We start from the raw sequence: 57,671 nt of genomic DNA, 5'->3' as shown, positions 1-57,671 counted from the left end.
AAAGGAACTGACCAAAATGATCAGTGTTGAAGGGGATACCTATGATGAGGCTGTCAAAAAATTGACTGCTCTGGGCATCAACGAGGATCAGATCAAACGTAAGGATGATTTCTCCAATGACGTTGCATCCGGGAACGTGATCTCCCAAACTCCTGGAGTCGATGTACAATTCGATCCTAAAGAGACTGAAATTGTTTTGACTGTTAGCAAAGGCGCTAAAACCGTCAAAATGCCTGATCTGAAAAATAAGACCCGCAGCCAAGCTGAGGAATTGATCAAGTCTGCCGGGCTGGTGCTTGCTCAGGTACAGGAAGAACCCAGCTATACGTTTGAACAGGGAAAAGTTACGCAGCAATGGCCTGTGGAAGCCGGCACAGAGGTGAACCCGGGTGACAAAATCACCATTTTCATCAGTACAGGATATCCGCCAGAGGCATTGAACTACGCCTATAACATCAACGTTTCACCAAAAGAAGAAGGAAAGAGCAGCAAAATTCGAATTACTTTCGAGGACGCTCGTGGGAAGAATCAAGAATGGGGAACCCGGACCATCAAGTCTGCCCAATTGCTGACCATTCCGCTTATTTTGGCTCCAAATGTGGATGGTGTGGTTTCGGTCTATCGGGATGATCAATTCCTGGATACGTATTTGGTTTCCTACAGCGAGGCCAAAAATGGAACGGTTATTGTGCCTACCATCGAGCCTGAGAAGGGTGCTCAGCAGCCACCGCCTGATGAAACTGATCCAGGCAAAGTTGACGAAGAAACGGTTGATCCTAATCAGGAGGGTGAGCCTGATACACCTGTGGATGGTGAAGTGGACAACGAAGAGGGAGATACTTCGGCTATGAATAAGGAAAAGGGTCCCTCCAAAGCCAAAGGCAAAGATAACAAGAAAAAGGAAGTCGTTAACGCATCGAGCCGTCCGTAAGGACGGCTTATTGCTGACGTTCAGGGTGCGTGTACCGTAAATTAAAGGAGGGCGACGGAGCTATGCCAGAAGGTATCATCGTTAAAGCGCTAAGCGGTTACTATTATGTCATGCCACTGGAAGACAGCGGGGTGCCTTCGGTTGAAGGCTCCGCCGTTCAATGTCGGGCCAGAGGCATCTTCAGAAAACGGGGCACCTCTCCGCTTGTGGGTGACCGTGTCAGCTACATGCTGACAGAAAACGGGGAAGGAACGGTAGATGAGCTCCGAAAGCGTGAGACGGAGTTAATCCGTCCACCTGTTGCCAATGTAAGTTTGGCTGTTCTGCTATTTTCTGTTAAGGAACCGGACATGAATCTCAATCTGCTGGACAAATTCCTGGTACATATCGAACAAGCCGGATTGGATGCACTGATTGTACTTACCAAGCAGGACCTGGCTAATCCGGAAACCGATGCTCGTGATACAGTGGCTGAAGTAAAGGCGTTGTATGAGCAGATCGGATATGAAGTTATCTCTACCAGTTCACGAACCGGTGAAGGCAATGAACAGCTCAAGGAGCGTCTTGCCGGCAAGATTAGCGTATTCTCCGGTCAATCCGGTGTAGGTAAATCTTCCATGCTGAACGCCCTGATGCCAGGTCTGACGCTGGAGACCAGTGCAATCAGTATGCGTCTAGGCCGAGGGAAACACACCACCAGGCACGTGGAGCTCATACCGCTGGATAATGGAGGCTTTGTTGCCGATACGCCGGGATTCAGCCAACTGGACTTTCTGGAGATTGGTGTGGAGGAGTTATCCACTTGTTTCCGGGAGTTCGCTCAATATGCCGATCAGTGTAAGTTCAGGGGTTGTACCCATACACATGAACCGGGCTGCCGTGTATTAGCAGCCAAGGCGGAGGGAATGATCTCCGAAAGCCGTTATCACCATTACGAACAATTCCTTACAGAAATGAAAGACAAGAAGCGGAGGTACTAACATGATTAAAATTGCCCCATCTATTTTATCTGCGGATTTTGCACGTCTCGGCGCGGAAGTGGCGGAAGCCCAAGCGGCTGGCGGAGACTGGATTCATGTTGATGTCATGGACGGTCATTTCGTCCCTAATATTACGCTGGGACCTGCGATTGTAAAAGCGATCGCCCCACATACAAGCCTACCCCTTGATGTTCATTTGATGATTGAGAATCCGGAGCGTTATGTAGAGGAATTTGCGAAAGCTGGCGCTGCTGTTATTACAGTTCATGCCGAGGCTTGTGTGCATTTGCACCGGGTTATTCATCTGATCAAGGAACAGGGAGTTAAGGCAGGGGTTGCCCTTAATCCGGGAACTCCGGCGAGTGCTATTCAGGAAGTGCTGGACGATGTGGATATGGTACTTGTCATGACCGTAAATCCCGGTTTTGGCGGACAGGCTTTCATTTCGGGTACCATGAACAAAATTAAGCAAATTCGCAGCTGGCTGAATGAAAAAGGACGTCATGACGTGCACATTGAAGTAGATGGAGGCATTGCTGCCGACACGGCTCCACTTGTTGTGGAAGCCGGAGCAGATGTACTCGTTGCGGGAAGTGCTGTATTTGGTCGTGAAGACCGTGCTGCCGCAATTGCCGAAATTCGCAGCAGCTACGGAGGCTGAGCATGAACCTCAAGGAGACGCTGTGGACAATGGCTGCGAGTCTCGTTACAGGGCTGGTGCTTGCTTTGTTTGCGGTTATCCAATCCCCTTATAATGCGATTACGTCATTAATTGGGGTTGGTGTTGTCATTATGTACTTCCGCAAATTTGAGCGTACGGGACTTCGGGTTACTTTTGTTATATTCGGCATACTGTATTACTTACTGAGTGTGTTTATGATCGCTGCCTATCAATATATCCCTGCCCAAACCTAAATCACCTGATAACCAGGCTCGTCATTGTGGAATAGGGACAGGGAGTTCCGCATAAATATGGTTACATGAGCAGGTTTCTCATGTAGCCTTTTTTGTCGTGTTTAAGGTAAAGAAGGCCTGGAGCATAGGATACGGCGGATGCATGAGCATGATGGGGAGGGTGAAGTATGAAATTTTACACATTCAAACTGCCGAAGTTTTTGGGAGGGTTTGTAAAGGCAATCCTTAATACGTTTCAAAAGAACTGACATGATTAAAAGGTTCCATTGGCGAATACCGCCGCTTTGGCTTCAGGATCATCTGGAATTCGGACCTGCGAAGCGCCATGCGGCGGCCATTCACATGCTAATGTGTGTATTCATGATTTATTTCTGAATACCAAAAAAGCACCTGCAAGGAACAAGGTGCTTTTTGCTTACCCGATTTATAGTAGCTGTGCGTGATTATACGCGAGTCACTTTACCGGCTTTCAGTGCACGGGTGCTTACGTATACACGTTTTGGTTTACCGTTCACGAGAATACGGACCTTCTGAACGTTTACGCCCCAAGAACGACGGTTACGGTTGTTAGCGTGGGATACGTGGTTACCGGTGCCCGGTTTCTTACCTGTCACATAACATTTGCGAGACATAGATTACACCTCCTATCCTAAAATAACCAGTTGCCCTCTGGAGACACGAATGTCATTCCATACGGACTAAAATTGTTCTTCCTGACCGCAATGGCCGGGTTCCAGTAGCTAATGGTGTGTTCAAGCGGCATAGCCGGATCATTTCCATTACTAAACCTGCATAAAACAATACTTGAATATAATATCATATTGAAAAAAGCTTCGTCAACTGATCCAAAAACTTTATTTATTTCTCCTGTCTAATATAGTACAATGTTGAATAGTCCATAATACAGTGGTGAACAGGCTGTTGCCGCGAGAAAGCCGGAGAAAAATCGGCCTTAGAGGTCGGTGGTCTGCTTTTTTGGCAACGCTGTGAGCTGCGGCATTCCATCATTGGCACCAGTCTCCATGCGGCATTCATGCCGGCTCTTGATACCGGTGCATATCCGTATGCCCCGAATTAGGGGTTACAGAGCAATTGCAGGATATCGGTTGCCCGGCCGCCCAGACCGTTAATCCGGCTGACATTATGTATTGTATGCCTGTGCCGGACAAGGTATGGACGAAGAATAACGCGATAAGCGTTTGCGCATGAACAGACCAGTTAACATCTTGGTGCAAGATGTTCGTGTATCAAGCTAGGAAGGGGAATTCTCACTTGAGTATACGTTCTTTAAATGGAACAGATTTCACCGCAATGGTACTTGCCGGAGCGGAACAACTTGGACAGCATGCAGAGCACGTCAATTCCCTGAATGTTTTCCCTGTGCCGGATGGTGACACGGGAACGAACATGAATTTGACAATGAGTGCAGGAGTCGCAGAGATTAAACGCAAGAGTTCTGCCTCCATCGGAGAAGCTGCCGGTATTTTATCGAAAGGTCTGCTTATGGGCGCGCGGGGGAACTCGGGAGTAATTTTATCTCAATTGTTCCGCGGATTCAGTCGTTCAGCTGCTCCTTACGAGGAACTGAATACGCTCCAGTTTGCAGCAGCCCTGCAGAACGGTGTGGACGCAGCTTATAAAGCTGTAGTGAAGCCTGTTGAAGGGACCATTCTTACCGTAGCCAAGGAAGCGGCGAAACATGCCAGCTACTACGCAAGACGGACGAATGATATTACTGAATTAATGAATGAAGTTTTGTTAAAAGCAAAAGAAGCACTGGCAACGACTCCGGACTTGCTGCCTGTATTGAAACAGGTTGGCGTTGTGGATTCAGGTGGCCAGGGGCTTGTATATATTTACGAGGGCTTTATGGAGGTTCTGCTGCAAAGTGACGGAGTCAGTCGGGCATCCTTGCAAAAAGATGTACAACCATCCGCAGCGGCATCTGCTTTGAAATCAGCTGTACCGGCAGAGGTGGTTTCTGCGAAACCTGCACAGCAGGTCATCGTTCCAGAGATGCCCATGTCTGCCCAGGCGAGACTGGAAACGGAAGATATTGAGTTCCTGTATGACATGGAGTTCTTTATTAATCGTGAGCTGGGAGAGAACGCAGGCGTTGCATTCGATGATGAAGCATTCCGGAAAGCGTTGTCAGTTAATGGGGATTCCATCATTATTATTGCTGACGATGAAGTGATTAAGGTTCACGTGCATTCCAAGACACCTGGGGATGTATTAAACCTGGCCCTCCGTTATGGAGAAATTACACAAATTCACATTCTCAATATGCGTGAGCAGCATCGTGATCTGCTGACGGCAGGCATGGACATAGCACCTTCGCCTGAACTGTTCGCAGAGATCCCGCCTGAAGCAACGCGCAGTCTGGAGCAAGCGGAGCCACCAGCAGATGAGATGGCGCCATATGGCTTTATCGCGGTATCTTCCGGTGACGGAATTGCAGAGATTTTCAAGAGTCTCGGCGTGGATGTTGTTCTGTCTGGTGGACAGACGATGAATCCAAGCACTGAAGATTTTGTGAAAGCTGTGCGTTCAATTGCAGCGGAACAGGTATTTATTTTGCCGAACAATTCCAATATTGTACTTGCTGCGCAGCAGGCTCGGGAGCTGCTTGAAGATGAGCGCCGAATTACGGTGATTCCGAGCAAAACGATTCCTCAGGGCATGGCAGCGGCTTTTGCTTTCCAGGAGGATGAGTCTGCGGAAACCAACCGTGACCATATGCTTGAAGCGATTAGCCGGGTACAGTCCGGTCAAGTGACTCATGCGGTCAGAGATACGCAATATGATGAGCTTGATATCAAAGCGGGACACTACATCGGTATCCATAATTCCAAAATTGTGGCAACGGATGAAAACATGCTGCATGCATGTGAAGGTCTGCTGCAACAGATGCTGGAAAGCGGAGATGAAGTGGTGACCATCCTTGAAGGAGAAGAGGCTGCACCTGAGATCACCGCTGCGCTTGTAGCATGGCTTGAAGAACAGTATCCTGATGCTGAGGTAGAGGTGCATCTTGGAGGACAGCCGGTGTATTATTATCTGTTCTCTGTAGAGTCCTGAAACACTTAAGCAAAGAGGAGGGGATCTCATGAGCCAAAAGGTTGCGATCGTAACCGATAGCACCGCAGATATACCGGAAGAATTGATCCGTAAATACGGGATTCATATTGTTCCGCTGCGTGTTTTGTTCGGCGAAGAAGCTTATGCGGACGGCGTTGATCTGACTTCGGAACAGTTCTATGCAAAATTGGAGAAGGCATCTGTGCTGCCTACAACCTCACAGCCTTCTCCCACCGACTTTATGAGTATCTATAATTCACTGTTGGATGAGGACCCGGAGCGACCGATTGTCTCGATTCATTTGTCTTCCGGCATGAGTGGGACCTATCAATCGGCACTGCTCGGCAAATCATTGCTGGAACGTGAAGGCGATATAACGGTACTGGATTCGAAGTCTGCATCCTATGGATATGGTTTATTGGTTGTACAGGCTGCAGAGCTTGCCGAACAAGGCAAATCAGCTGCGGAAATTGCTGCTGCTGTAGCTGCCATGCAGCAGAGCCGAAAGCTGTTTTTTCTCGTAGATACATTGGAGTATTTGCAGAAAGGCGGTCGGATTGGCAAGGCTGCGGCCATTTTGGGAACATTGCTGAATATTAAACCGATCTTGTCTATTGATGAGGAAGGCGTTATTTACGCAGTGGAGAAAGTCAGAGGTCACAAAAAAGCCATGGCACGCATTATCGAGCTGTTTCAGCAGGATCTGGCGGGTCAACGTGTTAATCTGGCGGTAGGTCATACCGCAGACCCCGGATCAGCGATTGCTTGTGCAGAGCAGTTGCGTGGGCACTTTACACTGAATGAAGTGGTGTATACCAATATTGGAGCCGTCATTGGCAGCCATGTTGGGCCAGGCGTAATTGCCATCTTTATGTGGCCTGTTCCGGAATGAGGGATTAGACATGAAATGGGAAGAAATATCGGTTAAACAAATTAGCGGCGTGAGTGCTCTCAAAGAGGGAGAGCTTCACGCCTTTGGCATCTCTACTGTAAAAGACCTGCTTGAATACTATCCGTTCCGTTATGAGGACTATCGCCTGCGTTCGCTCAGCGAAGTGAAGGATGGGGACAAAATTACGGTGCAGGGTAAAGTGATGGGCATCCCGGTGTTGCAGCGCTACGGCAAAAAGTCACGCCTTACCTGTAAGGTGATGACGGAAGAGTGGATGATTTCAGCCACCTGGTTTAATCGGCATTTTCTAAAGGATCAGCTTACGCCTAACCGGGAGATTGTCATAACCGGGAAATGGGAACAAAAGCGTATGCAGATGACCGTAACGGACTCGGAATTCCCGGATAAAGGGGAAGGGCGTTCAGGCACGCTGCAACCCGTGTATTCCGTAACCGGCAAGCTTACGCAATCCTGGATGCGCAAAACGATTAATCAGGGCTTAGTTCAATTCGGGGACATGATTCCTGAAATCCTGCCTCAAGCACTCATGAAGAAATATGGATTCATGCCTCGTAAACAGGCGATTGCCGGGATTCATCGCCCGCAGGATAACCGGGAAGGCCAGCAGGCCAGACAGCGGATGGTGTATGAGGAACTGTTTTTGTTTCAACTCAAGATGCAGGCTTACCGGGCATTGAACCGGGATCGCATGGATGGTGTCGTGCATACAACGGATAATACGACGATTCGTGAGTTTGTTCGCAGTCTGCCGTTTGAATTGACCGATGCCCAGAAGAAGGTAGAGCTTGAAATTCTGCATGATATGCGTTCACCGTATTCAATGAATCGGTTGCTGCAGGGAGATGTAGGCTCAGGTAAGACGGTTATTGCGGCGATTGCACTGTATACAACCGTTCGTTCCGGGTTTCAGGGGGCTCTGATGGTTCCTACGGAGATTCTGGCAGAACAGCATATGCGCTCATTGCAAAAGCTGTTTGAACCTTTTGGCGTCACTGTGGGGCTGCTGACGGGCAGTGTGAATGGACGCAAGCGCAAAGATCTGATCGCATCCTTGCAGATGGGGATGATCGATATCGTGGTGGGTACACACGCGTTGATTCAGGAGGATGTATTTTTCCGTGATCTGGGTCTTGTCGTAACGGATGAGCAGCATCGCTTTGGTGTGAATCAGCGCAGCATTTTGCGGCGTAAAGGGTACAACCCGGATGTGTTAACGATGACGGCTACGCCCATTCCGAGAACGCTGGCCATCACGGCTTTTGGTGATATTGAAGTGTCCACCATCTCGGAACGTCCCAAGGGGCGAATTCCAATCTCGACGTACTGGGTCAAGCATGACATGATGGACCGGGTTCTTGGCTTTATTTCGCGAGAAGTGGACCAGGGGCGACAGGCGTATCTGATCTGTCCGCTTATCGAAGAATCAGAAAAGCTGGATGTACAGAATGCGATTGACCTGCATATCCAGATGCAGCAGAACTTTCCGAAGTACCGCGTCGGTCTGCTGCATGGACGGATGACGGCTGCCGAGAAGGAAGAGATGATGCGTGACTTTTACAGCAACGAAATTCAGCTTCTGGTTTCCACAACGGTTGTGGAGGTCGGGGTCGATGTACCCAACGCAACGCTGATGGTCATTATGGATGCGGACCGCTTCGGTCTGTCGCAGCTGCACCAGCTTCGTGGCCGGGTCGGCCGGGGCGCTCATGCCTCCTATTGTGTGCTCATTGCCGACCCCAAGACAGAGGTGGGGCAGGAGCGCATGAAGGTCATGACGGAAACGGAAGATGGATTCGAAGTATCGCGTCGAGATCTGGATTTGCGGGGACCGGGAGACTTCTTTGGTACAAAGCAAAGTGGATTACCCGAGTTCCGGCTTGCTGACATGGTGGCGGATTTTGCCGTATTGGAACAGGCGCGCGATGATGTATCCAGTTTGATTGCGGACACCAGCTTCTGGACGTCTGTTGACTACGCTCCTTTACGTGATTTTTTGCAGCAGCAGCAAGTATTCCAGGGTGATCTGATCGATTAATTGGTGCTGTGGATGGTGGTATTCCACATTTTCCGTGGGAAAATGTCAAGTGTACAGGCCCTTCTGTCATATGAATAAGAAGTGAGTTCATTATTCAGGAGGTGCTGTACGTTTTGGGTTATCAACAATATGGAATCAGTCCGCAGCTGGTGGAGCGGATCAAAACGAAGATGAAAAATCCCGCTGTCAAAGAGCGTATCAAAAAGCTGATAGATGGGGTTACCAAGTCTGATTTGCAGGATAAGGCCAAGGTGAGAAGACTGGTCAAGTCGTCAGCGGTCATTTTGAATGAGAATTTTTCTACGGCTCAGGAGGAACAATTCGTTGCTTTTGTTCTCGCGCAGAAGATCGATCCGAACAATACGTTTCATTTGATTAAGCTGTGGGGCATGTTTAGGTAGGGATTCGATGTAATGTTGGGTGGGTTAAAATGAACTACAGGGTGTTACACGTGGCCACTACGAGTGCAGTACCATCTTTCGATCGCTGTTATCCCCGGATTTTTTTGAATTACCCTTTGAAGGGGTAAAATCCGGGGATAAAGGCGAGCGCTTCGCTTCTCCAGATTGGTTCTGCACTCTCCGTTACTGTGTTGCTGGGAGTTCATTTTATAAAACCAAATTACATCGAATGTGTTTGAAGTAATTTCAGGTAAGGGCGGTCCAAAGTCAGAAAGATGACTTATGGACCGCCCTTTTTAACGTTAAAGCCAGGGACAAGTCTTGTGGCAGCTTCCCGGTTGAATTTTCGTTGCATGATATCTAAAAATACTGTACCTCAACCCATAAACAAAATGTACCATTCCTCCAACTATAATGAGTAAGTACCAAATTGTAAGCGATTACAAATAGAGGAGGGTTAACATTGACTTTGACTAGAGGTTTCAAGCAGAAGATGGGCGGCAAAGTGATTGCCGTCATCACCGTGGTCAGTCTGACATGGGGGTCCTGGGGAGCCATGCCACTATCAGCATCTACGACAAGTACGTTAAAGTTCCAAACTCAGCAGGGAGGTGTCTTTGACGGGATGCCATTATTCGATGGCGTGCCAGAGCATCTGGATGCATACGTAGACACCTATTTCGAATACACTGGCCTCGAAGGTCCAGCCGTTTATGTGACGGGTTCGCGAAATCATTACACATTAACACAGGGGAAACATGCGGGCAAGGTCATTCCAGGCGCGTTATCTGCTGCTGATAATGTTCAGGGTGTTTCGACCGATTTTCCTGCCCTGATTGGCATGGGACAGAGCTGGAACAAAGAGCTTTTGTCCGATATCGGTGAAGTGATGGGTAACGAGAAAATCAGTAAATTGAAGGTCAAGCAAGGTGAATCCAACATCCACGGGGGCAACGATCCTTCCCTCAGTGTTGCGTTCACTGTTGTCAGCGATATGCGTATCAATCCGCTTAGTGGTCGCTTCGATGAAGGGTTCTCTGAGGACCCGAATATGGCCGGGGTCTTGATCGATAAGATGGCCTCGGGGCTTAGCGGAATCGACCAGTCCACCAGTGAAAATGGATTCTGGATGAGAGCCGCGGTGGGTACAAAGCATTATTCCGTCTATAACGCACAGTGGTTCAGGCAGACGGCGAATAACAGCGCAAGCGCGCGTTCGTTGTTTGAGTACCAAACGAGAGCCGCGCTCCCTGGGTTTGAATCGGGTGCGCTGGCGGGCACGATGACATCTTATGGACGGACAAACGGCATTCCAAACATTCTATCTCCTCTTCAACTATTGGCCAATATGGATGCGAAATATGGCGTATACAGTTCACCTGATTTCAATGGAGATGCGATCGTGTCCAACGCGAACCAACTTGGAAACGGGTATGACGACCGCTATGCCGTGGACCGCGGTCATGCAACGGTTCTCATGGCGCTTGCCCAGGCGAATGCGGGTCGGCCGTCAGGGACAACACCTGCGGATGTAACCGATCTGGTGGCGCTCGTGGAGCAGGGGGAATATGGAATTACCGAGGAAGAGCTTATAGAAGCAGCCAGACCACATGTAAACCAGCTGGTGCGTTTGGGGATTTTTAATGAAACCGATGATCAGGGCATACCGCAAAACTATCCTTTTGCCCAGGAAGCAAGGGACGTCAGAACATCTCCGCCTTCCGATTATAACCAAATGAACCATCAGGAAATAGCACTTCAAGCGGCACAGGAGAGCGTTGTTTTGTTGAAAAATGACGGCACACTTCCGCTGGAAAAAGGAAATGACGTTGCTGTTACAGGGGTGTATGCTGACGCACGCTTCAAGACGACGTATTCAGTTGGCACGACACCTGCGCTGGAAAACTCCGGTGAATCTCCACTGCTCTCCATCATTAAAATGAATGGTAGCAGTAACGTAAACTATGCTCCGGGAAATGAAGTCATTGCACTAACCTCTAAAGCGAATCAACAAACGGTCACGGCGGACGTGTATAGTCCGAATGTAGGCACGGAGGGAGCGCAGCTCATCACAACTGCGGATACGCCAGATGAGGCCGACTCATCCCACTTGTTCCGTGTGTACGATTGGGGTCAAGCGGGTTCAAGTTTATTGTCGCTGTATAATCAGCGTTGGGTGACTTCCCCTGCGACAAATCATGCAGCAGTTGGCAATACGGATCGTACCAGTCTGAATCTGACGAACAACGATTGGAGCCTTCCTGAGATGATGGGTGACACGAGTGCCATACCGCCAACACTGCGAATGGAAAGCAATGAGGACGGATCATTGTCCATGGTTGCCAATGGGTACCGAACGGGTTTCTCCGGGGACTTTACTAACTGGTATTACGCCAATGGACGCTTCATCAAGGTAGATGATACGGGTAAGCTCGTAACAGCATCATCTCCACTGGGTAGCAAGGATAATGCTGCAAATCGCCCGGACGAGGCGAAGTTTGAGAAGACCGTTGTGAAGAGCGTGGGCGAAGAGGCAGCAGCAAGAGCCACAGAGGACGATTATGCCATCGTATTTGTTGGAGCAATTCCACGCCATAGCGCAGGCGAGGGCAATGACCGCTCAAGCCTAGATATGGGTGAAGCTGATTATGAACTGGTCGAGAAAGTGTCTGCTGCCTTTGCAGCCGAAGGTAAGAAAACCGTTGTCGTGGTTAAATCGAGCTTCCCTGTAAGCATGGAACGCATTCATAACAACCCCAACGTCTCAGCGATCGTCTACCAGCCATATGGCGGTCAATACGATTCGTATGCTCTGGCCCAGGTGTTGTACGGAGATTACGCGCCGACAGGCCGCCTGACGTCCACATGGTATGCAGGCATGGATGCTTTTCCATCTATTAGTTCTTATGTCGTACCGGAAGGGAACTCTACTGGACTTGACGACATCGACCCGCGATTTACGGTTGATATGACGAATGCAGACCCCATTGAATCTGAGTTGACTTATATGTATACGGATGCCAAGGTGACCTATCCGTTTGGCTACGGATTATCATATGCTGATTTTACGTACGATTCCCTGACCGTACCGTCTTCTGTTACGGGAGACGAACCTTTCACGGTGTCGATCCGAGTAAGCAATACAGGAGATGTGGCCACTTCCGAGGTCGTGCAGCTGTACGCCCGTAACGGGAGTTCCGCATACGGCGCATATGCGCCCAAAAAGAAACTGGTGGCATTTGAGAAGGTCCATTTCGCTCCGGGTGAAACAAAAGAAGTCCTGTTGCAGGTCGATCCACAAACGCTGGCATTATGGGATGTGAATCGGAGTGGATGGATCGTCGAACAAGGCAGTTATGACTTCATGATTGGGACCTCGGCTGGGGATGCAGACGTGCAAGCGTCGAAGGCATTAAGCATTGGTGGGAAGTCGGTTGCGACCTTATCCCTTACCCAGCCCATAAATGTATTTGATCATGCGTTTGCTTCGAACGAAGTAGTTTACCACGAAGTATCCAAGGGACGCACGGCAGCCCAATTAAAAGCCAAAGTGATTGTTGGAGGCTACTACGCAGTTCGGTCCAAACAAAATGGATCGTGGATCGCGTTGCCTAAGGCTGACCTGACAGGTGCGCAGAAGGTGAAGGCATCTGTCGCATCCAATGTACAGGGAGGCACGATCTCATTGCATGCGGATGCGCTCGATACCGTACCGCTTGCTGTATGGAACGTACCGGTGACAGAACCTGTCTCCTACAAGATTAGTAATGCTAACGTAACGGTCAAGGAATTAGGATACGTTGACGTGGAGGTTGATATTTCTGCTGCTGTGAGCGGCGTGCATGATCTGTATCTGGTGTTTCATGAACCGGATCTTCGGATTGACGGTTTGTCATTTACGTTGAAAGAACCGGGAACGAACCCAGGAAGTCCAGGCACAAATCCAGGAACGAATCCTGATTCGCCAAGCACGCCTGGATCAGGTAGTGTTGGAACTCCTGTTAAGCCACCAGCATCCGGGTCCGAGACTGAAGGCCAAACGGATTCGGAAGACAATGTTTCTGCTGTCGTGACGGTGCAAACGGGAGATGTTGCTGATCTAGCTAAGGCAGCGAGTATCCGCTCACCTGGCACCCGGGTCATCGGCGATCCATGGAACGTATCCATCAAAGATAAGCAGAACACGTATGTCATTGCAACGCTGCCTGTTAACGATGTCGTAGCTGCAAACTCCACAACAATCGCATACGTTGGGGCAGGAGGCCAACTTACGCCGGTGCCCGGCGTGTTGACCAAAGACACAAACGGAAACAAGGTATGGAAAGTACTGCTAAACCAAGGAGGCACCTACGTTGCTATTCACTCCCTCCGCGAATTTGTTGACGTTAAACCTTCGGCCTGGTATGCCAAAGACTTAGCCAAAGCCAACAGCTTGCTGTTGATCAATGGCGTATCGGAACGCCGCATGCAACCCCAGGGAACGACAACATCAGCCCAAACGTTGATGGCTGCCTTGAATGCGTTAGGCATTGAGCCAGGGGGAGCGGCAGCAAACGAGAAGTGGTTTGATCCGATTTTGCGAGCCTCCAAGGAATATGGCTTAATGGAAGAAGGGCAGTACCTGCCGAATTCTCCAATGTCACGTGAGGACATGGCAATGGTGCTCGTTCGTGCACTGAACTTGTCTGGAGTGGATACGAAACTGCCGGAAGCAGAGGTTGAATCATGGCTGGAAGATTTTAAGGATCAGGCCCAGCTGACACCATATAACCGGGCAGTCATGGCAACGGCCATTCAGCTTGGTATATTCCAAGGTACGCCGGATAAACTGCTACAACCACAGAGCACCCTTACACGGGCACAACTTGCAACTGTCATTGTCCGTGTGCATGACCGGATAGTAGAACGGCTGGATCGCTAAGAACCACAACAACGAAAACAAGGAACTGGGCCATCATGCATGGCCTGGTTCCTTGTTGTTTGCGGTGAAGGATTTGTGTTGCTTTCGGTATTCCTCTGGGGTCCAACCGGTCAATTTTTTAAACACTCGAAAAAAATATTTTGGATTGTCGTAACCCAGCTGTTTGGCAACCCGGTAGATTTTATCGTCTGTGCTCGTTAAGAGCTGCTTGGCTTGCCTGATCCGTAGTCGGTTTACGTAATCAGTAAAGTTCTCGGATGTCTTTTCTTTAAATAAATAACTGAGATAACTCGGGTTCAGGTAGAACAGGGATGATACCCATTCCAGCGTTAAATCCTTGGTATAGTGAATCTCAATATATGTCCTGACATTATCGATCACTTGATCTGATGCATAAGGGTTATCTTCCTTAAGCAGAAGAGCTGTTCCCGTTAGCACCTTTACCATATAATTCCTAATGCACTCCATATCGAACGATACGTTCAGGACGGCCTCCAAGCTGGAAGAGGCGCTACTGTTACCTCCGTTCTGGATATAGTTACTCAGCAGTCGTTTGGTTTCCGTAATAATGTCTCTGCACTGCTCTTTCAGGTGGGAAAGCAAGGCGTCAGGCTGACGTATGTAGAAGGCAAAGAAATCGGTGAGGAGCTCTTCCACCTTCGGCACATTCCCGCTCTCTATAAAAAATAACAGTTCATACGTTCGAGTCCACTTCAGTTGATGTAAAGGAATTTGCTCCTGTGAAAATACGTAACATTTGCCGAAATCGGTAATGGCTCGTTCGTCCAACGCAAGGATCGTTTGATGGTGAGCTTCTCGGACGCCACCAATGCCTGTATGCGGCAAGCTGATCCCCACACAACAATCCGTAGTTTCGGATTTGGACAAAATTATATTCGCTGTTTGTGCCGCCATTTTCTGCAAATTCAGGTGGCCTGTGCTACCCAGATCATGCATCAGGAAAAACAGTAGCTGATCCGTTTGTGGATGAGGAATGTACAGGCCATTCGAAAAGGTAGGTAGTTGATGTGCTGTAAGCGGTTGAGGACCATAAATCGTCAATAAAATGAACTGGTCAGATGCCATGATGTCGGCAAATTCCGCAGAGCGAAACACAGGTGTTTTGACGGAAGAATGGGGAGCGAGCACATAATTCAGGAAGGTTTGCATGTCCGCATCCCTTTTCATCTGCTCCGTTTCCACTTCTCTTAGAACGACTTCCCGCTGAAGAGAGCGCTCCTGTTCGATGGCATGGATGGCTTGGTTAAGCGTACCGTGGATCTCGTCCCGGCTAAAAGGTTTCAGCAGGTAATTTACAACTTTCGCAGCGATTGCCTCTTGCATGTAATCAAAATCAGTATGTCCGCTAATGACAATTAACTTGATGTGCGGATATTGCTGGCATACTGTCCTGATCAATAGCTTGCCGTCGACCTCAGGCATGCGCATGTCCGTAAAGATAATGTCCGGCTTGAACGATTCAATCATAGCCAAGGCATCTGCACCGTTATCTGCTTCGCCTAAGAGCTTAAGCGAGTGATCAAAAGTCCCAATTTTTTTCAACAAGCCTTTGCGAATCAAGGGCTCATCGTCCACAACGATATACGTGTACATCTCTTTGGTCACCTCTTTTCCCAATTGGCCGGAATTTCGAGTGTAATTCGAGTTCCTGTATTCAAATCGGTATGAAACGAAAGGCCGTAACCCTCTCCATAATACAAAGCAATTCGTGAATGCACGTTTTTGATGCCGATGCTCTGTTTATGCCTTTGACCAACAGCGACGAATTCAGGTGGCTGCTGCAGCAAATGTCGAAGTTCCTCTGCTTGTGTTGAGGACATGCCAACGCCATCGTCCCAGATCTCGAACACGATGCTGTCCCCCTGAAACAAACCGGTAATGGTGACGGAACCCTTCCCACGTTTGTTCTCCAACCCGTGATAGATGGCATTTTCCACAAGTGGCTGCAACAGAAGCTTCAGCATGCGACGACTCCGAATTTCCGGGTCCACATTGAGGTTGAACGCGAACTTGTCACCATACCGAATCTGCTGGATGGCCATGTAGTTCTCTACATGCTGAATTTCTTCGCTGACCGCGACCAGCTCGCTGTCCGTTTTGATGCTGTAGCGGAACATGTCCCCGAGGGACTTGGTCATCACCACAATACTCTCTACTTCTTCGATCTCGGCAATGCTATTAATCGACTCCAGCGTATTGTAGAGAAAATGGGAGTTGATCTGTGCTTCCAATGCCTTCATTTGGGAGTCCAGCATCAGGATCTTATTCTGGTAACTCTCTCGGATATGCGTATCGATATCTTTCATCATTTTATTGAACTCATGGTAAAGGATTCCAATCTCGTCTACTTGCCTCGTTACTTGAGGCTTGATGGTCACAAAACGATGAGATTTGGTTTTACGCATCAGTTTGGTCAATTCGATGATGGGTTTGGTGATCAGGTTGGACAAGAAAAAGGAAAGTAGAAGGAAAATGACGGCACAACTTATGGCCACGTAGAACAGCAACTTTTGCGAGATATTGTACTCCTCATACAGCCGATCCATAGAGATGTTGGCAATCACGTTCCAATTGCGGCCGGGAACCTTCTGGATTACCGTCATCATGTTATCTTGGATGGATTTGTACTGTGAATTGCTGCCGACTTGGTGAGTTGCCGCAGCCAGAGTATCGGAAAGAGGAGTGCTAACTCTACTTCCGTCGCTGGAGTACAAGATCTCGCCAGCGTCGTTCGCCAGATATAGATTGGACAAGCTTGGTGCCGGATTACGTTTTAGACCGTCAAAAATGTTCATACTGCAATCCAGCATAAACACGCCTAGGAACTCGTTGTTGTTGGGATCGTAGAGAGCTCTGGAGAAGCCAATAGATTCCTTGGCATTAATGATGTAAGGTTTAATGCCAACTTCACCAATATATAAATCTCCTTTACGCTCTATCGTATTCAGATACCACTCATCGCGAAGTGCGACATAATCGAGGCGTAGGTCTGTGCCGCTACTGCCATAGCTTATCCATTTGCCATCTGGTGTGAAAAGGTACAAACCATTGATGTAATTGTAGCCAAGCAGAATGTTTTCAAAGATCAATTTCAATTTGCTGCGGATCATGAAGATTTCATATTGATCGTTGGTACCGTTCAACTTGATTAGTTCATCGCTCACAGTACTGTAAGCGGTTGCATTGGAAGACTGCTGAAGGAGTGTGACGGAGATCCGGTCGATGTTCTGCAAAATTTCCTCCATGCTCTTGACCGAATTACCTATAGTTGTCGACGTCACGAGAGAGGTCTGCTCATTCACCAGCTTCGTGTAACTGCGATAGGAACTGACAGAAACGACGATAATTGGCACGATCGATACGAGGACGAGGACCAGAAAAAGTTTAGTTTTGATGTTGAACAGAATCATACGTGCTCCTCCCGCCATTTGTCAATTCTAAAAATAGTGCACCATACGAGCCAAAGCAAATGCACTTTTGCCCGCCGTATGATGAGAATGTGCACAAAGCAAGAATAAACATGAATTGGGGGAATGACAAGATGAAAAAAAGAAAACGACTGTGGTCCCTGACTTTGGTACTCCTCATGATGTTTCTGAGCGCATGTAGCTCCAGTAGCCAGGAGGGGAGCGGTACAGATGCCAACAACGGAAGTACAGATGAGTCAGAAAAGCCAATTACGTTAACGATGATGCTATCGGGAAACAAGGCGTCTGATGGAGAGGATTTCGAGTTGGAAACCTTGCCGCGTCTGGTAAAAGAGAAGTTTCCGAACATTACCCTTGAAGTGCAGAAATTGCCTGATGATCAGTACAATACATCCGTACGTACCAAGCTTGCGGCTGGACAGGGGCCGGATATGTTCTTGATTTTTCCAAAGAATGCAGCTGGCGGCGTCAATGATTTTGCAAAGGCAGGATTTGCTGCTGATCTATCCGATCTGAAGTTCTGGGACAACATCAGCCAAGGCGCGAAGGCGGATATGTCCTATGAAGGAAAACCTTATGGAGTAGCCAAAGGGCTAGACTTCCTGGGCGTTTATTACAATAAGGAGTTGTTACAACAGGCAGGATATTCCGAGTTTCCGAAGGATTGGCCTTCGTTTCTGGAGTTGTGTCAAAAGCTGCAGGCATCAGGCGTAACGCCAATTGCGATGGGTGACAAAGACCCTTGGATGATTCAATTCGGGATGTATCCGATTGCTGCCAATGTTGTCTATCCAAATGAGATGGATTTTGATGTAAAACTCCAGAAAGGCGAAAAATCGTTGACTGATCCCAAGTGGGTTCAAACGATCTCCAAGTACAAAGAGCTCTATGACAAGAACTATGTGGTGAAAAACTCCCTTGGCATTGGTAGTGCCCAATCTGCACAGTTGTTTATCGATGGGCAAGCAGCAATGACCTTTACGGGAACATGGGACTATGCCTCCATGGTTTCCAAAGGCGCTGCCGAATTTACTCGCGGATTCGCCTCATTGCCAGGTAACGAGCCGGAACAGCCGGTGTTTGTGTCTGCTGCGACATCTGCGGGATACGCTTTGAACGCCAAATCGGCAAACCTGGATGCAGCCAAGGAAGTACTGAACTACCTGTTCGATGGTGAATCAGATCTGTTCAAGGCATTTGTGGAAGCCAACAGTTCCATCAGCGTGTATAAGGACGTAAAACTTGAAAATGAATTGTTCAAGGAAGTGAATGACAACTATCAACAAACTGGAAATTCCGTCTACTTCAGCAACCAGATGTGGCCAGCCGGAGTATCGGATGTCATGCAGGCAAAGTTTGCCGAGATTATCGCTGGACAGAAAACAACGCCAGAAGATGTGGCAAACGCCATGGAAACCAAGTTCAGAGAACTGTGGAAAAACTAGAAAAAACGATGCTGTCTGCTGTAAGGGGGAGAAAGGTTGTCCTTCTTCCCTTGCCGCAGGCCCTCTTGGAAAGGATGGAGCAGGATGAGCTCTACTGTAATGAAAAAGTCCATGTACTGGTTTGCCTTGCCGGCATTGATCTTCTACCTGACCTTCTGGATCTTCCCGATCCTGCGGTTGTTCCAGTACAGCATAACGGACTATAACGGGTACGCCCAAGCCTATAACTATATCGGTCTCGACAACTATAAGGAATTGTTTCGCAGCGACATCCTGGGCATTTCATTGAAAAATACACTGATCTATACGTTCGTCACCGTCATAGCTGGCAATATCATCGGTTTGGCAATGGCTCTGCTGTTAAACATGAAAATAAGAGGAACCGGGATTTACCGTTCCCTGGCGTATATTCCCACATTGTTCAGTGCGATCGTCGTCGGATTTTTGTGGAGTTATGTCTATATGCCCGATTACGGACTGATCTCTTCCTTTCTCGATAAACTGGGTATCGCAAACGAACTGAATTTCCTGGGTGATTACTCGACCGCGCTGTATTCGATTATCTTCGTGGAAATTTGGAAGACGATCGGAACGACAATGATTATCTTCCTTGCAGGACTACAGACTGTTCCGAGCGACCTGTTGGAAGCCGGGCGGATTGATGGCTGCGGCTCCTGGAGATTGCTGCGACATGTGAAGATTCCATTACTGGCAACAGCGATTACAATCAACGTGACGTTAAGTTTAATCAATGGACTCAAAGCGTTCGACTTCCCGTTTATCATGACAAATGGCGGTCCAGGCACGGCTACCAACACGCTGATTTATACCATCTACAAGATGGCATTTACCGAACAGCTCTTTGGTAAAGCTTCGGCTCTTGGCGTCATTTCCTTTGCCGTGATTATCGTCATTACCGCTGTGTTTGTACTAAAAATGAACAAACGGGAGGTGTCGGCATGACGCTTCGTAAAGTTTTGGGGAAAGGGTCCGTTCAGGTCGTCGTCTTGTTGGTGATGGCGTTAAACCTGATTCCGTTAATTATTGCCTTTTCGACATCACTCCGAGATCCAAGCAATAACACGAATCCGCTGGTCCTGTTCCAGGATATGTCCTTTGCAAGTTACAAGGCTGCCTTTGACCGCATGCACTTTCCGGAAGCGCTGTGGAACAGCATGGTGTTAACCGGCGTATCGGTCGTGTTCGTTGTCCTGTTTGCGGCGATGGCGTCCTACCCTATGGCCCGACTGAAGACAAAGCTGAGCAAGTTCATGTATTTGTTTTTTTTGTCCGGACTCGTGGTCCCTGCGCAAATGGTATTGATACCTATTGTACAAATGATTAATGCGCTACATATTCCAACGAATCAATATACGCCTATTTTCATGTTCATTACGTGCAGTCTGCCGTTTTCAACTTTCCTGTACACGGGCTTCATTCGAAGCGGTGTACCTGAGGAGGTAGAAGAAGCAGCACACATCGACGGGGCTGGATTATTCCAACGTTTCTGGACCGTGGTGTTCCCCTTGCTCATTCCGGTAACGGTTTCGGTCATTATTACGCAAGGTGTATGGATCTGGAACGATTATTTCTTCAATATGATCTTTATTTCCAGCGCAGGAGATTCACCGTTACCGCTGGCCATGCTCGGATTTTTGGGTGATCAGCAAAATCCCACGCAGTGGAATGTCCTGTTTGCAGCGTGCTTTCTGTGCGCACTGCCGTTGCTGCTGGCGTTTTTGTTCCTGCAAAAATATTTTATCGGTGGCATGACCGTTGGGGCGGTCAAAGGATAAGGGGGCATTGTAATGCGTGAAAAAGTAATCAACACAGCTTGGCTGGATAAAGCGCAAGGGATGATTCCGGAGCTTCACCAGCAAAAGGTTTATCCACAACATATCGTGAGTGCAGTTCCGGATGCGGCGGCTTTTCAGGGATGGCGTATCGAGACAATTGGCGCAGCGGAACACTTGTCCGATCAAGTGCTGTGCAAAGGAGACAGTGTCACGCTGGATTTCGGGGAGCATCTCGTCGGCTACCTGACCTTGTCGCTTCTTAACGAGCGTAGCAATGCAGATGCACCCCTCAGATTGAAGCTCACATTCGGAGAAATGCCTTGTGAGGTGGGTGAGGATTTTGCAGAATATTCGGGTTGGCTTAGCCGTTCGTGGCTCCAGGATGAGATCGTTAATGTGGACGTATTACCCGGCACGCTAACCCTAAACCGTCGCTATGCCTTTAGGTACCTGAATGTCGAGGTGGTAGAAACGTCGATCCGTTACGATATTCGAATTAACGATATATATTGCATGACGGTGACCTCAGCAGACATGGAGATGGTACCACAATTGCCAGAAGGTATTGACCCGGAGCTGGCAGAAATGGATCGTGTGGCCGTGGAGACGCTTCGGGATTGCATGCAGACGGTATTTGAAGACGGGCCGAAGCGCGATCGTCGGTTATGGATCGGAGATCTTCGCCTTCAGGCCCTCGTCAATTATGAAACCTTTGGCTGTAATGATCTCGTCAAGCGCTGTCTATATCTCTTTGCCGGAACAAGATTGGAGGGCGGCCAAGTAGGAGCCTGTTTGTACGAGCAACAGGAACCGTACGTGGACGACATTTACCTATATGACTATGCGTTATTCTTTATTGCGACGTTATGGGACTATTTTGAAGCTACCAAGGACAGGGAAACGCTGAAAGAACTCTGGCCGGTGGCTCGAGAACAGATTGACATTGGGCTTAACCGGCTCGATGCGCGGGGCATCGTACGGGATGACGATACGTGGTATTGTTTTCTGGACTGGCATGAAGAATTAAATAAACAGGCGGGGGCTCAGGCAGTGCTCATCTATAGCTTGAAAAAGGGAAGGCGGATTGCCCAGGAGTTGAGGCTGCCGGAGCATGAGGAATGGATTAACACGCATATCAAAGACGCTGAGCAAGCAGCTCTCACACATCTGTGGGATGGTGAACAGGGCTTTTTCGTCAGTGGTGAAAAAAGACAGGTATCCTGGGCATCGCAAGTGTGGATGGTTCTGTCTGAGATCATGGATGCTCCCGCTGCCCGGCAATTACTTGATCGGTTACCCGGTAAAGGCGAAGCTATTGGTATGACCACGCCGTACATGGTACATCATTATGTTGACGCATTGATTATGTGCGGGGAAGCAGGGAAGGCACTGGAGCAGATCCGAAGGTATTGGGGCGGCATGCTGAAGGATGGAGCGGACACTTTCTGGGAGCTCTACGACCCGGACGACAAAACGTATTCTCCTTATGGCAGCAATTTGGTCAACAGTTATTGCCATGCTTGGAGCTGTACGCCAAGTTATTTTATAAGGAGAAACTTTTCATAATCATGCTGATATGGGCGTACGATGTCGGGCGAGTCGAATAAAAAAATCGCCATCTTGGTTTTCTATCATGAGGTCAGCCAGAACATTCTGGTTGGCCTTTTTACCTTTTGCAGTTCCTGCTTTTATCTCATCATGTTCTAACAAAAAAATGTGGTTGCTAATCAGGATGCCATAAATACTAAATTTAAATTGTATTATAAGGTACTGTTTCGATTATGCAGTGTTCAACAATCAGTACGAGAATCGAAATACTGAAGATAATTCTCAGAATGCGAGCAGATGATCGCTTAGCGTGTCGCTATCCTTTTGCATTTCATTTTCACAGGATCGACTTTGCTTTCCTCCTATTGGAGCGGTAAACTGTTGCATACGAGCATATATGGATTTCAAGGTGAGGAAAACGCTGCTGCGATGAGGGCGTTATTTTTGACGGATGTGGAGGAAGTCAGATTGACGGAGATGTTTACGATGCTGCTGGGGTTGTTTGAACGGGCGGCACTGCTGATTATATTTTTATTCTTTCTGTCGAGGGTACCTCGGTTTAGACAGATTTTGCAAAAGGGAAAATTGAGATGGCAGGAGTACATTGCGGTTACGTTGTTATTCTGTGCATTTGCCATCTTTGGCACGTATACCGGCATTAATGTGGAAGGTTCGCTGGTGAATGTGCGCATTATTGCGATCATGTCTGGCGGCATTCTGTTTGGAGCGCCTGTGGGCATCATTACGGGGATTGTCTCCGGGGTGCATCGGTACTTGATCGATATGGATGGCGTTACGGCGATCCCGTGTCTGATTACGAGTATCCTTGCAGGTCTGGTCTCCGGGTATATACATAAGTATACGCCCAAGTCGAAGCGTTGGATGATCGGTATTGCCGCCGGAATGGTCTGTGAAGCACTTACGATGCTGCTTATCCTGCTGTATTCCTATCCCGACCCACTGGGTGCCGATATTGTCTCGAAGATTGCGTTGCCGATGATATTGGGTGAGGCGAACATTGGGCTGATCGTTCTGCTGGTGCAGAGTGTGGAAGGGGAAAAGGAAATGATTGCGGCTCGTCAGGCCAAGTTGGCGCTGGAAATTGCCAATAAGACCTTGCCATACTTCCGTTCCATTGATGAGGACTCTCTGCGGACAATCTGCCGGATTATTCAGGAGGACATTCAGGCCGATGCGGTTGCGATTACGGATACCCGAAATGTACTGGCTTATGTGGGATTTGGTGAGGAACGGTATCACATCGGCAATGAAATTATTAGCGAGATGACGAAGAAGACAATCTCCAGCGGAGAGATTACGATCAGCAATGATGTAATTGACGAAAAAACGCCGGATATCCACTCCCTCCTCATCATTCCGCTCAAAGAGCGGGGCGAAGTGACGGGTGCGCTGAAAATCTATTACCGTAAAGCGTACAAGATTACGTATCCGTTGCAAACGATGGCTGTGGGCCTGTCCCAGATTATCTCCACCCAGATGGAAGTATCACGTGTGGAGGAGATCAAGGCTGCGGCCAATAAGGCGGAGCTGCGTGCATTGCAGACCACAATCCATCCTCATTTTCTATTCAATGCGCTGAACGCCATTGCTTCATCGATTCGCACCAAGCCGGATCGGGCGCGCGAACTGATTGTGAATCTGTCCGGATATATGCGCTATAATCTGGAGTTGTCGGATGAACTTATCGATATTCACAAGGAGCTGGAGCAGGTCCGCAATTATGTGGAAATTGAGAAGGCACGTTTTGGCAGCAGGCTTAACGTCATTTATGAGATTGATGAGGTAGCTGTGCATATCCCAAGTCTGGTCATCCAGCCCCTTGTGGAAAATGCCATCATTCACGGTATTCTCAAGGTCAAAGGACCCGGAACCGTACGGATTCGGGTACAGGACTATCCTGACTTTGTGCGAATTGGTGTCAGTGATACAGGTGCAGGGATTGGAGCGGATATTATTGAGCAGGTATACCATGACCGGATGCCGGGCAACCAGATCGGGTTGTACAATGTGCATCGGCGGGTGAAGCTCATTTATGGACAAGGATTAACGATCACCCGGCTGGAGCAAGGCACCGATATTTTATTTGATGTACCCAAAGGAGATGCAGTGACAAGGTGATGAATGGCCAATGAGAGCTCTTATTGTTGAAGATGAGATTCCGGCAAGTGAGGAACTGAATTATTTGATACAGGAACATAGCCAAATTGAAGTGGTAGATTGTCTGGAAGATGGACTGGATGTGTTGAAGTTTCTGCAGGAGCAGGAAGTCGACGTTATTTTTCTTGATATTAACATTCCTTCATTGGATGGCATGATGCTGGCGCATCATATTGGGAAGTTTGCGAGCAAGCCCTATATCGTATTCACTACGGCGTACAAGGAACATGCGGCTGAGGCCTTTGAGCTGGAGGCGTTTGACTATATTCTGAAGCCCTATGATGAGAAACGAATTGCCGCGATGCTGAAAAAACTCGAAACGGCATTCAAACGGGATCATGAGCAAGAGGTGCGTGAACGTGGCAATGACGATGGACAGGCTCAGCATACAGCGCAAGTGAAGGATGAATGGTCTGTATCCGGCATGCAGATGCAGGATCGGGAATCTAATGCCCAGAAGGAGAGACGCATCAATTTGCTTCGCAATGACAATATTATTGTGACAGACACTGCCGATATTTATTATGCGGAAGCACAAGAGAAAGTAACGAAGGTGTATACCAAAAACGGTGAGTTTACGATGCCGGTCAGCATTTCGGATTTTCACGGGCGTTTGCCGCAGGAAACCTTTTTCCGCTGCCATCGTTCATACGTGGTGAATTTGTCTCAAATCCGTGAAATTGTACCTTGGTTTAACAATACGTATCTGCTTCGTTTGCGCGATCTGGAGGCTGAAGTGCCTGTTAGCCGGGGCAAGGTCAAGGAATTCAGGCAGCTCATGCGCATCTAGAGGCATTTCATTCCGCATCTGATGCAACTCATGCTCAAATCGGTGTAATGAATCCCCTTTCATGTATGATTAGCTTGTGAACGCATTCAATGCAGCATTTTGCATCAATCCAAAGAACGGTTGTAATCAGCAATATGCAGATCGAAATGTTCTTATTCGTCTACATATTGTCCCGTTAGTGCTTGGAATCGAATGATGCAAAATGCTCTAGACATCGGCAAAGGGGAGATCACGATGAAAGCAGCTATTTCATCCGCTTCATCAACACCTGAATCAACAGTTACATCTATGAAAATGAACCGCTGGCTTATTGTACTGGGAACCATTATTGTACAAATGGGCCTTGGAACGATCTACACCTGGAGTTTATTTAATCAACCGTTGTCTGATCGTTTCGGTTGGGACGTCAGCTCGGTCGCGATAACTTTTTCGATTACCAGTTTTGCTTTGGCATTTGCCACATTATTTGCAGGGCGACTGCAAGAACGATGGGGGCTTCGTCGCCTGATTCGGGTAGCCGGTGTGGTGCTTGGTCTGGGACTCGTGCTCAGTTCTCAAGTGAGTTCGTTGACACTGCTCTACATTTTGGCCGGATTTGTAGTTGGGTTCGCGGATGGTACGGCGTATATTACTTCCCTGTCCAACCTGATTAAGTGGTTCCCTGAGCGAAAAGGTCTGATCTCGGGGATTTCGGTCGGTGCTTTTGGTACAGGCAGTCTGTTGTTCAAATACGTGAACTCGGCATTAATCAGTGCCGTTGGTCCTGCTCAAGCCTTTATGTACTGGGGTATGATTGTATTGGTATTGATTGTGGGCGGCTCGTTCCTGATCCGTGAAGCGGTTGTTCGCGAACAGGCTCCAGCGAGCAGCACCGAGGGTGCGAAGAAACAAGAAGCACGTCAGGATTATACGGTCAAAGAAATGCTGCGTACGAAAGAAGCTTACATGCTCTTCGTTATTTTCTTCACGGCATGTATGAGTGGATTGTATCTGATTGGCATTGTGAAAGATATCGGTGTGCAGCTGGCAGGGCTTAACGTGGCTACAGCGGCGAATGCCGTGGCGATGGTTGCGATCTTTAATACCGCTGGACGTATTATTCTGGGTGCGCTGTCGGATAAAGTAGGACGGATGAAAGTCATTGCCGGAGCACTGCTGGTTACAGCTGTTGCCGTGATGACCTTGAGTCTGGTACCTCTAAGCTTTGGCATCTTCTTCGCCTGTGTGGCCGCTATCGCGTTCTGCTTTGGTGGCAACATTACAGTCTTCCCGGCGATTGTGGCAGATTACTTTGGACTGAAAAATCAGAGCAAAAACTACGGCGTCATCTATCAGGGATTTGGATTTGGTGCCTTGGCCGGATCGTTTATCAGCGCCCTGTTAGGCGGGTTCCACCTTACCTTTATTGTGATCGCTGTACTCTGCGCTGTCTCGCTCTTGCTGGCGTTGATTATAACGCCTCCGGGTCAGGGACGTCGTACACGTCAACGTGAACAGCAGATGAATCTTAACCCTTCATCCCGGGCAAGCTGAGTGTAGCGGGGACGAAGTTCTATTTTATAAAAAGCAAGCTGAGCGGTCTCTAAGGAGGCCGCTTTTTTTGACCCAATGAAGCAAAGGGGCGAAGGCTCCGGTACATGAAGGGGGTGTGTGCAATGCATACTTTGCTTCTGGTATACTCTAGGTGAAACAAAAAGAGTGAGTCCCTGTTAGCCATTAAGAGGAGGTATGTCCGTCATGAATTTCATGAAATATGCACAACCTGATTTTGCGGATTATTATGCTCTTGTATCCAATATTGAAGTTATGCAACAGATTACCGAACGTGCTCTTCCTGAGCATGAGGCTATAGCGGAGTTTGAATCCATGGTGAATTATAATCAGGGGAATGACTGCGGATATTATCGGATATCTGGTGAAGATGGGATAGGGATGGCCTACGCCAAACTGATCCCGGATGAATCCGATCCGTCCCGGGCGGAAATGGGTTACATGATTCTGCCGGAGCATTGGGGGAAAGGACACGGAACTTCCATCGCAGCTCGGCTGATTATTCAGGCACAGGCGGCGGGAATTGCTGTACTCTATGCGGTAATCGATCCGTCCAATGAGGCATCCCGTCGAATATTGCTCAGACAGAACTTTGTATCCACATGGGTTGGCGATTATCATGGGTTACCCGGCGAGATTCTGGAGCTGAATCTTCAGGTGAGGCGGTAAGGGATCAGGCTCGGGGGTAATACATACTATACCGGGCATTTTGCATCACTTCGATTGGAACTTGTCCTTCGGATGCATGTGAAATACTCATACAGAGATTTGGAGGAGATGGAGATGAGTAATGCTGCAATGGAACATCTGAACCAGTTATTGCCGGAGTGGCTGGAGACAAGCCGTCTGCACACTGGACAGGGGAAAGTCGCTTCTTATATTCCCGAGTTGTTCAAGGCTTCACAGGACGAACTGGGTATACATATCATGAACGCCGAAGGCAATCATGTGTCGGCCGGAGATTGTGGTGTTCCGTTTACGATGCAAAGTATCTCCAAGGTATTTACACTCATTCTGGCTCTGATGGATCATGGAGAGGAAGCGGTCTTCTTTAATGTAGGAAAAGAACCTACCGGGGATGATTATGATTCCATGATCAAGCTCGAACTGGTTGAACCGGGCATTCCGTTTAATCCATTGATCAATGCGGGAGCGATTACGGTATCGTCCCTGATTGCCGGGGATTGCAAAGAGGAGAAGTCACGACGCATTTTGGAATTTTTCCGCACGCTGGCGAATAATGATCGGCTGAACTATAACGAGGCGGTATATCGGTCCGAATCGGAAACAGGCCATCTGAACCGCTCGCTTGGTTATTTTCTGAAGCACAATGGTGTGCTCAAGGATGATGTCGAAGATGTGCTTGCCGTCTATTTCCGCCATTGCTCTATTGAGGTGACTTGTGCGGACCTGGCCCGTATGGCACTGGTGCTTGCTTATGACGGGACAGATCCCATCACCGGAAATGAGCTTATTCCTCGTCGTTATGTGCAGATCGCCAAAACGTTCATGACCACCTGCGGTATGTATAATGCATCCGGCGAATTTGCGATTCAAGTCGGACTGCCTGCCAAGAGTGGAGTGTCGGGCGGAATCCTGACCCTGGTTCCAGGCCAGTTTGGTATCGGTCTTGTAGGTCCGGCTCTGAATCGGAAAGGAAACAGCATTGCAGGTGTGCATCTGCTCGAACGTCTTTCCAATGAATTTGACTGGAGTTTGTTCTAACGAAGTCTTCCCCTTACCCTCTGGAGCAGGCAATGAATCACCAATCTGTCCTTTTGCTTCTTTGGAACGAAATGGTCCGATATGAATGCGACTTGTCGACTGCTTCCGTTCTGCATCCGATCGTGTAGGAAAAGGGTCCTGCATGGCAATTTCCATGTTGCATCTATTCCGGTATACCCGCAACGCGGAGTTCATGGGGGGCTCCTTTTATATCAAGTTCATTCGTCTCAGGAACGGAAGACGGTGACTCGCAAAATAAGCTGCACTCCATAAGATATGGTTCATATTGACGAGTCCAATCCCGGACAAGTAAGACGGTCTTGCGGCTGGGTCTCTTTGGCTCGTATCATTCATCATTCATTCGCGAGTACCACATCCGTAATGAGATTCATCTGAATGTCCCGGGTTCCGGTCTCTGTTAGCAGCTTAAGCGTACGGGAAGGGGAGTCCAGTCGAAGCACCTGCCCGGTAAAGCGGATATCATCATGTTCATGGAACAGGGTGATGGTGACTGCATCCCCAAGCAGCATGGAGTTGCTAAGCAAACGGGACATTTCTTCCGCTGCCTGGGCATCCAGGGACGGGCGGATACGGGGAGCGAGTTGCTCCTGATGAATGATGTAGGCTTCCCGATGTTCGGGCAGCATCATGCGTGAGGATTCAAAGATCCCGTTTTGCTGTAATTTTTTACTCATTTATAGTGACCTCCAATTTTATGAGAACGGTCCTGTGCCTGCGCGGACGAGCAAAGCGAGGAGGCCCGCATGATCGCGGTATCTCCGAACTTGCGCTTGATGTCATCCGTGGCACGTTCCAGTTCTCTTTTGCGTTCCCGGTCATCAAACCAGGACAGCTGTACTTCGGAATCGGGCACAAGTCCGGTCAATGACACGCTAATGCGGCGAATGGGTAATCCGTCCCAATGGCGCAGAAACAGAGCTGCTGCCGCATCGTATACTTCATCGGTGATGTTGGTAGGTTCATTCACCTTCATCTGGCGGGAGAAGCCGGTGGGACGATCGTAATCATGCCCCCGACAGCCTACAGAGACGACATTGCCCATGAGCGATTTGTCCCGGGAACGCCGGCTGACCAGCTCTGCCAATTCGAGCAGCACCACCTTGATGTCTGCCCATGATTCATAGTCCCGAGGCAATGTCATCTGATGTCCGATGCCCTGCTGCTGGTGAGCATATGTCCCGGGTTTTACCGGAGAATCATCGATCCCGCGGGCAATACGCCACAGTACCTCACCGTTTACCCCCCAACGTTCTCTAAGCCGGGACAATGGAGTCTGCGCCAGATCACCGATCGTATGAATCCCCATCTTATAGAGATGCTGTGCCATCCGGGAGCCGACCATAAACATGTCTCGAACCGGTTTATTCCACAACGTTGTCTGCATGTCCTTGCGGGGCAGCGTATAGATGCCTCCCGGGACTTTTTTGGCATACAGGTCACAGGCCATCTTGCTGACAACCTTGGTGTCGCTGATGCCAACGCGGATATAGACACCAGTCTCTTCCATGACCCTGTCCTGAATGCTGCGGGCAATTGTTTCAGGACTGCCGAACAGGTCCAAACTTCCGGTGACATCGAGAAATTGTTCATCAATGCTATACGGTTCAACCAGATCGGTATAGGACTGAAGGATACGGGTAATGTGCAGGGAAACACGAATATATTCGGCCATCCGGGGACGAATGACGACAACATCTGGGCATTTGGCGAGAGCCTCACCCAGTCGTTCTGCTGTAGTAATTCCATAGGACTTGGCGAGTGGGCAGGCTGCCAGAATAATGCCTGAACGGCGTGCAGGATCTCCCGCAACAACAAGCGGACGGTCTCTGTATTCAGGATGTGCAGACTTTTCCACACTGGCATAAAATGACTGGCAATCGGCCAGCATAATGACACGTCCGTCTTTGCGGGGCATAGTACTTCTCTCCTTTTATAGATGATCCGGCTGCTTCTGTGCGGAAATGGGATTCATTCAGTGAGTGTTATTTTACAGTTTATTTACAGTATGGAACAAGTGTTCCTGTTTTATAAGCATATATGACAATGTCAGATGCGGCAACCGGAATTATTTTGCAAATTGGACACAATTATTGAACGGACCTAATAGAGTCAAAATTTAGGAAATAAGATGTAGTTTTTTACATTTCATGTAAGAGATCCGTGACTTCCGGGTGATGACTGGGTGTTCATTCGGCTTTGTGTAAAAGTAATATAAATGGGCACAGTCCTATAGGGGGGGACTGATGTCCTTTTTTCATTTTCTGCACTTTTCAGAAAACCTTGATAGGACGCGGATTTTCGCTGATGCGTTATCGGACTATAGTATCAATTTTGTAATCTTTATGGTTAATACTGTAAAAATAGCCGCAACTTTAAAATCTCCCTTGCGTTTAATGGGGTAAGCGTTCAAGCGGAAACAGATCTCGTAATCCGCGTTGCATATAACAATAACGGGTAGAGATGTGCCAGGCTGGAAGAACCTCAAGAGGACGATAAAGTGGCAAATATTCATGTCCATGGAGCATAGAGGCCAAGAGGGCTCATGGATGCTAGTTGATGGTGCTTTTTACGAATTATGGGCAGAATGTTGCAGTTCATGTTTGCTTCCATCAGCCTAGTTACAAATGCAGAGTCTTAGAGCTATAGTGAGAACTACACCGCTGACATCTCTACCCAAAGCGGACATCCGAAGCGGAATTCCCTCAGAACTTCATGTCATTTAAGATTTGCAGGTGAAGCTGGATGCATACTAGAGAGGTGAGCAATTAAGAGCCATGAGCAGACGAAGACGAAGACGCTGGTTGTTGACGATGTTGACAGGAGCGGCCGTAGTGACAGGCGGAATATTGGCCGGATGGCACTACATGCAGCCCCAGCTCGTTACGTACACAGCGGAGAACGGCACGGAGATGAAATTCAAGACTGATGGAGACCGGTTCATGGAATACGGACCCGATGGGACGTGGCGGGAGATGTTCGTCAAAGGTGTAAACCTGGGCGCAACCTCACCGGGACATTACCCGGGCGAATTCCCGTTGACCAAAGAAGATTACTTGCGGTGGTTCCAGCAGATAGAGGATCTGGGAGCCAACGTCATCCGGGTGTATACGGTACATGAGCCAATCTTTTACACAGCATTAGTCGAATATAATCGCGGCCGGGAGCAACCGTTATATTTTATACAGGGCATATGGTCGCCGGAAGAAAAGTTGATTGAGAAGCAGGATGCCTATGCTGACGATATTGAACAAACGTTCAAGCAAGAGATTGAGAAGGCAGTATCCGCTGTATACGGGGATGCAGACATTCCAGATAGACCCGGAGAGTCAAGCGGCAAATACAAGACGAATGCCGGAAAATACCTGATGGCTTGGCATGTGGGTACCGAGTGGGACCCTTCGATGGTGAACAACACGAATGAAAGCCATCCGGATGTGCCGCAGTACAAGGGTGTTCATTTTTCCGGGACGCAGGACGCATCGCCATTCGAGAATTGGCTGGCGGAGCTGCTGGACTATACTGCCGTATTGGAGAAGAAGTATGGGTGGGAGCATCCGATGACCTTCACCAATTGGGTAACCACCGATGTGCTGGATCATCCGGGCGAGCCGCTGTTTGAAGAGGATTTGGTGAGTGTGGATGCGCGACATATTCAACCCGAAGAATGGCAGGGCGGATATTTTGCAGCATACCATGTGTACCCTTATTACCCGGACTTGTTCCATACGGACCAGACACTCCAGACCATCAAGGATGAGAACGGCAAGTACAACACGTACAAAAGTTATCTGCGCAAGCTCAAAGCCGAGTTTTCCGATATGCCTGTAATGGTTACAGAGTACGGTGTACCATCTTCGCTAGGGATTTCCCATCTGGGTATGGGAGGCCGTAATCAAGGGGGACATAACGAGGCAGAGCAAGGAGAGATCGACGCATCGCTGACCCAGGATATTTATGACGAAGGGTATGCGGGAGCGATTTTGTTCATGTGGCAGGATGAATGGTTCAAAAAAACCTGGAACACGATGCCGCTGGAAATTCCGGCCGATCGCCGCTCCTACTGGCTGAACGTGCTCACGAATGAAAAGATGTTCGGTCTGCTCGCCATGGACCCGGGTAAACAGGAACAGTTGACCATCGACGGGAAGCTGGATGACTGGAATGCGCTGAAGAAGGAAGAGGTCACTCTCTGGCAAGGCAAGGTGGATGGCATCAAGGAAATGAAGATGACCCATGATGAAGCCTACCTGTACATTGGCATGACGCTGGATCAACCTTTTGACCCGGACCAGACCTTGCTGCGCATCGGAACGGATACACTGGCTGGTGGTAATCAGCCGGGCACCAGACTTCCGGATCGAACGCTCAGTGATGGGCTCGAAACGGTGATTACACTGGGGCAGGATGATGAATCACAAGTGGAGATCGCCAAGGATTATGACTTTAATCGACGCCTCTATGGCAAGAAAGGTTACGGGATGCTGCCCGAGGAGCAAGAGAACGCGGCAGATCCATTCCATCCATGGAATCTTGCGGTCAGCCTGCGAATGACCCCACCGGATACCCGTTCCGCCCAACCGTTCATGAATGAGAAGGTCGGTACATTGAAGCGGGGAACGACAGCTCCAGATCAGTCTGATACCGATTCGTTAACCGCTTGGCAGTATAACGGAAATCAGGTGGAGATGCGTATTCCATGGATGCTGCTTGGATTCGGTGACCCAAGTTCACTGCAAGCGATCAAGTATGGAGCACTGAAAGGTGGACGGGAATTCGAAACTGTCGCAGTCAAGGGTGTGACTCTGGTTCCGTGGTTAACGGATCGTTCTACTGGCAATATCTCTTGGCCTGGTGGTGAACAGAAGACACTGGATGTGAAGACATTGCCTGTATACAGCTGGCAGCCCTGGGAGCAGGTACAGTACAGTGAGCGACTGAAACTGAGCTACGAGGAAATGAAGAAACGGTATGAACAAATTCCAAGTTTTCAGACCGAATAAATGAGTATAAAGGAGGACCTTTTCACATGTTTCCGAATTTGGCTTTGGCTTATCTATTTTTATACATCTGCACAGCGCTCGTCGCTGTGGGTGTGATCCTGCTGTTTGCCATGAAAATGTCCCACAACGGCAAACGGCGCAAGATTGAATTTTATAAATTAAAGCAGCGTGATTACTTTACGTATCTGCAGACGGCGCTGACCGAGGACAGCCCCCTCCGATTGCCGCCCGGGAAGCTGGCTCCGCTCGAGCGTCGGGTCATCCAGAGCAAGCTTATTGAATGGATTGACCAGTTCAAGGGAGAGTATCGCAACAAATTGATTGCGCTCTGCCGTGAAGCCGGGTTTGTAGAGCATGATCTGAAGGAACTGAGTCGTATTCGTTACGGACGCCAGATTGATGCAGCTTATCGATTGGGAGGCATGCGTTGTTCAGAGGCCGTTCCAGGTTTGATGGAATTGCTCAAGGATGAGAAGCCTGGCCCAATGGCGATTATGATTGGTCGTTCAATCGCCAGATGCACCACCCGTCAGGGTGAACTGAAAGACATGCTTGCCCTGCTGTTAACCAAAGGAAAATCGATTCATCATCTGGCAGCAGATATTTTGCTCGAAACCAGTTTGGATACCAGCAGAATTTTGATTGAATTGCTGGAAGAGCGTAATCCTGATTTTGTCAAAGTGGGACTGGTTGCAATGTGGGGACAGGCTGTACCTGAAGTAATGCCTGCACTCGACAGACTCCTTGGCGCAGAACATCAGGATGTGCGTGCCGAAGCGGTGAAGCTGTATCTTAGCGCAAGTCCGGCACTTCAGGACGAGACCATTCTGAAGCTCATGCAGGATTCGGACCCGGAGGTCCGTGCCGAAGTGGTTCAGGCGCTCGGTTCAAAACATGCGGCAGGCAGCATTCCACTGCTGCGCAAAGCGCTGCGTGATGAAGACTGGGGCGTACGCTATAACAGTGCGGAGAGCCTGAGCAAGCTGGGCGAACCGGGATTCGAAGCCTTGTGTCAGGCCGCCGTGCAGGGTACAGGTGCTGAACGCGAAATTGCAATGCAACAGATTGAGAGCACGATGCAGCACTCAGGAACAGACCACAAAGCCGTTGACCAGATGATTGCACATAACAAAAAAAGGCTGCTGTATGATCGGTACTTCGGTCCCGTACGAGGGAACCGGACAATTAGCAAGAAACGTACAGGTGTGGCTGCGGTAGGAGGGGATTACACTGCTTAGAGATCTACTGTTAATCTACGGCATGGTGGCAATCTATTATGTCGTTGCCGTAAATACGCTCTATTTTTCCATTCTGGCCTTATCATTCCGTAACATTTGGACGATCTTCAGACGGTCGCAGTATTCCAAATACAATACGTTGTCAGGCTCGGAGCTGGTGCCATCGGTTTCCTTGCTGGTGCCCGCTTACAATGAGGAACTGACGATTATCGAAAATGTGAACTGTCTGATGACGCTCAATTATCCAACGTATGAAGTCATCGTGGTGAATGATGGCTCCAGCGATACCACCTTGAAGGTGCTGCTGGAAGAATATCGTCTGAAGCCGGTACCCGACACAAAGATTCGGGGCAAGATTGCCTGTCAGAAGATTCGCGGGATCTATCACAATCCGGAATTTCCGGACCTGTATGTCATTGACAAGGAGAACGGCGGGAAGGCCGATTCTCTCAACGCAGGAATCAACCTGTCCCATTATCCGCTGATCTCTTCCATTGATGCCGATTCTTTGCTGGAGAAGGATGCCCTGATCCGCATGGCACGCATGTATATGGAGAATCCCGAAGAGACCGTAGCGATTGGCGGGGATGTAAGGATAGCGAATGGTTGCAAAATCGAAAACGGGGCAGTGCAGGACGTTTCACTGCCTCGCAAAATTTGGCCTATGTTCCAGTCCATCGAGTATCTCAAAGCCTTTCTGGGCGGACGGATCGGTTGGAGCCACATGAATGGTCTGATCATCGTCTCGGGTGCCTTCGGCATGTTCCGCAAGGATGCAGTTATCGCGGTTGGTGGATACCGGGACGGATATCCGGGTGAAGACATGAACATTATTATCAAGCTTCACCGTTATATGCTGGAAAATAAATTGAAATACCGCGTAGCCTTCTGTCCTGAAGCGGTGTGCTGGACACAGGCGCCGGATTCCTACCGGATCTTGTCCAGTCAGCGCAAGCGCTGGGGACGCGGAAATCTGAAGAACATGATCGAGAACCGCGGCATGTTGTTCAACCCGAAATATAAAGTCATGGGCATGCTGACCATGCCATACAATATCCTTTTTGAAGCGCTGAATCCGTATTTCCGAATTACCGGACTTCTTGCTCTCACGGGATATGTACTGATGGATATGACCCAATGGCCGATACTTCTTCTGTTTGGATTGCTCAACGTTGTGAGTGGTTATCTGCTGAGTGTGGGAGCCCTAGTGCTCGAGGAAATTGCATTCAAGCGGTATAACAAGCTGTCCGATCTGGTCAAAATGCTGTTCTACTCTGCCCTGAAATTCGTCGGCTATCATCAGCTCGGCGTGCTGTGGAGATTGCAGGGGCATATCCAGTTCATGCAAAACAACAACTCATGGGGTACCATGACACGCCAAAGCTGGTCCGAGGAAGAGAAGACAAGCGACGCGGCCTAGGCACAGCGTAATCAATGTAATACAGCAGAAACAATATAGATGTTCAACTAAACATTTACACGAGAACGCAGAGAGGACAGAAATAACCTGAAGAAGCGAAGCTACAAGCTTTCTGCAAGAAAGCTACTTCGAAAGCATACGCTATTCCCGGATTTCCCCTTTTCAGAAAGGAATCAAAAAAATCTGGGGATAACAGCGATCGGAAGGTTGTTCTGTCATCGGAGTGTCAGTGTAAATACCGATTAGTTGGACTTGTATAGATAACCGAAGGAGAAGGGTGGAAAAGAACATGCCAATTACGGCGACATTGCAGCGTGAGGCTGCCGTTAATGTGTACCGCAGTGTAGAACAGGGATTGAAGGAAACGGGTGCCGAGACATGCGGCTTAATGTTCATCCATTGTGCAGGGCAGTCTCAGCCGGCGCAGCAGGTCAGGACACATCTGGAGCAGACCAATGAGTCTGGGTTCCAGGTCTGGGAGGATGGAGCCACACAGGCGATTGCTGTCCTGCTGCCAGGGTTGACACTGGATGAGGTTCATTATGAGGGGCTTCGCATCAAGCATGAATTGCAGCAGACGGTACCTGGTGCCGATCCGCAAATCACGCTGGCAAGTTTCCCGGCAGGTGAGCGTCCTTCCAAGGCAACCATCCAGCACATGGCTGAGTCCGCGAAGCTGGTAGACCCGTCGGAAATTCATATCTACACGCTGGACCAGACGGCAGACGAGCCGGAACGAATTTTGATTGTGGATAACGATCCGACAGTACGCGAGTTTCTGCAATTGCGATTGAAGATGCAGGGGTACGAAACCTATGAAGCGGTGGACGGACTGGCTGCACTGGAACTGATTGAGAAAATCACGCCCGATCTGGTGCTGACCGAATTGAATCTGTATGGCATTGATGGTCTGCCGTTCATTCAACATATCCAGAACCTGGATGTGGAGCAGCCTCCCAAAATCGTCGTGTTGACGGAACAACGTGTTGAACAGACAATCAGTCAATGCTTCCGCAGCGGAGTCGATGATTATATGACCAAGCCGTTCTCACCTGTGGAGCTGGATGCCCGAATCCGGCGCTGCCTGCATTAATCACCACGAGCAAAGCCGAGAGAAACAATAGTTTTTATCCGTTAATCATTTCGATTAGACAGACAAGTACATCTATAGACAAACATCTATCAAATGGAATCATCATCAACCAAACTAATACACTGCCTGGAGGGAATATAATGGAGAATCAACAATTCCACACATTACTGAATGCGATTGAAAATAAAGAAGCGGTGCTCGGCGTGGTCGGGCTCGGTTACGTAGGACTTCCACTTGCGGTGGAAATGGTTAATCAGGGTTTTACGGTCATCGGAATTGATCTGGATGCATCCAAAGTGGAAAGTATCTATCAGGGAGATTCCTATATTCACGATATTTCGTCTGAGGAATTGAAAAAAGTGATGCAAAGCGGCCGTTTTCAGCCTACAACAGACTACAGCATGCTGCGTGTGATCGACGCGTTGAGCATCTGTGTACCTACACCGCTTAGTGAAAACCAGGACCCGGATACGTCCTATATTGAGACGGTTGTGGATCAGATTAAACTGCACATGAAACCAGGCATGTTGATTACGCTGGAGAGCACCACTTACCCGGGTACAACCGAAGAACTGATTCAGCAAAAGCTGGACAAGATTGGACATGAAGCTGGCAAAGACTACTTCCTGTGCTTCTCGCCTGAACGTGTGGACCCGTCCAACGGACGATTCACGACGTTTAATACACCGAAAGTCATCGGGGGCACAACGGAAGCCTGCCTGAAGCTTGGAACAGCTTTGTACAGCAAATACGTTGAAACGGTTGTACCTGTATCTTCGCCAAAAGTGGCTGAAATGTCCAAACTGCTGGAAAATACGTTCCGCAGCGTAAACATTGCCTTTGTCAATGAAATGGCGATGATGTGCGACCGAATGGGCATTGATATCTGGGAAGTTATTGACGCGGCAGCGACGAAGCCTTTTGGTTTCATGCCTTTCTATCCAGGCCCTGGCATCGGCGGCCACTGCATCCCGCTGGATCCGATGTACCTGTCCTGGAAGGCCAAAGGATTCCGTTTCTACAGCAAGTTCATTGAGCTGGCCCAGTCCACCAACGACAACATGCCATATTATGTACTGAACAAAACGTCAACCATTCTGAACGAGTACTCCAAATCGGTACGTAAATCCAACATTCTGTTGCTCGGTATGTCGTACAAGCCGAATATTGCCGATTTGCGTGAATCTCCGGGACTGGAAGTCTATGAGCTGTTCAAGGAAGGTGGAGCCAATGTCAGCTATTATGATCCACATGCTGAATCGTTCCTGGACAAGCATGGCGAGACAGTATACAGCGAAGTGTTCAACTTGGAGCAGTTCAAAAAGTACGATTGCATCGTGCTGATCACCAACCACAGCGATTTGCCTTACTTTGATATTGCCGAGATGGGTGTACCGATTCTGGATACACGTAATGCGTTCAAAACGTACACACATCCACACATTTACAAGATTGGTCACTCGGTACAGCACCCCGTGCTTGAGCCAAGTGAAGCGTTGCTCGTCTGAGGAATATAACGAACAAGTGGGGCAAACTGTCAATGAAGGCAAAATGGGCCATATTGGCCCTGCTGTTCTGCCTGCTTCTTCTGCCCTGGCTACTCAAATGGTTTTCACATGAGGAACACAAAGCGACCTGGCTGTGGGACGCTTCCATTATTGCCGAGCAGACGCCAGAGATTATCTCCTTCTCCAAAGCGCAGGGTGTGGATACTATTTTCCTGCAAATCCAGGATGAGGTACCAGACGCGACATACCGCAAATTCATAGCGGCTGCCGGGCAGGCCGAGATCGAGGTGCACGCCCTGAACGGTCATGCAGACTGGGCCTATACGGAGAAGCGGGAAGAGGGACTTGCTTTTATTGAAAAAGTAAGAGCCTATAATGCAGCTTCTGCCAAAAATGAACGTTTTGAGGGCGTTCAACTGGATGTGGAACCGTATCAGCTAAAACGCTGGGAGAACGAGCAGGACAGCGTCATTGCAGAGTGGAGCGAGAACATGAAGGCGTGGACCCAAGCAGGTGGTGACGCCGGATTGTACATGAGCGCTGCGATACCATTCTGGCTGGATGCGCGTGAATCGGCAGAAAGCGAAGGCGGAGGTACATTCAGCCGCTGGGTGATCGACCATTTTGATGCTGTGGCCATTATGGCCTATCGGGATCGTGGTCAGCAGATGTATGATCTGTCCAAGGAAGAGCTGGACGAAGCGGATGAGCTTGGCAAGAAAGTATGGGTTGGAGCCGAGCTGGCGGACACGCATGAAGGTGATCATCTAACCTTTTTTAGTAAATCGATTACCAACATGGACGAAGAAATGAAGAAAGTGTTTGATCTCGGCGCTTCTCATTCCTCTTTTGCAGGTGTCGCGGTGCATCATTATGAAGCATGGTATGCAAAGGAAAACGGAATTCCGCTGGCTCGAAAGAGCGAAGAAAAGAAGTAGCGGGGATATATAGTTCACAGAAAAAAGAGTGTTGTAAGTTGTAAGCAGGAAAAGGCAGGTCTCCGGTCAAGGAGGCTTGCCTTTTTGCTTTAGGTAGTTTTAGGAAGCTTTCAGTAGCGAGCGATTGGCGACAAATCAGCTTTTATTGTTCTCGGCTGTTCGATATCGGTTGGGTGGCAGACCGACCTGTTTTTTGAATGCTTTGGAGAAGGAGAACAGGTCGGGGTAACCCACCGAGTGCGCTACTTCAGTTAACGTTAACGGGGTCTGGACAAGCAGTCGTTTGGCCTGGTTCATTTTGAGACGTTGAATATACTGAACAGGAGACAGGCCGTAGGCTTTGCGGAATTGTTTGGCAAAATGGGTCCGATCCACGCCAGCATGTGAAGAAACGCCTTCCACGGTAATACCTCCGGCAAAATGAATATCCATGTACTCCTTGCCCCTTTGCAGCCATGGCGTAGCAGAGCCTGGTTGAAGCACTCGGGTAGCGGGAGATTTGGCAATTCGATCAAACAATCCGAGAAAACGGGTCAGTCGTCCCAGGTCGCTTGCGCCTCCCTGAGGTTTGCGAACCTCCTCCATAAAGGCACGCATGCCACTTGCCGTCTCCGGTGTAAGTACACCTGAACGATGCGGCGAGTCCGGGGTGAGTCCGATTCGTGCCAAAAGTTCTGCTGCATGTTTTCCATCAAAGGCGATGAAAATTTTGTGCAAAGACTCCTTCGGATCGGACCAGTACTCATGGGTGACCTGTGGATACAGGCAGAAGGCATCGCGGGCACGCAAGGAGTAACGATGTCCGTTCTGTATGAATGTTCCCTCACCTTCCAGAACAAAGATCAAATAATGAAAAGGTGTCGTTCGAGGGCCGATATGATAGTTGCTTTTGGCTATATTACGGCCGATCCGAATCGGCCATGCTCCACCGGCTTTCTCGAATTCAGACGGAGTAAAAAAAATAATATCCAAAAACTCGTGGTGGTCCTCCTTCATGCTCTCGGTCATCAGGAACACCTCTTTAATATAAGTATAGTTTGTAATCTCTGAAAATTTCTCTTATAACCTATTATACAGGTGGGTTTTGTAAATATTCAAGATCAGGATGACTTATTCCTGTGAATTCACCACAAAATGACAAAAATAAATTGCCGCGAAATGACATTGATCACAGACAAATCAATTGGTATGATGTCTACACCTATTAAACCAAGTTAATTAATCGGCATTTGGAGTATTCGTACTTATAAAATGATTAGAAATTAGGCGTACTTTAAAAATAAGGTTTACCGAGTGCGAACGTAGTGGAGGGGACGAAATCGATTCTGAAGAAACGCAGTGTTCGCCTTTATCTCCGGATTTTCCCTTTGGAAAAGGGAATCAAAAAAATCTGGAGATAACAGCGATCGAAAGAACGATTCGTACCCGGAATGGCCATGTTGCACAACACCGATCTTATTTTTAACATGAGACTTTATTTATTCATAGAAGGGAATGACTTGCGTGAGCGAACAGGAAGAGATGAAGTTTGGCTGGTTTTTGCCTACAGCAGGAGACGGAAAGTATGTAGGGGTTGCCCCGGAGCGGGAACCAAGCCTGGATTATCTGATTGATGTGGCGCAGACGGCGGAGAAGGCAGGATTTGAATTTGTGCTGATCCCGACAGGTGGAGCGTGTCTGGATGCGTGGGTCGTGGGTTCGGCTGTCATGAGTCACACGAAAACCCTGCGTCCGCTTGTTGCCATTCGCCCAGGTCTGGTCACCCCTGTATTAGCAGCGCGAATGGGGGCGGCACTGGATCAGTTGTCTGGCGGTCGTGCCATGATCAATGTGGTGACAGGCAGTTCGGTTCGGGATTTGGAGGAACTGGGAGACCCGCTGGCTCATGCCCATGATGAACGTTATGAACGGGCGAGTGAATACATGGAAATAATGAAGCGTTCATGGACGCAATCGACTGGACTCAATCTGACTGAATTTGCTGGAAGCGGTGCTGAGGCAAATGGGGAAGGTGCGGCCAATCAACCATCGGAGTTTAAGGGTAAATATTACAATTTCAAAGGTCCGGTAGGCATGCCTGAAACGGTACAAAACCCGTATCCACCGTTCTACCTGGGTGGAAGTTCACCGATTGCGAAGCATGTCGCTGTTGAACACGCAGACACATTCCTCATGTGGGGAGAACCGCATGACTGGATTCAGGAGCAGATCGAAGAGATTGAGGTTATTCGCGAACAGATCAAAGAGGAAACCGGACAAGATCGTCAGCTCCGTTACGGCATGCGGGCACAGGTACTCATTCGGGATACCGAAGAGGAAGCTTGGGCGGCCGCTTGGGAGATCATTAGCAAAGTACCACCAGAAGCCATCGAAAAAGCCAAAGCAGCCTTCGCGGAGACGGATGCAACAAACCAGCGTAGACAGAATGAGCTGCGGGAACTGTCCGAGAAACAGCAGTTCGTCGTAGGTCCCAACCTGTGGACAGGTTTGTCGGTTGTACGTTCCGGCGGAGCAATTCTCATCGTGGGTACAGCGGAGCAGGTTGCAGAACGGTTGATGGAATACGGTGATCTGGGTGTGACCACTTTCATTCTGTCCGGGTATCCGCATCTGGAGGAAGCCGAAATCTTCGGCCGAACCGTGATGCCCATCATCCGTGAGAAATGGAAAACAAGACAGAAGAAGCATTCAGTTACTACCAACTAAATAAGTTCAACTAATCTTTTTATACGAAAACGGAGAGGACAGAAATAACGTGAAGAAGCGAAGCGTTCGCCTTTATCACCGGATTTATCCTTTTAAAAAAGGAATCAAATAAATCTGGGGATAACAGCGATCGGAAGGTGATTCTGTCATCGGAGTGGTCAGTATAAATAATCTTTAGTTGAACTTATAGAACATTAATCATCCTTCAGGAGGTCTTCTTTCATGAGAAAAAAACAAAAATATATCCTGCCCCTCGTCAGTATGCTGGTCATGTCCATCCTGCTGTCGGCTTGCGGCGGCGGAGATAATGCGGCATCCGGAGAGAACGGCTCCTCCGGTTCGGGCAAAGTGACCATTAGCTTCATGCACTGGCGTGGAGAGGATTCCGAAGCACTCAACAAGACCATTGACGCATTTGAAAAAGAGAACCCGAACATTAATGTGGAGATGCAGACGTTACCTTCCGATCAATACCAATCCACCGTGCAATCCAAAATCGGTGACGGTTCCGTAGGGGATGTATTTGCTTCCTTCCCGGGTGCGCAGTTCGAAGCATTCACCAAAGCCGGATTGTTCACGGATCTGACCGGGTCACCTTTTCTGTCTTCCTACAATCCGAAATTGATCGAAGCCGGACAGCATGATGGCAAACAATATGCAATCCCATATCAACTTGTTTATAACGACCCAATTTATAATGTAAAACTGTTTGAAAAATACGGCCTGACGCCGCCGAAGGATTGGGAAGGCTTCCTGGCACTCTGCCAGACGCTGAAAGACAATGGCATCATTCCGATTGCCTTTGCCGGAGCGGACATTGGTCCGGGCCAATTCATGAATACGATGGTGATGAACAATGCACCGAGTGACGACATTTTTACCAAAGTAGAAGCGGGCGAAGCCAAACTGACAGATGAATTCTGGGTGAAGACGCTGACACAGATCAAAGAACTGAACGACAAAGGATATTTCCAGCAGGATGCACTGGGGACGAAAGACCCTGCGGCAGGCGCGCTGTTTATTCAGGAAAAAGCAGCAATGCTCGCAAGTGGATCATACCAACTCGCTCAGAACAAACAGCAGAATCCGAATCTGGAGCAAAAATTACTCGCACCGATTACGGTAAGTGCCGATCAGGCGAAATATGAAGGAGTTCATACCACGACATTCATGCTTGCGGTGAACAGCAAGTCCAAACACCCGGAAGAAGCAAAGAAGTTCATCGAATTCCTGAGCAATCCGGAAGTAGCTGGGGCATACGCCAACCAGACAGGACAGAATGTAACGGTGAAAAATGTGAAATACGATACACCTGAGCTTCAGGTTGCCGGAGATTGGGCGAGCAAAAAGACCGTGTTCCAGCCACGGTTCAACATCCTGAACGGAGATAACCAGAAGGCAGTGACGAACTCCATTCAGGCTGTGTTGAGCGGCACTTCTCCTGAAGAGGCGGCACAGCAGGCACAGGCGATCATTGATCAGCATATCGGGAAATAAACGATGAAGAACCGTATTCAGCTATCCCTGTTCCTGATTCCCGGGTTGCTGCTGTACGTTGGATTGTTCGTATTTCCTACATTGACGGGGCTTTTCTATTCCTTTACCAATTGGGATGGGGTATCCCCGTCGTATGCATTTGTAGGGCTGGATAATTACAAGGACAGTCTCAGCAGCATCGTATTTCGCAAAGCCTTTGGCAATAACGTGGAGTTCATGTTAACGGTTGTCATTGCGCAAACCTTTATTTCACTTGTTCTGGCGCTGCTCCTGGTACGCAATACCAAGACCCGCGTTGTGCTCCGGGCGCTGTATTTCCTGCCTGCGATTCTGTCCTCCGTATCGGTGGGGCTGATCTGGGCCTTCATGTATGATCCGTCCATCGGACTGATTAACTACGGATTGAATGAGGCAGGTATGGGCAGCATGGCCCGCAACTGGATCGGTGATCCGAAGATTGCCATCTATTCCATCGCTGCGGTGCAGGTCTGGGCCCATGCGGGGCAGATGATGATTGTATTCATCGCAGGTCTGCAAGGCATTCCGGCGGAGCTGTATGAAGCAGCCCGCATGGATGGCGGCAGCAAATGGCAGGTATTTCGTACCGTGACCTGGCCGCTGCTTGCCCCTTCGGCAACGATTGTCGTGGCTTATACCACGATTCAATCCTTCAAGGCATTTGACCTCATTTTCACCATGACGGACGGAGGCCCGAACTACGCCACTGAAATTTTGACCACATATATCTATCATACCGCCTTTGGCAGCTACTCATTTGGCCTCGCTTCAGCGGGTTCGATGATTTTCCTGGTTCTGCTGGCGCTGCTGACGTTATTGCAGTTCAAGGCGCTCCGTGCCGACCGGGTAAGCTATTAACGATTGGGCGAATTGACGTGTTCGTGAGCAGGAAAGTTGAGGTATGCAAGTATATGGGGCGTGAGTGCATGAGATGTAGAACGGGTTGTTAATTTTATCGTGTTGAGGAAGGAGGGAGTTTATATGGTTTTAAAATGGTTCAATCGACTGATTCTATTGGTATACGCACTGCTGATCATCGTGCCGCTGTACTTTGTATTCGTATCTTCGTTCAAAACGAGCAGCAACTTCTTCACCAGTCCATTCAGTTGGCCGGACCCGTTTACGCTGGATAATCTCACAGGCATGTTTCGCAACCAGCCGATGTGGCAGTATTTCGGGAACAGTCTGGTTGTGACGCTAGGGACAGTTGCGATTGAGTTGCTGCTTAGCAGTATGATTGCTTATGCCATTGTACGCTGGGGCGGCAGTGTGGGTAAGATTGTGTTTGCCCTGTTCGTGGCAGGTCTGATCGTTCCTTCCCAGGTGAGCATGCTGCCGATCTATTCCCTCACACGTACGCTCGGATGGTCGGACAGCTTGACGGGGCTGATCATCGTATCGGCTGCCATGCTGATGCCAGTCTCCGTATTCATGCTGACAGGCTTCATGCGTATGTTGAATGCGGAAATACTGGAAGCGGGCAGTATGGACGGTGCGAGCGAGTGGAGGCTTTATACCCGAATTGCGCTGCCACTTGCGGCTCCTTCGCTGGCAGCTACAGCTACGTTCCTGCTTGTGATGGTATGGAATGATCTGCTCGTTCCAATGCTAATGCTCAGCAGTAAGTCTAAGCTCACATTGCCTCTTGCTCTCATGCAGTTCCGCGGGGAATACGTAACCAACTATCCGATGATGCTCACGGGTGTGCTTGTCACAGCTATTCCGATGATTGTGCTGTTCCTTCTGCTCCAGCGTTATTTTGTTGCAGGCCTGACAGCAGGTTCACTTAAAGGGTAAGGTATGGGAGGAAGATCGAAAGAAAGTTGAGCGAAGAACGAGAGAAGTACGAAAGAAATTATAAGCAGCCCGGCGGACCTGCGTATTTTGCATTGATTTCTGGATCATTCTGCATAATAATGGTTTAGTGTCAGAATGACTACATAGAGATCAAGGGAGCTATAAGACATGAGCAAACTGGAAGTATTGCGGAATCCCAAGCAGCGCAAGCTGCTGTTCAGTGCCGGCATGAGCTGGCTGTTTGATGCAATGGAAGTCGGCATGATCTCCTTTATCGTGGCTGCACTCGCCAAGGAATGGAGTCTTAGTCCCGGACAAGTCGGTGTGCTTACGAGTATCAATTCCATCGGTATGGCGCTAGGTGCATTGCTCGCGGGGGCACTTGCGGACCGTTTCGGCCGAAAGGCCATTTTGATGTGGACACTACTGATCTTTACGATTGCGAGCGGTCTGTCAGCCTTGGCGACCGGATTCGCCGTATTGTGTGTACTGCGTCTGATTGCCGGTATTGGCCTCGGCGGAGAGCTGCCCGTGGCATCTACATTGGTATCAGAGTCCATGCCTACGGCAGAACGAGGGCGTGCAGTTGTACTGCTGGAGAGCTTCTGGGCAGGCGGCTGGATTGTATCGGCACTCATTGCCAACTTTGTTATCCCGGAATACGGCTGGAGAATTGCTTTTGCCATTGGGGCCGTCCCGGCGTTATACGCGCTGTATCTGCGCCGTGCCATTCAGGACCCGCCTCGTTACAAGAACAATACCAAGATTAAGAAAATCACGTTCCGCGAGAAGGTCGCCACGGTCTGGTCCGCACCGCATCGCCGTACAACGTTGATGCTCTGGATCTTGTGGTTTACCGTCATTTTCTCCTATTATGGCATGTTCCTGTGGCTGCCTTCGGTTGTCATGGCAAAAGGCTTCACGTTGGTCAAAAGCTTCCAGTACGTGCTGATCATGACGATCGCGCAGCTGCCAGGTTACTTCACGGCGGCGTACTTCATTGAGCGATTTGGGCGCAAATTTGTACTTGTCGTTTATCTTACATTGACAGCAGTAAGTGCGATTGCTTTTGGACTGGCGACAACAGAAGCGACGATTCTGACCGCAGGTATCTGCCTTTCCTTCTTTAATCTGGGAGCTTGGGGCGGTCTGTACGCGTATAGTCCGGAATTGTACCCCACTTCCGTTCGTTCAACAGGTGTAGGTCTTGCCACATCGGTAGGTCGAATTGGAGGCGTCCTTGCTCCATTAATGGTCGGGATGCTGGTTCAGCGTGAAGTCGCAATAAGTCTGATTTTCACGATTTTCTTCGTGACCATCCTCATTGGCGCAGCGGCTGTGCTGTTCCTGGGCCGGGAAACGAAGGGTCTGGAACTGGCCGAATAAATGTCAATAAATACAACGCAACTTTTGTACGGGTCTGCCTGCCTACGCTTATGACGGGTTGGACAAGCGGAAGAAGGTTGATAGAGGAAGAGGCATGACCATGGCGTGACCATGGGCTCATGCCTCTTTTTGCTGTGTACCGAGTGGATTTTCGCCTGCGCCATCGGTCCGATAGACTTCACTTTTTCTATATCCTATAATGACACTCGGGATGTCCAACCGTGAGGATTCAGGGAGAAGAAGTGGGATCTGGATTCAGAAAAGTGGAGGTTAATGGAATGATGAAGAACAAAACTGAAATGGATCAAACGCGTGAAATGAATGAAAAGAATACAATGAATGAAAAGCATATGATGAGTGAGCAGCATAGCGTGTGTGAAGTGGTACGTGTGATTGAGAATGTCGGAATGAATGTGATGTACAGCTATAGTGGCAACGATAGGATGAGTGAGATAAACAGGAGGTATGATGTGATCGATCTTACTCCTGTAGAAGTGATGAAAGATATGAAGCAGATGAAGGTGACAAGCTATATTTACAGCTCAGATGAAGAACTTAGATTCGATAGCAGGGATGAGAGGCTTGATCTGCATGAATTGCACACAAGCACTGACCACATGGAGCCTATTACCGTCAGCCGGAAAGTCACCCATCGCAGGGGGAGAAAGGCTGGCAAAAGAGCAGGTCTGGTCAGTATGTTTCTCGGTGCCTGCGCGATGACTCTGGGATTGACCGTGGCAGCTCCTTCTGCGGGAGCGCAGAAGCTGGAGCAGGGCGTTCGCAGTGAACATGTACTGCAATTGCAGGAGCAATTAAGTGATCTGGGGTATTTTAAAGCTGGATTGACTGGATATTACGGTTCTATCACCAAAGGCGCCGTCCGTAAGTTCCAACAGGCTCAGGGGCTGAGTGCAGATGGAATTGCAGGCCCGGCAACACTGAATAGACTGAACAAGAAGGCCAAAGCCGAGGGCGAGACGCTGCGCCAGTTGGCAAAGCTGATCCATGGTGAAGCGCGCGGAGAATCCTTTGAAGGACAGGTTGCTGTAGGCGCGGTTGTCTTGAACCGAGTGCATTCAAATGCATTCCCGTCATCAATTCCGAAAGTAATTTTCCAAAAAGGGCAGTTCACGGCCATAGACGATGGACAGTTTAATACAAAGCCCACGGCAACCTCTTATAAGGCAGCACGTAAAGCTTTGAATGGTGTCGATCCTACGCATGGTGCGCTGTATTATTACAATCCGAAGATTGCCACATCGATGTGGAGCAAGAGCAGACCGACCTTGCTGACAATTGGTCAGCATGATTTTACGAGATGAGTTAGGTTAAGAGCAATAAGTAATAATTAAAATAATGGTGAACCCCGGTTGTGCGCTGCTGAATGCAGATGTGCTGCCGGGGTTCTGTTGGTTCTTGGAGGGGAGCATCTCTTTAGAGAAGATATTGGATTTGACTCCAGATAGCATTATTACTTGGAATACGGCAGCCTATGAAAGTTACCTTGCACCGACAGTTGTGTTTTGGACAAGCAATTACTCCACGATTCGGGAGAACTCATGGCCATGGGCGATATATTCTGGGTCGACAAGAAGAAGCTGAAAAGTTGAATGATTATTAACATAATGATGCTCAAATAAGAATCCAAAGCGTAGGAATAAAGGAGGAGTAGCAAGCGCGCTGCTCTTTTTTATTCGCGTTTAGGAATTTATGGAATATGAGTAAAGTCTTATTTTATATCCTTTTTATTGAATTTAAGGATAATGTATAAACAAACATATGTTAAAAGTCGATAAATAGTAAATTAAAGCATCAGAATAAAAAAAAGTAAGTAGGTGAGAGGTCATGACACTCGCGACAATTAGTTACGAGCAACTCCAGATACAGCCTTTTGAGATTCGAATACATCAAGTTGCGATACATATGAAAGTTCATGAGCACGGGAAGTTAAGATTCACTGGGGTCATTCCAGAGGAAAAAGAAGAGCAATACGTACGTATGGCCGATGAGAGCACTCCCGTTGAATTGTTTTATACCGATGAACATGGACAAAAACAGCGGTTATTTCACGGTGTCATTCTGAAGCTCCAGGTCAGAGTGGAGAATCAGGTGTACTGGTTAGAGGCGGAAGCCGTCTCGCATACGCATGCCATGGATATTAAGCGCGAGACACGTTCCTTTCAGAATGCTGCCAGTTTGATTCCAGATGTCATGCAGAAGATTAGCGGGCTCTATCCAGACGGTCAGACATTCAATACGTTTATGGAAAAGAAAAAACTTGGAGCTTATACACTTCAATACCAGGAGACCGACTGGGAGTTTCTGCAGCGATTAGCATCCCATTATCATACGGTATTGATTCCTGTATCAACGGAAAAACGCATTCGTATCTATCTGGGTATACCCGAGCAACGGGATGCAGGCAAGCTGGAAGCAACGCATTACCGCATGTATAAGGACATGCTGGCCTATCAACAAGAAGCGCAAGGTGCTAGTGGCCTTAGTGAACAGGATTATATCCGATATGAAGTTAAGGTACATGACCGAGTTTTGCAACTTGGGGATGAGGTACAGTTTAAAGGGCAAAGACTCAACGTCTTTGAAATTCGGACCGAAATGCAGCAGGGGCTACTTATCCACCATTATGTGCTCGGGCACATGAAATCTGCTTATCAGCGTAAGCGATACAACTCACGCCTTGTCGGTGCATCCATTTCAGGACAGATTATGGGCGTCGTGAGAGATGAGGTTAAAGTCCAGTTGGACTGTGACCAGGAATGGAGTCTGGCCACGGCCAATCTGTTCCCTTACTCCACCATGTATGCTTCGGATGATCAGACTGGGTGGTACTGTATGCCTGAGCAAGGGGATAGTATCCGTCTTTACTTTCCTAATGCAAGGGAGGCGGAAGGCATTGCACTGAGCTCTGTTCGCAAGAAAATACCGGAAGAGGCCATGTCATCACCTTCTTCGTCGCCTGCATCGGCCCAAACTACCCAAACTGGAGGTGGTGGAGGAGGGATCACCACTACGGTTGTTCAGCAGGAGCAATTGCAGCCCATTGTGCAATATGACAAGGATTTAAAAGAAGATCTGATGGCCAATCCCAACACCAAATTCCTACTTACACCGACTGGACAGAAGATTACCTTTGAAGAAGACAAAATCACCATTACTGGAGCCACAGGAGGAGCGACTCTGACGCTGACCAGTGCGGGAACCATTATCCTGAACTGTGAGAACAAGATTACCCTTCAGGCAAGTAAGCAGATTGAAATGGTATCCGAGTCCGTCGTCATGCTAGCTAACCAAATAGATCTGTCAACCAAGGATGGAAACGGCGGCCTAACCATCGACCAAGGCCAGGTTGTCATTAAAGGGATTGAAATCTTAATGAACCAATAAAGACAGTGAGGGGCTAGATCATGCATCAGATGGAGCTGTGGCAGCAGTTCTTGGAACAGGAAGTGCTGCCACTTCGGAATAGCAAGATACAGGAGATGCACGCCTATTATGTTAGGCATCGGCAAGAAATAGTACAGGGAATTGTTCCTCTATTTGACGCCTTCTGTGAACGGGTAAGATTGCAACAAGAACAGGGTGAGCTACAGGCATGCAATACGCTGCACGTATCGTTAATGCGGACCAGGCTGAATCAGGGAGATCCGACTTATATGCTACACGCGAGTGATCGGTACCGTGAGGGGGAGATGCCCGCGAGCGGGTTTCTATACGATGCAAGCTGGATTTATCGTTATATGGAACAGTGGTTCGAGGAATGTGAGAGCAGTCGCAAGAGATATATGAACCGGATTGATCAGGTTGCCCTTCATGCATGGCAAACAGGACAGTTGTATCCTTTTCATGTCTATATGGTACATGCTGTCCGTTATGCAATGGATGACATTCGTAAACTAGATTCATTTCAGAACTTAAACAAGGACATAGAATTTGAAGTTCGTGTTGGTGAATTTCAGGATCATGAGGTGACTGAATCGGTATACCGAATGAATGGGATGCAGCGCAGCTCGATAACTTGTAAGGGTTGGCTGGAGAGCAAGCTGACCAGTGAATACATCTATGAACATATTGCGAGTGTAGATCTTACGCAGGGGGATTATGGGGAAATAGATTTCAACTACGCTCGGTTCGAAGAAGTGAAACTCAGCGGTAGCCACATGGAGGAGACGAGCCTACTGGGAACTCGGTTTATGCGGTGCCAGTGTGATCATGTCAACTTTGGAGAGACGCTTTTGTATGATGTGGACTTTCGAGGGTGTGATCTGAGCAAGGCAAGATTCGATGGTGCTTTGGGTGGCCGCGATACCTTCGTCGATACACATGGACTGTTCTACGGTATGAACGGTGTCCAGTTTCAGGGAGCCCATCTGAATCATGCAAGCTTTCGATATGCGAAAATTGCGGGTGACTTTACAGGTGCACAGCTGGAGCAGGTAGATTTCACCGGGGCTGATCTGGCAGGAAGCCAGATGCTTGTACAGGATCGATTTCGGGTGCAGTTAACTGCTGAACAGCGCGCTGCTATTGAATGGGTGGAGAAGGATTCATGAGTGAAACAAATTACTACGTGATCGAACATGACAGACAGCTTTCTTCCAACGGAGCCAGCCTTCAATGGCCAGAGCGAATGCTTCAAGGTTATGACTATGCTGCTGAAGAGGAAATCGTTTATGTGAAGAGTGGTCAACCCTTTTACTCTTCCAGTATCCTTGCGCAATATCCTTTGCTGCTGCTCAGTGATGAGTTATCCAAGCTCATCATGAAGCTTGCACCTGAGATTACTTCTAAAAGAGTTGTGGTGATGAACCTGGAACAGTATAACCAGTCATTCTATCACTGGATGGATCTGCCGAAGGCGACGTGTATCGCGCCTGATCAAGCCTTGATCCAGAGTGGGCAGGTTATGAGCATAATGGCTGATCTCAGCGGCCTTGAACAAGAACCTGCATTCCTCATTCCGTATTATCGGACTCAGTTGGTGATTGTTCGTCTTGAATTGGCAGAACGTCTACTGCGGGCAGGTATATATGGTTTGAACGTCAGACCGATTCAGATCACAGAAGGAGACATGTAGATGGGAGTTACAGATACAATCTTAACGAAGGATACGCTAAACAAGCTGCTTTCCTCCCCCTGGAGGAGTGAAGATACATATGTAACGGCAGGAGCCTATATGCATTGTACGTTTGGAACCCATGAGGAGGTACTGAACAAGCTGGAGACCAATGGGGTGTACATAAACGGTAGCCCGATGCTAACGGTCGAGGATTGTGCCACGTCCACTTCTGAGCCAGGGACGATTCACGGTATACCTTATACAAAAATGGGACAGGAAATCGACGGGAACTTCTACTCCTTCGGGTATTGCCGGAGTGAGCTGCATCCGATGAAGTTAGCTGAACGTGTCGCAGGACCCAAATCGGATCCTTCGTACATTATTGACCCCGATCCAACAGAACCAACATGTGGACAGGCTATCTACCCTTGTGCCCCTGGAATTATGCCCACCGCCTCGGCTTCTGCTCAAAGCACATTGATGTCAAAGCCTTCGTTAAGTGCACTGATCGAGGCATTGGCAGGGGCAAAGCCCCAGTGGACCAATGGAAGTCCCAATGTGTCCATTCAGGGAGTACCGGCCCTGACCAGTAAGTCCTGCCTGTTCTGCACGTGTGGAGGAAAGATACGCTTGTTAACCAATGGCATGGATCCGGCTCCTCCGGAGTTTGCTGTAAGGTAAGGCTGGCATAACGGAGGAGGGTATCGAAATGGATGTTAACTATCAGGGAGATGGATTTGAACTGCAATGGCCCTACAAGATCAAGGACCTCCGCAGTTTCCGAATTGAGCGAGCTTTCAATGCACATACACGTTGTGTTTTTACAGCCCGCATGAGCGAAGAGGAGGCAGAGCAATGCCTCCTCCAGAGTTCCTTTAACGACAGCCTCGTTCTGCAGAAGCCAACGGATGCCAGACCGGAGGGGTGGTTCGCCGGAGGAATTACCAAAGTCGATATACAGATGGAAGACGGTATCCCCCTTTTAGAAGTGGAGGCTCTATCACGTACATATATCATGGATATGAAGCCGCGGAGTCGCTCGTATCAGAACAAGCATCTGACCTATACCGATGCGATTCGGCAGCTGGTTCGGAATTATGCCTCAGGGGATGCCCAGAATATGGCGACAAGTGACCAGGCTTCCATAGGTGCTTTGTTGGTACAGTACGAAGAAACGGATTGGAAATTTCTGAAGCGACTTGCTTCTAGAGTGGGGACGGTCATTTTACCGGACGTATCCATGGATGCACCTCGTGTCTACTTTGGTGTCCCGGACTTATCCTGGGGTAAAGAGCTACATGTCCGGCGTTACAAGGCCATGAAAGATCGAGCTGTCTATGAAGAGCTTCGAGCTAATGCTGAAGGCAAGGATGCCAAGCGGCTAGTGGAAGCCGATTTTGTTAACTACCGAGTAACCAGTGATCAGTATTGCCAAGTTGGCGATGATGTGTCATTTAAGAAACAAATGTGGGTGGTCTCCGAGTCCGTGATCAGCTACTCAGCAGGTTTATTACAGTATGAATACTTGCTGGTAAAACGCCAGAGTTTGCGCCGAAAATCCCGCCGTAATGATAAACTCCAAGGGATGTCTTTGGAAGGACGCGTGATCAAACGCGCAAACAACATGGTGAAGGTGCATTTAGATATCGATGATGCACATGATCAGCAGGGAAATTGGTGGTTTCCTTATTCGGGAGAGGGCAACAATATCTTTCACTGTCTGCCGGATGAGGGGGCTCGCATTAAGGTCTATTTCCCCAGTGGCACAGAGAAAAAGGCGATGGCTATTAATTCGGTTCGTGGCGGCGGCGAGGAAATGAAGAGCCGGACGGTGTTCCAGAAACCTTCCACAAAAGTATTCGAGATGCCTGGTGAGGCCAAAATGCAGCTGGGAGATGACGGGGTATTATTTGAGAAAGGGACCGTTAGCCTGTATCTGGATGGAGGAAATATCACGCTGAATGCCAGCGAGGATCTTCTCGTTGTAGCAGGTAATCAGATTGAAGCCGGCAGTGGGGGTGAAGAGGGAGTTCTCGAATCTCTTCGAATCCGTGCTGAGCAGGAAATTGTACTCCAGACAAATACAGACCAGTATGTTATCCTGAACGGTAACCGTATGGGGATCCAGAGTGCCAAGGTTGACTTCCAGAAGATCGAAGTGGACTTTGTGGATCTTCTAACCGAAGAAGAGCTGGAAGAGTTGTATGTAGATAAGCTCGCTCAAGGAGAAATTGCGAAACAAGAGATCGATCTATCGCTCCAACTCAAGGCTGCAGTTCAGCTAACGGATGGGCAGCGAGCGGATATTCGTAATCAGGTAGCCGAGACGGCTAAGAGTGATCCGGGAATGAAGGATCAAGCCAAGAACTGGCTGATCACCATGTCATCCGATGAACAAAAAACAATCTATCAACAAAAGTATATCAATCAGCCCGCTGCAGAGCCGGAAAAGAAAAGCAAAGCAGAAAAACAGGTCGAACTGGCGAACCAGCAGAAGGTTTACGACCAGATGGACCAGGACCGAACGGCAATGTACGATTGGAAGCAGCAAGCCAAACAGGTGATGGAACAAGGGGGGCAAGCAGGCAAGTCTTCAGAGGAAATCCATGCGATGATGCCAGCTCCTCCAGTGCTGAGCGGTCAAGGCTCCTCCCAACCGGCTGGATCGAGCGGAAAGCCAGGGATGATCCAGCAGTTCGTGGAAGCTACCGGAATCGGGGGCGTATTGGAAAAGATCAGTCCTTGGCTGGAACAGATGGAACTTGCCTATAGCATACCGCAAAAGCCCGACTACTTGAGCAAGCAAACCCAAAAAACGGTATACTTATCCCGATATACGTTCGAAGAGCTTATTATTGGTCCCCAAGTATTGATTGCAGAATTCAACATCCTATTCGGGGTAGTTGCAATTATAGCGGCGATACCAACAGGTGGAGGATCTCTGTACATGCTGGCTGTAGCGGATGCTGCGCTGGGCGTCTCCATGATTGTGGTCAACGCGGAGAAGCTGAATGATCTGAAAAACGGAAACGCCAATACGAATCCAACGTTTCTTGGAATGGATCAGGATTTGCTGGATAAGTTGGGCATTACGTTGATGGTTGTAAACCTGGCTATGCTGGCCAAGCAAGGGTTAAATAAGGCAGCGGACAAGCTGGTTAACAGTAAGAACAGTTCGGCGCTGGGTGATACGTGGGCAGCCTGGAAGCAGCAGGTTCAACATGATCCGGCGGTAGCTAACAGTAAGACTGGATCGAAGATTACAGCTAAATCCAAGCCTTCCAAAGGGGCGTTGGGCGGTCCTGGTAAGCCTTTCGATGAGTTTGATGACTCGCATCTATATGATGAGGCTAGTAAGGGACGGACCAGCACGATTAAGCTTCTATCTGAAACAATTAGCAGGGATAATAAGGATTTGTTTGAACATTTGACTGAAGGTCACGGTATTGGTAGAGGACGTAATGTTAGTGTTAAAGGAGCACATAATATTAACGGGTTTTATAAGACAATATATGCTGAAGCAGAAAAATATGGGTTGTCTCGCTCTGATTTTATTATTGGTGAGCCAAAACCACATCCTAAAGTAACAGGTGTATATGAAATTAGATACCGTATCCCCTCATTGGAGACAGATTATGTTAACGGTGGGCTTAAGCTGAAATTAGATGCTAATGGGAATATTATGTATAAAGAAGTGAAGAACCCTAAAACGGTATACGGTCCACCTATTACTGATGATGATATCTTAAAATGGGGACAAGAAGCTGTAAAGAATGTTGAGAAGGCAGGAATAACAATGCAGGAAGGGATAAACCAAGGTGCTACAAGTAATGGTTTATTATTTGAATGGAGATTAAAAGATGGGAAAATAGATTCCATTTATCCAATTCTACTTGAAGGCAAATAATTTCAGTTGTCAAGTTTGGTGTGGGAGGAAATTATTATGAATGAAGTTAAATTGATTGCTGATAAGGAACGAAAGGAATGGCTTATACACCAACTATTTTTATCTATGGGTTTTTTGCGTTCTGATACGAGGAATCCATTTAAAATGTTAAATGAGTTTCAATACGATTCAGGAAGCAACGTATGTGGGTCTGAAACTATCGGATGTTCGTTGTCAGCTTACTATACTCCTGATGATGAGTATTACATTGGAGAAAATAAAGTATGCGTTGCTGACGATGTTACTGAAGAAGAAATCATAATGGATGAAGTTGAATTCTATCCTTACATCGAAAAGTATAGCATGGAGTATGTGAGAAATAATCCAGAGTTGGAAGAAGAGGTATTGAATTGCTTGAAAAATATCAGAAAGAGATTCAAATTAGAATGACAAACTGAGATATCAGATTCTATTGCGCTGGCAAATAGAAGTCTGTTGGGGGCTACCCATTACCGAATGAAACCATCATTCAACCAATAACACGTATAACCCTTGTAATACCCGTATAAAAGATTTCGTCATTTCGGTTGTACGCACATAAATGCTTGAATTTTATGCCCTAAATAACGCTATTCCGTTACAAAAAACAGGTCGATTATGGTGAGGTACCACCATGACTGACCTGTTTTTTGTTATCTTCGTTTTCTCACAGGTTTTTCAAAATGCTACGCAACTGTAGAATACGCCGTCCCGATATGAAGATAAAATGGCAATGCACCTTTTATGTTGGATGATACGACATTACTAGTAGGGGCGATCAAATCTAATAATTTGATTTTATCCGCAACAGAACGGTACATGATCACGATTGTTACGTCGAAGAAGGAAATCTGGTGACGACCAGTTCACATAAAGAGTAGGTCATGTGGTAAGGCTAGCCACCCACTCCCTAATTTCTATAATACAAGCGGCAAATCCGTCAAAAGTTTTGCCCGTGGGGGAACATATGAAAAGAGATTTGTATCGAAAAGAAACCTGTTGGTTCTTGGAGACGGACTATCAGGAATCTTTTGATATTAATCAGCAATTGAACCACATACTCAATCTTTTGGAGCCGCATATTGAAAAGCTGAAAACCTTGAGAATGAAGCATAATTTGATTTTTCTGTTTAGCTTCTCGATTAGGATTATGGATAATGAGACCCCTGCGATTACTATCGAGCAAAAGCCTATGACTTGAACGCAGAGTTTGATTTTGATTTGTATATTCTATAGCAATAGGAATAAGTTTCTTGTGAAAATACATACGTATAAAAAAGTGTCATATTATATCATTTGTATACACCTACAGAGAAGAGCAATGGGTACAACTTACTCCTGATCCATAATTACCAGATGAATTGATGATCACATTCTTGATAGGAATA

General features: G+C 48.4%; 44 protein-coding genes (1 of these 44 only partly in view). 38 read left to right on the top strand and 6 right to left on the bottom strand.

Annotated features, from left to right (window positions below):
- The 5 genes from pknB to spoVM form a co-directional block, all read left to right on the top strand.
- A protein-coding gene (gene pknB / locus ACFTRD_RS18715) for a Stk1 family PASTA domain-containing Ser/Thr kinase (RefSeq protein WP_379382599.1) crosses the window boundary here: on the top strand, positions 1-931 show its 3' end. The gene continues 1,280 nt to the left of window position 1, outside the view; 931 of the gene's 2,211 nt are visible here — the last part of the coding sequence; its start codon lies off the left edge, out of view; it ends in the stop codon at positions 929-931.
- Between the two features lie 62 nt (positions 932-993).
- Positions 994-1,911, top strand: a complete 918-nt coding sequence (rsgA, locus tag ACFTRD_RS18710) for a ribosome small subunit-dependent GTPase A (protein ID WP_379382597.1) — start codon at positions 994-996, stop codon at positions 1,909-1,911.
- 1 nt (position 1,912) lies between these two features.
- Positions 1,913-2,572: a ribulose-phosphate 3-epimerase gene (gene rpe, locus ACFTRD_RS18705; protein ID WP_053784310.1), complete on the top strand. Its 660-nt coding sequence runs from the start codon at positions 1,913-1,915 to the stop codon at positions 2,570-2,572.
- Between the two features lie 2 nt (positions 2,573-2,574).
- Positions 2,575-2,826 (top strand): hypothetical protein, encoded by a 252-nt coding sequence (locus ACFTRD_RS18700; protein WP_192268708.1) that lies wholly within the window; start codon positions 2,575-2,577, stop codon positions 2,824-2,826.
- Between the two features lie 167 nt (positions 2,827-2,993).
- The gene (spoVM, locus tag ACFTRD_RS18695) at positions 2,994-3,074 is read left to right on the top strand and encodes a stage V sporulation protein SpoVM (protein ID WP_019424875.1); all 81 of its coding nucleotides are present in this window, start codon (positions 2,994-2,996) and stop codon (positions 3,072-3,074) included.
- Positions 3,075-3,269: 195 nt separating this feature from the next.
- Here spoVM and rpmB read toward each other — a convergent pair whose 3' ends face one another.
- Positions 3,270-3,458 (bottom strand): 50S ribosomal protein L28, encoded by a 189-nt coding sequence (gene rpmB / locus ACFTRD_RS18690; RefSeq protein WP_024631107.1) that lies wholly within the window; start codon positions 3,456-3,458, stop codon positions 3,270-3,272.
- Positions 3,459-4,098: 640 nt separating this feature from the next.
- Here rpmB and ACFTRD_RS18685 point away from each other — a divergent pair.
- The 5 genes from ACFTRD_RS18685 (at position 4,099) to ACFTRD_RS18665 (ending at position 14,177) form a co-directional block, all read left to right on the top strand.
- Positions 4,099-5,907, top strand: coding sequence for a DAK2 domain-containing protein (locus tag ACFTRD_RS18685; RefSeq protein WP_379382594.1), 1,809 nt, complete (start codon positions 4,099-4,101; stop codon positions 5,905-5,907).
- Positions 5,908-5,935: 28 nt separating this feature from the next.
- Positions 5,936-6,799 (top strand): DegV family protein, encoded by an 864-nt coding sequence (locus ACFTRD_RS18680; RefSeq protein ID WP_192268704.1) that lies wholly within the window; start codon positions 5,936-5,938, stop codon positions 6,797-6,799.
- Positions 6,800-6,809: 10 nt separating this feature from the next.
- The gene (recG, locus tag ACFTRD_RS18675; RefSeq protein ID WP_379382591.1) at positions 6,810-8,855 is read left to right on the top strand and encodes an ATP-dependent DNA helicase RecG; all 2,046 of its coding nucleotides are present in this window, start codon (positions 6,810-6,812) and stop codon (positions 8,853-8,855) included.
- Positions 8,856-8,968: 113 nt separating this feature from the next.
- Entirely contained in the window at positions 8,969-9,256 is a 288-nt protein-coding gene (locus ACFTRD_RS18670; RefSeq protein ID WP_109998615.1) for a stage VI sporulation protein F, read from the top strand.
- A 463-nt stretch (positions 9,257-9,719) separates the two neighbouring features.
- Entirely contained in the window at positions 9,720-14,177 is a 4,458-nt protein-coding gene (locus tag ACFTRD_RS18665) for a glycoside hydrolase family 3 C-terminal domain-containing protein (RefSeq protein ID WP_379382589.1), read from the top strand.
- Positions 14,178-14,210: 33 nt separating this feature from the next.
- On the opposite strand, the gene ACFTRD_RS18660 is transcribed toward ACFTRD_RS18665, so the two are convergent.
- Positions 14,211-15,791, bottom strand: a complete 1,581-nt coding sequence (locus tag ACFTRD_RS18660) for a response regulator transcription factor (protein WP_379382587.1) — start codon at positions 15,789-15,791, stop codon at positions 14,211-14,213.
- 8 nt (positions 15,792-15,799) lie between these two features.
- On the bottom strand, positions 15,800-17,608 hold the full coding sequence (locus ACFTRD_RS18655; RefSeq protein WP_379382585.1) for a sensor histidine kinase: 1,809 nt from the start codon (positions 17,606-17,608) through the stop codon (positions 15,800-15,802).
- Positions 17,609-17,739: 131 nt separating this feature from the next.
- Between ACFTRD_RS18655 and ACFTRD_RS18650 the strand changes: the two genes are divergently transcribed.
- The 9 genes from ACFTRD_RS18650 to glsA all read left to right on the top strand — a co-directional run bounded on the left by ACFTRD_RS18650 (position 17,740) and on the right by glsA (position 28,659).
- The gene (locus tag ACFTRD_RS18650; protein ID WP_379382583.1) at positions 17,740-19,071 is read left to right on the top strand and encodes an ABC transporter substrate-binding protein; all 1,332 of its coding nucleotides are present in this window, start codon (positions 17,740-17,742) and stop codon (positions 19,069-19,071) included.
- A gap of 84 nt (positions 19,072-19,155) precedes the next feature.
- Entirely contained in the window at positions 19,156-20,034 is an 879-nt protein-coding gene (locus ACFTRD_RS18645) for a carbohydrate ABC transporter permease (protein WP_145322808.1), read from the top strand.
- Positions 20,031-20,867: a carbohydrate ABC transporter permease gene (locus ACFTRD_RS18640; RefSeq protein ID WP_379382581.1), complete on the top strand. Its 837-nt coding sequence runs from the start codon at positions 20,031-20,033 to the stop codon at positions 20,865-20,867. The genes ACFTRD_RS18645 and ACFTRD_RS18640 overlap by 4 nt, the downstream gene beginning before the upstream one ends.
- Before the next feature lie 12 nt (positions 20,868-20,879).
- A complete protein-coding gene (locus ACFTRD_RS18635) occupies positions 20,880-22,433 on the top strand; it encodes an alpha-L-rhamnosidase-related protein (protein ID WP_379382579.1) in 1,554 nt (517 codons plus the stop codon).
- A gap of 468 nt (positions 22,434-22,901) precedes the next feature.
- Positions 22,902-24,554 carry a LytS/YhcK type 5TM receptor domain-containing protein gene (locus ACFTRD_RS18630; protein WP_379383119.1) on the top strand — a complete coding sequence of 551 codons (1,653 nt, stop codon included), beginning with the start codon at positions 22,902-22,904 and terminating at the stop codon, positions 24,552-24,554.
- A gap of 10 nt (positions 24,555-24,564) precedes the next feature.
- Positions 24,565-25,383 carry a LytR/AlgR family response regulator transcription factor gene (locus ACFTRD_RS18625; RefSeq protein ID WP_379382577.1) on the top strand — a complete coding sequence of 273 codons (819 nt, stop codon included), beginning with the start codon at positions 24,565-24,567 and terminating at the stop codon, positions 25,381-25,383.
- 288 nt (positions 25,384-25,671) lie between these two features.
- Entirely contained in the window at positions 25,672-26,916 is a 1,245-nt protein-coding gene (locus ACFTRD_RS18620; protein WP_379383117.1) for an L-lactate MFS transporter, read from the top strand.
- A 204-nt stretch (positions 26,917-27,120) separates the two neighbouring features.
- Entirely contained in the window at positions 27,121-27,603 is a 483-nt protein-coding gene (locus ACFTRD_RS18615; RefSeq protein ID WP_379382575.1) for a GNAT family N-acetyltransferase, read from the top strand.
- 114 nt (positions 27,604-27,717) lie between these two features.
- Positions 27,718-28,659 (top strand): glutaminase A, encoded by a 942-nt coding sequence (glsA, locus tag ACFTRD_RS18610; protein WP_379382574.1) that lies wholly within the window; start codon positions 27,718-27,720, stop codon positions 28,657-28,659.
- 353 nt (positions 28,660-29,012) lie between these two features.
- Here the strand turns inward: glsA and ACFTRD_RS18605 are convergent, their stop codons facing one another.
- Both ACFTRD_RS18605 and ACFTRD_RS18600 read right to left on the bottom strand, forming a co-directional pair.
- Positions 29,013-29,354, bottom strand: a complete 342-nt coding sequence (locus ACFTRD_RS18605; RefSeq protein WP_192268694.1) for a YolD-like family protein — start codon at positions 29,352-29,354, stop codon at positions 29,013-29,015.
- Positions 29,351-30,595 carry a DNA polymerase IV gene (locus ACFTRD_RS18600; protein WP_379382573.1) on the bottom strand — a complete coding sequence of 415 codons (1,245 nt, stop codon included), beginning with the start codon at positions 30,593-30,595 and terminating at the stop codon, positions 29,351-29,353. The genes ACFTRD_RS18605 and ACFTRD_RS18600 overlap by 4 nt, the downstream gene beginning before the upstream one ends.
- A gap of 859 nt (positions 30,596-31,454) precedes the next feature.
- Between ACFTRD_RS18600 and ACFTRD_RS18595 the strand changes: the two genes are divergently transcribed.
- From ACFTRD_RS18595 to ACFTRD_RS18570, 6 genes are all read left to right on the top strand, one after another.
- On the top strand, positions 31,455-33,680 hold the full coding sequence (locus ACFTRD_RS18595) for a hypothetical protein (RefSeq protein WP_379382571.1): 2,226 nt from the start codon (positions 31,455-31,457) through the stop codon (positions 33,678-33,680).
- 26 nt (positions 33,681-33,706) lie between these two features.
- Positions 33,707-34,918, top strand: a complete 1,212-nt coding sequence (locus tag ACFTRD_RS18590) for a HEAT repeat domain-containing protein (protein ID WP_379382569.1) — start codon at positions 33,707-33,709, stop codon at positions 34,916-34,918.
- Between the two features lie 22 nt (positions 34,919-34,940).
- On the top strand, positions 34,941-36,338 hold the full coding sequence (locus ACFTRD_RS18585) for a glycosyltransferase family 2 protein (RefSeq protein WP_379382567.1): 1,398 nt from the start codon (positions 34,941-34,943) through the stop codon (positions 36,336-36,338).
- Between the two features lie 289 nt (positions 36,339-36,627).
- Positions 36,628-37,431 (top strand): response regulator transcription factor, encoded by an 804-nt coding sequence (locus ACFTRD_RS18580; RefSeq protein WP_379382565.1) that lies wholly within the window; start codon positions 36,628-36,630, stop codon positions 37,429-37,431.
- A gap of 140 nt (positions 37,432-37,571) precedes the next feature.
- On the top strand, positions 37,572-38,939 hold the full coding sequence (locus ACFTRD_RS18575) for a nucleotide sugar dehydrogenase (RefSeq protein WP_379382563.1): 1,368 nt from the start codon (positions 37,572-37,574) through the stop codon (positions 38,937-38,939).
- 32 nt (positions 38,940-38,971) lie between these two features.
- The gene (locus ACFTRD_RS18570; protein WP_379382561.1) at positions 38,972-39,877 is read left to right on the top strand and encodes a hypothetical protein; all 906 of its coding nucleotides are present in this window, start codon (positions 38,972-38,974) and stop codon (positions 39,875-39,877) included.
- A gap of 135 nt (positions 39,878-40,012) precedes the next feature.
- Here ACFTRD_RS18570 and ACFTRD_RS18565 read toward each other — a convergent pair whose 3' ends face one another.
- On the bottom strand, positions 40,013-40,885 hold the full coding sequence (locus tag ACFTRD_RS18565) for a helix-turn-helix transcriptional regulator (protein ID WP_379382559.1): 873 nt from the start codon (positions 40,883-40,885) through the stop codon (positions 40,013-40,015).
- Between the two features lie 513 nt (positions 40,886-41,398).
- Here ACFTRD_RS18565 and ACFTRD_RS18560 point away from each other — a divergent pair.
- From ACFTRD_RS18560 to ACFTRD_RS18500, 13 genes are all read left to right on the top strand, one after another.
- Entirely contained in the window at positions 41,399-42,583 is a 1,185-nt protein-coding gene (locus ACFTRD_RS18560) for an LLM class flavin-dependent oxidoreductase (protein ID WP_379383116.1), read from the top strand.
- 222 nt (positions 42,584-42,805) lie between these two features.
- A complete protein-coding gene (locus ACFTRD_RS18555) occupies positions 42,806-44,080 on the top strand; it encodes an ABC transporter substrate-binding protein (RefSeq protein WP_379382557.1) in 1,275 nt (424 codons plus the stop codon).
- Between the two features lie 3 nt (positions 44,081-44,083).
- Positions 44,084-44,956, top strand: coding sequence for a carbohydrate ABC transporter permease (locus ACFTRD_RS18550; protein WP_379382555.1), 873 nt, complete (start codon positions 44,084-44,086; stop codon positions 44,954-44,956).
- Between the two features lie 123 nt (positions 44,957-45,079).
- Positions 45,080-45,895: a carbohydrate ABC transporter permease gene (locus ACFTRD_RS18545; RefSeq protein WP_379382553.1), complete on the top strand. Its 816-nt coding sequence runs from the start codon at positions 45,080-45,082 to the stop codon at positions 45,893-45,895.
- 168 nt (positions 45,896-46,063) lie between these two features.
- Positions 46,064-47,281 (top strand): MFS transporter, encoded by a 1,218-nt coding sequence (locus ACFTRD_RS18540; RefSeq protein WP_379382551.1) that lies wholly within the window; start codon positions 46,064-46,066, stop codon positions 47,279-47,281.
- Between the two features lie 278 nt (positions 47,282-47,559).
- The gene (locus ACFTRD_RS18535; protein WP_379382549.1) at positions 47,560-48,603 is read left to right on the top strand and encodes a cell wall hydrolase; all 1,044 of its coding nucleotides are present in this window, start codon (positions 47,560-47,562) and stop codon (positions 48,601-48,603) included.
- 523 nt (positions 48,604-49,126) lie between these two features.
- Positions 49,127-50,686, top strand: coding sequence for a contractile injection system protein, VgrG/Pvc8 family (locus ACFTRD_RS18530; RefSeq protein ID WP_379382547.1), 1,560 nt, complete (start codon positions 49,127-49,129; stop codon positions 50,684-50,686).
- Positions 50,687-50,706: 20 nt separating this feature from the next.
- Positions 50,707-51,852: a pentapeptide repeat-containing protein gene (locus ACFTRD_RS18525; RefSeq protein WP_379382545.1), complete on the top strand. Its 1,146-nt coding sequence runs from the start codon at positions 50,707-50,709 to the stop codon at positions 51,850-51,852.
- Positions 51,849-52,376, top strand: a complete 528-nt coding sequence (locus ACFTRD_RS18520; RefSeq protein ID WP_179263942.1) for a hypothetical protein — start codon at positions 51,849-51,851, stop codon at positions 52,374-52,376. The genes ACFTRD_RS18525 and ACFTRD_RS18520 overlap by 4 nt, the downstream gene beginning before the upstream one ends.
- A complete protein-coding gene (locus tag ACFTRD_RS18515) occupies positions 52,377-53,039 on the top strand; it encodes a PAAR-like protein (RefSeq protein WP_379382543.1) in 663 nt (220 codons plus the stop codon).
- 28 nt (positions 53,040-53,067) lie between these two features.
- Positions 53,068-56,265, top strand: coding sequence for an EndoU domain-containing protein (locus ACFTRD_RS18510; RefSeq protein WP_379382541.1), 3,198 nt, complete (start codon positions 53,068-53,070; stop codon positions 56,263-56,265).
- A gap of 36 nt (positions 56,266-56,301) precedes the next feature.
- Entirely contained in the window at positions 56,302-56,694 is a 393-nt protein-coding gene (gene cdiI / locus ACFTRD_RS18505; RefSeq protein ID WP_379382539.1) for a ribonuclease toxin immunity protein CdiI, read from the top strand.
- A gap of 475 nt (positions 56,695-57,169) precedes the next feature.
- Entirely contained in the window at positions 57,170-57,484 is a 315-nt protein-coding gene (locus ACFTRD_RS18500; RefSeq protein ID WP_379382537.1) for a DUF4279 domain-containing protein, read from the top strand.
- Positions 57,485-57,671: the final 187 nt, after the last annotated feature.

Source organism: Paenibacillus sp. NPDC056933, assembly GCF_042674385.1.
Classification (GTDB): domain Bacteria; phylum Bacillota; class Bacilli; order Paenibacillales; family Paenibacillaceae; genus Paenibacillus.
This window is presented reverse-complemented; position numbering and strand designations above follow the sequence as displayed.

What these genes read in the sequence shown, in the direction of transcription:
- rsgA (WP_379382597.1), top strand. Translation starts at nt 994, where the DNA reads ATGCCAGAAGGTATCATCGTTAAAGCGCTAAGCGGTTACTATTATGTC.
- rpe (WP_053784310.1), top strand. Translation starts at nt 1,913, where the DNA reads ATGATTAAAATTGCCCCATCTATTTTATCTGCGGATTTTGCACGTCTC.
- ACFTRD_RS18700 (WP_192268708.1), top strand. Translation starts at nt 2,575, where the DNA reads ATGAACCTCAAGGAGACGCTGTGGACAATGGCTGCGAGTCTCGTTACA.
- spoVM (WP_019424875.1), top strand. Translation starts at nt 2,994, where the DNA reads ATGAAATTTTACACATTCAAACTGCCGAAGTTTTTGGGAGGGTTTGTA.
- rpmB (WP_024631107.1), bottom strand. Translation starts at nt 3,458, where the DNA reads ATGTCTCGCAAATGTTATGTGACAGGTAAGAAACCGGGCACCGGTAAC.
- ACFTRD_RS18680 (WP_192268704.1), top strand. Translation starts at nt 5,936, where the DNA reads ATGAGCCAAAAGGTTGCGATCGTAACCGATAGCACCGCAGATATACCG.
- recG (WP_379382591.1), top strand. Translation starts at nt 6,810, where the DNA reads ATGAAATGGGAAGAAATATCGGTTAAACAAATTAGCGGCGTGAGTGCT.
- ACFTRD_RS18660 (WP_379382587.1), bottom strand. Translation starts at nt 15,791, where the DNA reads ATGTACACGTATATCGTTGTGGACGATGAGCCCTTGATTCGCAAAGGC.
- ACFTRD_RS18655 (WP_379382585.1), bottom strand. Translation starts at nt 17,608, where the DNA reads ATGATTCTGTTCAACATCAAAACTAAACTTTTTCTGGTCCTCGTCCTC.
- ACFTRD_RS18650 (WP_379382583.1), top strand. Translation starts at nt 17,740, where the DNA reads ATGAAAAAAAGAAAACGACTGTGGTCCCTGACTTTGGTACTCCTCATG.
- ACFTRD_RS18645 (WP_145322808.1), top strand. Translation starts at nt 19,156, where the DNA reads ATGAGCTCTACTGTAATGAAAAAGTCCATGTACTGGTTTGCCTTGCCG.
- ACFTRD_RS18640 (WP_379382581.1), top strand. Translation starts at nt 20,031, where the DNA reads ATGACGCTTCGTAAAGTTTTGGGGAAAGGGTCCGTTCAGGTCGTCGTC.
- ACFTRD_RS18635 (WP_379382579.1), top strand. Translation starts at nt 20,880, where the DNA reads ATGCGTGAAAAAGTAATCAACACAGCTTGGCTGGATAAAGCGCAAGGG.
- ACFTRD_RS18630 (WP_379383119.1), top strand. Translation starts at nt 22,902, where the DNA reads ATGCTGCTGGGGTTGTTTGAACGGGCGGCACTGCTGATTATATTTTTA.
- ACFTRD_RS18625 (WP_379382577.1), top strand. Translation starts at nt 24,565, where the DNA reads ATGAGAGCTCTTATTGTTGAAGATGAGATTCCGGCAAGTGAGGAACTG.
- ACFTRD_RS18620 (WP_379383117.1), top strand. Translation starts at nt 25,672, where the DNA reads ATGAAAATGAACCGCTGGCTTATTGTACTGGGAACCATTATTGTACAA.
- ACFTRD_RS18615 (WP_379382575.1), top strand. Translation starts at nt 27,121, where the DNA reads ATGAATTTCATGAAATATGCACAACCTGATTTTGCGGATTATTATGCT.
- glsA (WP_379382574.1), top strand. Translation starts at nt 27,718, where the DNA reads ATGAGTAATGCTGCAATGGAACATCTGAACCAGTTATTGCCGGAGTGG.
- ACFTRD_RS18605 (WP_192268694.1), bottom strand. Translation starts at nt 29,354, where the DNA reads ATGAGTAAAAAATTACAGCAAAACGGGATCTTTGAATCCTCACGCATG.
- ACFTRD_RS18600 (WP_379382573.1), bottom strand. Translation starts at nt 30,595, where the DNA reads ATGCCCCGCAAAGACGGACGTGTCATTATGCTGGCCGATTGCCAGTCA.
- ACFTRD_RS18595 (WP_379382571.1), top strand. Translation starts at nt 31,455, where the DNA reads ATGAGCAGACGAAGACGAAGACGCTGGTTGTTGACGATGTTGACAGGA.
- ACFTRD_RS18590 (WP_379382569.1), top strand. Translation starts at nt 33,707, where the DNA reads ATGTTTCCGAATTTGGCTTTGGCTTATCTATTTTTATACATCTGCACA.
- ACFTRD_RS18585 (WP_379382567.1), top strand. Translation starts at nt 34,941, where the DNA reads ATGGTGGCAATCTATTATGTCGTTGCCGTAAATACGCTCTATTTTTCC.
- ACFTRD_RS18580 (WP_379382565.1), top strand. Translation starts at nt 36,628, where the DNA reads ATGCCAATTACGGCGACATTGCAGCGTGAGGCTGCCGTTAATGTGTAC.
- ACFTRD_RS18575 (WP_379382563.1), top strand. Translation starts at nt 37,572, where the DNA reads ATGGAGAATCAACAATTCCACACATTACTGAATGCGATTGAAAATAAA.
- ACFTRD_RS18570 (WP_379382561.1), top strand. Translation starts at nt 38,972, where the DNA reads ATGAAGGCAAAATGGGCCATATTGGCCCTGCTGTTCTGCCTGCTTCTT.
- ACFTRD_RS18565 (WP_379382559.1), bottom strand. Translation starts at nt 40,885, where the DNA reads ATGACCGAGAGCATGAAGGAGGACCACCACGAGTTTTTGGATATTATT.
- ACFTRD_RS18560 (WP_379383116.1), top strand. Translation starts at nt 41,399, where the DNA reads ATGAAGTTTGGCTGGTTTTTGCCTACAGCAGGAGACGGAAAGTATGTA.
- ACFTRD_RS18555 (WP_379382557.1), top strand. Translation starts at nt 42,806, where the DNA reads ATGAGAAAAAAACAAAAATATATCCTGCCCCTCGTCAGTATGCTGGTC.
- ACFTRD_RS18550 (WP_379382555.1), top strand. Translation starts at nt 44,084, where the DNA reads ATGAAGAACCGTATTCAGCTATCCCTGTTCCTGATTCCCGGGTTGCTG.
- ACFTRD_RS18545 (WP_379382553.1), top strand. Translation starts at nt 45,080, where the DNA reads ATGGTTTTAAAATGGTTCAATCGACTGATTCTATTGGTATACGCACTG.
- ACFTRD_RS18540 (WP_379382551.1), top strand. Translation starts at nt 46,064, where the DNA reads ATGAGCAAACTGGAAGTATTGCGGAATCCCAAGCAGCGCAAGCTGCTG.
- ACFTRD_RS18535 (WP_379382549.1), top strand. Translation starts at nt 47,560, where the DNA reads ATGATGAAGAACAAAACTGAAATGGATCAAACGCGTGAAATGAATGAA.
- ACFTRD_RS18530 (WP_379382547.1), top strand. Translation starts at nt 49,127, where the DNA reads ATGACACTCGCGACAATTAGTTACGAGCAACTCCAGATACAGCCTTTT.
- ACFTRD_RS18525 (WP_379382545.1), top strand. Translation starts at nt 50,707, where the DNA reads ATGCATCAGATGGAGCTGTGGCAGCAGTTCTTGGAACAGGAAGTGCTG.
- ACFTRD_RS18520 (WP_179263942.1), top strand. Translation starts at nt 51,849, where the DNA reads ATGAGTGAAACAAATTACTACGTGATCGAACATGACAGACAGCTTTCT.
- ACFTRD_RS18515 (WP_379382543.1), top strand. Translation starts at nt 52,377, where the DNA reads ATGGGAGTTACAGATACAATCTTAACGAAGGATACGCTAAACAAGCTG.
- ACFTRD_RS18510 (WP_379382541.1), top strand. Translation starts at nt 53,068, where the DNA reads ATGGATGTTAACTATCAGGGAGATGGATTTGAACTGCAATGGCCCTAC.
- cdiI (WP_379382539.1), top strand. Translation starts at nt 56,302, where the DNA reads ATGAATGAAGTTAAATTGATTGCTGATAAGGAACGAAAGGAATGGCTT.